The organism is Mycobacterium sp. ITM-2016-00317, assembly GCF_002968295.1.
Lineage (GTDB): Bacteria > Actinomycetota > Actinomycetes > Mycobacteriales > Mycobacteriaceae > Mycobacterium.
The window spans coordinates 3941264-3998934 of the sequence record NZ_CP134399.1; the positions used below are offsets into that span (position 1 = coordinate 3941264).

48 protein-coding genes, 2 tRNA genes and 3 pseudogenes (2 of these 53 running past the window's edge) are annotated in these 57671 nt (G+C 67.7%); 18 read left to right on the forward strand and 35 right to left on the reverse strand.

Annotated features, from left to right (window positions below; all coding sequences use genetic code 11):
- Positions 1 to 441, reverse strand: partial view of a carboxyl transferase domain-containing protein gene (locus C6A87_RS18740; protein ID WP_311113663.1) — the beginning only. It extends 1140 nt beyond the left edge of the window; 441 of the gene's 1581 nt are visible here — the first part of the coding sequence; it begins with the start codon at positions 439 to 441; its stop codon lies off the left edge, out of view.
- Positions 442 to 532: 91 nt separating this feature from the next.
- Between C6A87_RS18740 and C6A87_RS18745 the strand changes: the two genes are divergently transcribed.
- On the forward strand, positions 533 to 1150 hold the full coding sequence (locus C6A87_RS18745; protein WP_311117986.1) for a TetR/AcrR family transcriptional regulator: 618 nt from the start codon (positions 533 to 535) through the stop codon (positions 1148 to 1150).
- A 21-nt stretch (positions 1151 to 1171) separates the two neighbouring features.
- Here C6A87_RS18745 and C6A87_RS18750 read toward each other — a convergent pair whose 3' ends face one another.
- The 3 genes from C6A87_RS18750 to C6A87_RS18760 all read right to left on the reverse strand — a co-directional run bounded on the left by C6A87_RS18750 (position 1172) and on the right by C6A87_RS18760 (position 3495).
- A complete protein-coding gene (locus tag C6A87_RS18750; protein WP_311118167.1) occupies positions 1172 to 1333 on the reverse strand; it encodes a hypothetical protein in 162 nt (53 codons plus the stop codon).
- A 45-nt stretch (positions 1334 to 1378) separates the two neighbouring features.
- Positions 1379 to 1582, reverse strand: coding sequence for a hypothetical protein (locus C6A87_RS18755; RefSeq protein WP_003928317.1), 204 nt, complete (start codon positions 1580 to 1582; stop codon positions 1379 to 1381).
- A gap of 86 nt (positions 1583 to 1668) precedes the next feature.
- Positions 1669 to 3495, reverse strand: a complete 1827-nt coding sequence (locus C6A87_RS18760) for an alpha/beta fold hydrolase (RefSeq protein ID WP_311117987.1) — start codon at positions 3493 to 3495, stop codon at positions 1669 to 1671.
- A gap of 135 nt (positions 3496 to 3630) precedes the next feature.
- Between C6A87_RS18760 and C6A87_RS18765 the strand changes: the two genes are divergently transcribed.
- On the forward strand, positions 3631 to 4416 hold the full coding sequence (locus C6A87_RS18765) for an MmpS family transport accessory protein (protein WP_311113664.1): 786 nt from the start codon (positions 3631 to 3633) through the stop codon (positions 4414 to 4416).
- Here the strand turns inward: C6A87_RS18765 and C6A87_RS18770 are convergent.
- Positions 4413 to 5738: an MFS transporter gene (locus C6A87_RS18770; RefSeq protein ID WP_311113665.1), complete on the reverse strand. Its 1326-nt coding sequence runs from the start codon at positions 5736 to 5738 to the stop codon at positions 4413 to 4415. The genes C6A87_RS18765 and C6A87_RS18770 overlap by 4 nt on opposite strands.
- Positions 5739 to 5763: 25 nt before the next feature.
- On the opposite strand from C6A87_RS18770, the gene cmrA reads away from it, so the two are divergent.
- Entirely contained in the window at positions 5764 to 6570 is an 807-nt protein-coding gene (gene cmrA / locus C6A87_RS18775; protein ID WP_311113666.1) for a mycolate reductase, read from the forward strand.
- Positions 6571 to 6645: 75 nt separating this feature from the next.
- Here cmrA and C6A87_RS18780 read toward each other — a convergent pair whose 3' ends face one another.
- Positions 6646 to 8253: a helicase HerA-like domain-containing protein gene (locus C6A87_RS18780; RefSeq protein ID WP_311113667.1), complete on the reverse strand. Its 1608-nt coding sequence runs from the start codon at positions 8251 to 8253 to the stop codon at positions 6646 to 6648.
- A gap of 82 nt (positions 8254 to 8335) precedes the next feature.
- Between C6A87_RS18780 and orn the strand changes: the two genes are divergently transcribed.
- On the forward strand, positions 8336 to 8971 hold the full coding sequence (gene orn / locus C6A87_RS18785; protein WP_311113668.1) for an oligoribonuclease: 636 nt from the start codon (positions 8336 to 8338) through the stop codon (positions 8969 to 8971).
- A 30-nt stretch (positions 8972 to 9001) separates the two neighbouring features.
- Positions 9002 to 9077: transfer RNA gene (locus C6A87_RS18790), tRNA-His, on the forward strand.
- A gap of 368 nt (positions 9078 to 9445) precedes the next feature.
- Here the strand turns inward: C6A87_RS18790 and C6A87_RS18795 are convergent.
- From C6A87_RS18795 to C6A87_RS18825, 7 genes are all read right to left on the reverse strand, one after another.
- Positions 9446 to 10420 (reverse strand): choline/ethanolamine kinase family protein, encoded by a 975-nt coding sequence (locus tag C6A87_RS18795; protein WP_311113669.1) that lies wholly within the window; start codon positions 10418 to 10420, stop codon positions 9446 to 9448.
- Positions 10417 to 11319 (reverse strand): phosphotransferase, encoded by a 903-nt coding sequence (locus tag C6A87_RS18800; protein WP_311113670.1) that lies wholly within the window; start codon positions 11317 to 11319, stop codon positions 10417 to 10419. Before C6A87_RS18800 ends, C6A87_RS18795 begins: the two co-directional genes overlap by 4 nt.
- A gap of 47 nt (positions 11320 to 11366) precedes the next feature.
- Positions 11367 to 12803 (reverse strand): amidase family protein, encoded by a 1437-nt coding sequence (locus C6A87_RS18805; RefSeq protein WP_311113671.1) that lies wholly within the window; start codon positions 12801 to 12803, stop codon positions 11367 to 11369.
- A complete protein-coding gene (locus tag C6A87_RS18810; RefSeq protein ID WP_311113672.1) occupies positions 12800 to 14068 on the reverse strand; it encodes a M20 family metallo-hydrolase in 1269 nt (422 codons plus the stop codon). The genes C6A87_RS18805 and C6A87_RS18810 overlap by 4 nt, the downstream gene beginning before the upstream one ends.
- Positions 14061 to 15686, reverse strand: a complete 1626-nt coding sequence (locus tag C6A87_RS18815; RefSeq protein ID WP_311113673.1) for a sodium:solute symporter family protein — start codon at positions 15684 to 15686, stop codon at positions 14061 to 14063. The genes C6A87_RS18810 and C6A87_RS18815 overlap by 8 nt, the downstream gene beginning before the upstream one ends.
- The gene (locus C6A87_RS18820) at positions 15637 to 15876 is read right to left on the reverse strand and encodes a hypothetical protein (RefSeq protein WP_237024195.1); all 240 of its coding nucleotides are present in this window, start codon (positions 15874 to 15876) and stop codon (positions 15637 to 15639) included. The genes C6A87_RS18815 and C6A87_RS18820 overlap by 50 nt, the downstream gene beginning before the upstream one ends.
- Before the next feature lie 61 nt (positions 15877 to 15937).
- The gene (locus tag C6A87_RS18825; RefSeq protein ID WP_311113674.1) at positions 15938 to 16915 is read right to left on the reverse strand and encodes an inositol monophosphatase family protein; all 978 of its coding nucleotides are present in this window, start codon (positions 16913 to 16915) and stop codon (positions 15938 to 15940) included.
- Between C6A87_RS18825 and C6A87_RS18830 the strand changes: the two genes are divergently transcribed.
- Positions 16898 to 17728, forward strand: a complete 831-nt coding sequence (locus C6A87_RS18830) for a GntR family transcriptional regulator (RefSeq protein ID WP_311113675.1) — start codon at positions 16898 to 16900, stop codon at positions 17726 to 17728. The genes C6A87_RS18825 and C6A87_RS18830 overlap by 18 nt on opposite strands.
- A gap of 52 nt (positions 17729 to 17780) precedes the next feature.
- Entirely contained in the window at positions 17781 to 18383 is a 603-nt protein-coding gene (locus C6A87_RS18835; RefSeq protein ID WP_311113676.1) for a helix-turn-helix transcriptional regulator, read from the forward strand.
- On the opposite strand, the gene C6A87_RS18840 is transcribed toward C6A87_RS18835, so the two are convergent.
- Together C6A87_RS18840 and C6A87_RS18845 are read right to left on the reverse strand one after the other, a co-directional pair.
- Positions 18338 to 19756 carry an amidase family protein gene (locus C6A87_RS18840; protein ID WP_311113677.1) on the reverse strand — a complete coding sequence of 473 codons (1419 nt, stop codon included), beginning with the start codon at positions 19754 to 19756 and terminating at the stop codon, positions 18338 to 18340. The genes C6A87_RS18835 and C6A87_RS18840 overlap by 46 nt on opposite strands.
- A gap of 177 nt (positions 19757 to 19933) precedes the next feature.
- Positions 19934 to 21155, reverse strand: a pseudogene (locus C6A87_RS18845) (Ig-like domain-containing protein).
- Positions 21156 to 21314: 159 nt separating this feature from the next.
- On the opposite strand from C6A87_RS18845, the gene C6A87_RS18850 reads away from it, so the two are divergent.
- A tRNA-Lys gene (locus C6A87_RS18850) sits at positions 21315 to 21387 on the forward strand.
- A 133-nt stretch (positions 21388 to 21520) separates the two neighbouring features.
- On the opposite strand, the gene C6A87_RS18855 is transcribed toward C6A87_RS18850, so the two are convergent.
- Both C6A87_RS18855 and C6A87_RS18860 read right to left on the reverse strand, forming a co-directional pair.
- Entirely contained in the window at positions 21521 to 21892 is a 372-nt protein-coding gene (locus C6A87_RS18855; RefSeq protein WP_311113678.1) for a hypothetical protein, read from the reverse strand.
- 530 nt (positions 21893 to 22422) lie between these two features.
- Positions 22423 to 22644 (reverse strand): DUF3618 domain-containing protein, encoded by a 222-nt coding sequence (locus tag C6A87_RS18860; protein ID WP_311117988.1) that lies wholly within the window; start codon positions 22642 to 22644, stop codon positions 22423 to 22425.
- Between the two features lie 142 nt (positions 22645 to 22786).
- Between C6A87_RS18860 and bcp the strand changes: the two genes are divergently transcribed.
- The gene (bcp, locus tag C6A87_RS18865; protein ID WP_311113679.1) at positions 22787 to 23260 is read left to right on the forward strand and encodes a thioredoxin-dependent thiol peroxidase; all 474 of its coding nucleotides are present in this window, start codon (positions 22787 to 22789) and stop codon (positions 23258 to 23260) included.
- Here the strand turns inward: bcp and C6A87_RS18870 are convergent.
- The 6 genes from C6A87_RS18870 to C6A87_RS18890 all read right to left on the reverse strand — a co-directional run bounded on the left by C6A87_RS18870 (position 23237) and on the right by C6A87_RS18890 (position 36990).
- Positions 23237 to 24586, reverse strand: a complete 1350-nt coding sequence (locus tag C6A87_RS18870; protein ID WP_311113680.1) for a dipeptidase — start codon at positions 24584 to 24586, stop codon at positions 23237 to 23239. The two genes, bcp and C6A87_RS18870, sit on opposite strands and share 24 nt — an antisense overlap.
- 26 nt (positions 24587 to 24612) lie before the next feature.
- Positions 24613 to 25431: a formate/nitrite transporter family protein gene (locus C6A87_RS18875; protein ID WP_311113681.1), complete on the reverse strand. Its 819-nt coding sequence runs from the start codon at positions 25429 to 25431 to the stop codon at positions 24613 to 24615.
- A gap of 145 nt (positions 25432 to 25576) precedes the next feature.
- Entirely contained in the window at positions 25577 to 25969 is a 393-nt protein-coding gene (locus C6A87_RS18880) for a holo-ACP synthase (RefSeq protein ID WP_197420393.1), read from the reverse strand.
- Positions 25970 to 25991: 22 nt separating this feature from the next.
- On the reverse strand, positions 25992 to 35183 hold the full coding sequence (locus C6A87_RS18885; RefSeq protein WP_311117989.1) for a polyketide synthase: 9192 nt from the start codon (positions 35181 to 35183) through the stop codon (positions 25992 to 25994).
- A 569-nt stretch (positions 35184 to 35752) separates the two neighbouring features.
- On the reverse strand, positions 35753 to 36232 hold the full coding sequence (locus tag C6A87_RS29210) for a glycoside hydrolase domain-containing protein (protein WP_396836898.1): 480 nt from the start codon (positions 36230 to 36232) through the stop codon (positions 35753 to 35755).
- Between the two features lie 14 nt (positions 36233 to 36246).
- Positions 36247 to 36990: a MerR family transcriptional regulator gene (locus tag C6A87_RS18890; protein WP_311117990.1), complete on the reverse strand. Its 744-nt coding sequence runs from the start codon at positions 36988 to 36990 to the stop codon at positions 36247 to 36249.
- 323 nt (positions 36991 to 37313) lie between these two features.
- On the opposite strand from C6A87_RS18890, the gene C6A87_RS18895 reads away from it, so the two are divergent.
- Both C6A87_RS18895 and C6A87_RS18900 read left to right on the forward strand, forming a co-directional pair.
- Positions 37314 to 38570, forward strand: a complete 1257-nt coding sequence (locus C6A87_RS18895; RefSeq protein ID WP_311113682.1) for an MFS transporter — start codon at positions 37314 to 37316, stop codon at positions 38568 to 38570.
- 104 nt (positions 38571 to 38674) lie between these two features.
- Positions 38675 to 39391 carry an IspD/TarI family cytidylyltransferase gene (locus C6A87_RS18900; RefSeq protein ID WP_311113683.1) on the forward strand — a complete coding sequence of 239 codons (717 nt, stop codon included), beginning with the start codon at positions 38675 to 38677 and terminating at the stop codon, positions 39389 to 39391.
- Here the strand turns inward: C6A87_RS18900 and C6A87_RS18905 are convergent.
- The 6 genes and pseudogenes from C6A87_RS18905 to C6A87_RS18930 all read right to left on the reverse strand — a co-directional run bounded on the left by C6A87_RS18905 (position 39360) and on the right by C6A87_RS18930 (position 45932).
- Positions 39360 to 40031 carry a 2-C-methyl-D-erythritol 4-phosphate cytidylyltransferase gene (locus tag C6A87_RS18905; RefSeq protein WP_311113684.1) on the reverse strand — a complete coding sequence of 224 codons (672 nt, stop codon included), beginning with the start codon at positions 40029 to 40031 and terminating at the stop codon, positions 39360 to 39362. The two genes, C6A87_RS18900 and C6A87_RS18905, sit on opposite strands and share 32 nt — an antisense overlap.
- A gap of 20 nt (positions 40032 to 40051) precedes the next feature.
- Entirely contained in the window at positions 40052 to 40702 is a 651-nt protein-coding gene (locus C6A87_RS18910) for a hypothetical protein (protein WP_311113685.1), read from the reverse strand.
- On the reverse strand, positions 40699 to 41499 hold the full coding sequence (locus C6A87_RS18915; RefSeq protein WP_311113686.1) for a hypothetical protein: 801 nt from the start codon (positions 41497 to 41499) through the stop codon (positions 40699 to 40701). Before C6A87_RS18915 ends, C6A87_RS18910 begins: the two co-directional genes overlap by 4 nt.
- 152 nt (positions 41500 to 41651) lie before the next feature.
- A pseudogene (locus C6A87_RS18920) lies at positions 41652 to 43084 on the reverse strand (FadD3 family acyl-CoA ligase).
- 32 nt (positions 43085 to 43116) lie between these two features.
- Positions 43117 to 44307, reverse strand: coding sequence for an amidohydrolase family protein (locus C6A87_RS18925; protein ID WP_011893404.1), 1191 nt, complete (start codon positions 44305 to 44307; stop codon positions 43117 to 43119).
- Positions 44308 to 44342: 35 nt separating this feature from the next.
- The gene (locus C6A87_RS18930; RefSeq protein WP_311113687.1) at positions 44343 to 45932 is read right to left on the reverse strand and encodes an AMP-binding protein; all 1590 of its coding nucleotides are present in this window, start codon (positions 45930 to 45932) and stop codon (positions 44343 to 44345) included.
- 93 nt (positions 45933 to 46025) lie between these two features.
- On the opposite strand from C6A87_RS18930, the gene C6A87_RS18935 reads away from it, so the two are divergent.
- Positions 46026 to 46742, forward strand: coding sequence for an enoyl-CoA hydratase/isomerase family protein (locus C6A87_RS18935; protein ID WP_311113688.1), 717 nt, complete (start codon positions 46026 to 46028; stop codon positions 46740 to 46742).
- A gap of 3 nt (positions 46743 to 46745) precedes the next feature.
- On the opposite strand, the gene C6A87_RS18940 is transcribed toward C6A87_RS18935, so the two are convergent.
- The gene (locus tag C6A87_RS18940) at positions 46746 to 47264 is read right to left on the reverse strand and encodes a VOC family protein (protein WP_311113689.1); all 519 of its coding nucleotides are present in this window, start codon (positions 47262 to 47264) and stop codon (positions 46746 to 46748) included.
- A gap of 84 nt (positions 47265 to 47348) precedes the next feature.
- On the opposite strand from C6A87_RS18940, the gene C6A87_RS18945 reads away from it, so the two are divergent.
- Both C6A87_RS18945 and C6A87_RS18950 read left to right on the forward strand, forming a co-directional pair.
- Positions 47349 to 47789, forward strand: coding sequence for an OB-fold domain-containing protein (locus C6A87_RS18945; RefSeq protein WP_311113690.1), 441 nt, complete (start codon positions 47349 to 47351; stop codon positions 47787 to 47789).
- A gap of 11 nt (positions 47790 to 47800) precedes the next feature.
- A complete protein-coding gene (locus tag C6A87_RS18950; protein WP_311113691.1) occupies positions 47801 to 48955 on the forward strand; it encodes a thiolase family protein in 1155 nt (384 codons plus the stop codon).
- Between the two features lie 35 nt (positions 48956 to 48990).
- Here the strand turns inward: C6A87_RS18950 and C6A87_RS18955 are convergent, their stop codons facing one another.
- The gene (locus C6A87_RS18955) at positions 48991 to 49617 is read right to left on the reverse strand and encodes a TetR/AcrR family transcriptional regulator (protein WP_311113692.1); all 627 of its coding nucleotides are present in this window, start codon (positions 49615 to 49617) and stop codon (positions 48991 to 48993) included.
- Between the two features lie 183 nt (positions 49618 to 49800).
- Between C6A87_RS18955 and C6A87_RS18960 the strand changes: the two genes are divergently transcribed.
- The 3 genes from C6A87_RS18960 to C6A87_RS18970 all read left to right on the forward strand — a co-directional run bounded on the left by C6A87_RS18960 (position 49801) and on the right by C6A87_RS18970 (position 52185).
- The gene (locus C6A87_RS18960; protein WP_311117991.1) at positions 49801 to 51081 is read left to right on the forward strand and encodes a cytochrome P450; all 1281 of its coding nucleotides are present in this window, start codon (positions 49801 to 49803) and stop codon (positions 51079 to 51081) included.
- Between the two features lie 187 nt (positions 51082 to 51268).
- Positions 51269 to 51712 (forward strand): hypothetical protein, encoded by a 444-nt coding sequence (locus C6A87_RS18965; RefSeq protein ID WP_396836899.1) that lies wholly within the window; start codon positions 51269 to 51271, stop codon positions 51710 to 51712.
- A 2-nt stretch (positions 51713 to 51714) separates the two neighbouring features.
- A complete protein-coding gene (locus C6A87_RS18970; RefSeq protein ID WP_311113694.1) occupies positions 51715 to 52185 on the forward strand; it encodes a hypothetical protein in 471 nt (156 codons plus the stop codon).
- A 50-nt stretch (positions 52186 to 52235) separates the two neighbouring features.
- Here the strand turns inward: C6A87_RS18970 and C6A87_RS18975 are convergent, their stop codons facing one another.
- Positions 52236 to 52598: a hypothetical protein gene (locus tag C6A87_RS18975; RefSeq protein WP_311117992.1), complete on the reverse strand. Its 363-nt coding sequence runs from the start codon at positions 52596 to 52598 to the stop codon at positions 52236 to 52238.
- Positions 52599 to 52884: 286 nt separating this feature from the next.
- Here C6A87_RS18975 and C6A87_RS18980 point away from each other — a divergent pair, with 286 nt between their 5' ends.
- A complete protein-coding gene (locus C6A87_RS18980; RefSeq protein WP_311113695.1) occupies positions 52885 to 53331 on the forward strand; it encodes a hypothetical protein in 447 nt (148 codons plus the stop codon).
- Positions 53332 to 53408: 77 nt separating this feature from the next.
- Here the strand turns inward: C6A87_RS18980 and C6A87_RS18985 are convergent, their stop codons facing one another.
- The 3 genes and pseudogenes from C6A87_RS18985 to C6A87_RS18995 form a co-directional block, all read right to left on the reverse strand.
- Entirely contained in the window at positions 53409 to 55160 is a 1752-nt protein-coding gene (locus C6A87_RS18985) for an MlaD family protein (protein ID WP_311117993.1), read from the reverse strand.
- A gap of 531 nt (positions 55161 to 55691) precedes the next feature.
- Positions 55692 to 56537, reverse strand: a pseudogene (locus C6A87_RS18990) (MCE family protein); the annotation flags it as partial.
- On the reverse strand, positions 56534 to 57671 hold the 3' portion of the coding sequence (locus C6A87_RS18995; protein WP_311113696.1) for an MCE family protein. 308 nt of this gene lie beyond the right edge of the window; 1138 of the gene's 1446 nt are visible here — the last part of the coding sequence; its start codon lies off the right edge, out of view — the gene reads right to left on this strand; the stop codon is at positions 56534 to 56536. The gene C6A87_RS18995 and the pseudogene C6A87_RS18990, both read right to left, overlap by 4 nt.

Below are 57671 nucleotides of genomic sequence, written 5' to 3' on the forward strand. Positions count from 1 at the left end.
GGGGAACACCTCGCCCTGGCGCGGCAGGAACGCACCACCGGAGTCGACCAGGTAGATGCACGGGAGCCGGTTCTGCAGCGCGATCTCCTGAGCGCGCAGATGCTTCTTGACCGTGATCGGGTAATAGGTGCCGCCCTTGACCGTGGCGTCGTTGGCCACGATCATGCATTCGCGTCCGGAGACCCGCCCGATCCCGGCGATCATGCCCGCACCGGGGCACTCGTCGTCGTACATGCCGTCGGCGGCCAGCGCCGCCAGTTCCAGGAACGGGCTGCCCGGGTCGAGCAGTCCGTCGACGCGGTCGCGCGGCAGGAGCTTTCCGCGGCTGACGTGCCGCTCACGTGCGCGTTCGGACCCGCCGAGCGCTGCCGCGGCGAGCTTGCCGCGCAGTTGGTCGACCAGCGCGACATGGCTGTCCCGATGAGATGTCCGCGCTGCCATCGCTGAACCGCCTTATAGTTAATGACGACTAACCGGGTGATATGTTAATCACCATTAACTGATGATGTCCAGCACCGGCGGGAGGTTCACCATGACGTCCACCGACGCGTCCTCTCCGCGCAGCCGCGCCAAGTCCGATCGGCGCAGTCAACTGGTCGCCGCCGCGGAGCGGCTGTTCGCCGAGCACGGCTATCTCGCGGTGCGGCTGGAGGACATCGGGGCGGCCGCCGGGGTCAGCGGGCCCGCGATCTATCGGCACTTCCCCAACAAGGAAGCGCTACTGGTGGAGCTGTTGGTCGGTATCAGCACGCGGTTGCTGGCCGGCGGCGCCCAGGTGGTCGCCGAAGCCGGCGACGCCGACACCGCGCTGGAGAACCTGGTCGAGTTCCACCTCGACTTCGCGTTCGGCGAACCGGATCTCATCCGGATCCAGGACCGCGACCTGGGCAACCTACCCGCTGCGGCCAAGCGGCAGGTCAGGCGCAAGCAGCGCCAGTATGTGGAGATCTGGGTCGAGGTGCTGCGTCGACGCACCCCGCAACTGTCCGAGGCCGACGCCCGGTTGATGGCACACGCGGCGTTCGGTCTGCTGAACTCCACCCCGCACGGCGTGAAGCCCGGTCTGACGAGTTCGGCCGAGGCCGGCCCACGTACCGTCCTCAAAGCGATGACGATCGCGGCGCTGACCTCGGCCGAACTACGGTCTTAGGGTGAAACCCCCCGCAGAGGGCTAATACCAGACTTTTCTGCCACCGACGGGCCGGCCTACGGAGCCCAGCACCCAGAACACGGCACCGATCACGAGCAGAACCACACCGATGTAGGTGAGGATCGAGATACCGAAAATAAGACCCAGGATCAGCAGAATCGCGCCCAGGACGATCATGGTCACTCTCTTCCTTTTGGTGGTGTTATTCAGTTGTCTGCGTCAGTGATGTCACTGACTGGGTTGCGGAACGTTGCAATCCGTCACCTTCGGATTCACGCCCGCGTAATTCAACGGACCCGCCACTACCGTCAACGCGATACTTCCGGCTGTGGCGCAATTGGTTTCGCCACCGGTGAAGTAATCGCGCTGATAGGCGGCGAACACGCCGATCAACAACCAGACGAGCACAATGACGCCGAGAGCGCCTCGCATGCCGTGCCTCCTCCGTCTGCGCGACCTTGTGGCGCGCAGCAGAGTTTTACCCCGAAGAAAATTGCGGCAAACCTCGTGGTGTCAGGTCATCCGGCGAAAGCGTCGCACAGCCACTCGACCATTGCTTTTCGCAGCACGGCGCGGTTCTCGCGTTTGTCGATCTCGTGGCCGTCGTCGTCGAAGGTCAGCAATTGCACCGGCCGGCCCAGATCGCTCAGCGCGTCGTACATCTGCCGCGACTCCGCGGGCGGCACGTTGGTGTCGTTGAGCCCGTGCACGAGTAGCAGCGGCGCGGTCACCTTGTGCGCGCGCGGCAACGGCGACAGCCGGTCGAGCAGGTCCTGATCGCTGACCGGGTGGCCGTACTTGGGGTAGGCGGCCGCGGCGATCCACTGCTCGGTGCTGCGATACCAGGTGTTGAGGTCGCTCATGCCGCAGATGCTGATTCCCGCGGCGAACTCGTCGGGGTGGAACGCCAGCGCCGCCTGGGTCAGGTAGCCGCCGTAGGACCAGCCACAGCACGCCACCCGGCCCTCGGGTGCGTGGCCGTTGCCCACGAGGAAGCGCGCGGCGTCGGCGACGTCGTCGATCGCGGCGAACCGGCGCTCCCGGTCGTCGGCGTGCATGAACGCCCGGCCGAAACCGCCGGACCCGCGCACGTTGGGGAGGAAGACACAGATCCCCTCGTCCAGCAGCGCCGGAAAGAACTCGTTGTAGCCGGGCCTGCCCTGTCCTTCGGGCCCGCCGTGCAGGAAGATCATCGCCCCGATCGTCTCCACGCCCTCGGGTGGCCGGAACAGCCACCCGCTGAACGCCAGGCCGTCGCGGGCGATGATCGTCTCCAGTGTGGGGTCGGCCGACACCGGACCGCTGCTGGGTTCGCGGTCCACCAGCTCCCACTCACCGGTGCGCGGGTCGACCAGTTCGACCGTCGGCGGATTCGACGGACCCTCGACGGTCACCGCCAGCATGGACCCGCCTGCGCTGATGCTCAGTTCGCTGGCCACCATGCCCGGCAGCGGGATCGGTTCCTTGAGGGTCTGGTCGGCGTACTCCAGGATTTGTAATTCGCTGGCGCCGTGCACATTCCACAACATCGCCACGGTCGAGAGGTCGTCACTGACGGCAAACTCGTCGAGTTCGTAGCCCGGCCGCTCGGCCAGCACCTGGTAGGACACCCCGTCCGCGGTCACGGTTACCTCGAGCAGACGCGCGTGCTGGGCACCGTTCTCGCTGCGGATCAGCGCCCGCACATACCCTTCGGTGCTGTTGAGCCCGTACTCCTTGGCCGGATAGTAGAGCTCGGTGGTCTCGCCCTCCGGCCCGGAACGCAGCCGACGCGGGCTGTGGTCGTCGAGGATGACGCCGGTGTCGGTGGTCGAGCCCGGATCGTATGGCAGCAGCGCGGTCTCGGTGAGCCCGTGCAACATGATCAGGTCGCGGTAACCCCGAGGCCCCACGCGGACCAGGGACGCCCCGCACCAGGAGTCGACGAGCCGGCCGCCCGACCGCCGGTCGAGCACCGTGACCCCCGCCCCGGCCGGGTCGAGCAGACACGAGCTGCCCACCCCGTCCTCGCCCGTCAGTATCGCGGCCACCTGGGAACCGTCCCACCCGATCAGTTCCGCGGTGCCTTCCACCCCGGAGACCCAGCTGTCGATCCTGCGCGCGGCGCGGTCGTCGGGATCGGTTGTGACGACCCAGATCTGACTGCGGGTCCCGCCCTCGGGCGCGACCTGACACGCCAGCCAGTGGCCGTCGGCCGAGTGCATCACCCGGGTGACGGGGCCGACGACGGGCAGCTCGACATCGCGCGAGGAGCTCGCCCGCCACCCCTGCAGGAACCGCTGCACCGCCCTCGGGTATCCGCGGTCGTCGACGAGATGGGCGAACGCGGTGGCGTCAGGAGACATCGACGCGCCGTAGATCCGGCGTACCTGTTCTGCCACGGTTCCCGATTGTGCACGGTCGGCGGCGGCGATGTGGTGGGGGCCGGTGCCGGGACCCGCTGAGGGCTTGCACAGGTACCCTGCAGCAATGAGGTGGTCATGACGGAGTCACCGTGGGACCGCGGACGTGAGGAGCGATCGGGGCGGGGCGGACGTGAGGAGCGCTACCCCAGTTACCCGGGCTACTCCGACCCCGCATACGCCAGCCAGGCGCCGTACGGCCAGCCTTACCAGCCGCCCTCGGCGCCGCAGCCCACCGAGCGCCTCCCGGCCTATTCGCCGTACGGATACGACCCGTACGCGACCGGGCAGTATCCGCCGCAGCCACCGCACAGCCCGGGTGGCGAGCCCCCGAAGGACCCGAAGCCGCCGCGGTGGCTGTGGGTCGTCGCGGGTGTGGCGGTGCTCCTGGTCATCGGGCTGGTGATCGCGCTGGTGATCGTCAAGAGCTCGGAGCAGCAGACGGTGGTGGCCCCGCTGCCTGCGGCCCCGGAGCCGTCGTTCACCACCCAGACCCCCACCACGACGTCGCGGACGCCGACCACCCGGCCGAGCACGCCGGTGCTGCCCGCCCCGACGCGGCCGTCCACGTCACCCACCGAGCCGACGGTGCCGGGTGCCACCGACGCCGTCGTCTACACCGTGGCGGGTACCGGACGGGCCATCAACATCACCTATGTCGACACCGGTGGGCTGCTGCAGACCGAGTTCAACGTGATGCTGCCGTGGAGCAAAGAGGTCGCGCTGCCCCAGCCGGCCGAGGAGTCGGCGAGCATCAGCATCATCAACGTCGGCCGGGAGGTGACCTGCTCGATCACGGTCGACGGCGCGCAACTGGATCAGCGCACCGGCGCCGGCCTGACCATCTGCACTCCCCGGCGCTAACCGATCGGCGGCCGCCCCGGGGCGCGTACCGGTAGGAAGAGCAGCAGGCCGAGCACCAGCACCACGAGCAGACCGCCCATGCCCGCCCGTTGGCTGTCGAAGACGTCGATGAACACCGAGAACAGCCACGGCGCCAGGAACGTCGCGGCACGCCCGGCCATCGTGTACAGCCCGAACGTCACGCCTTCCTTGCCGTACGCGCACAGCCGCAGCATCAACGTCCTGGCCGAGGACAGCGTCGGGCCGATGAACAGGCACAGCAGGAGGCCGCACGCCCAGAAGGCCGCCGCGCCCGACAGCGTCATCATCACCACGCCCACGGCGACCATCGAGGTCAGCGACGCCACGATGACGGGCTTGGAGCCCACCCGGTCGTCGACCCGGCCGCCGACCACCGCACCGAGGGCCGCCACCACGCAGGCAGCGACACCGAACAACAGCACGTCGGCCTGCGAGACCCCGTACACGGTCACCCCGAGCACCGCGCCGAAGGTGAAGATGCCGGTGAGCCCGTCGCGGAACACCGCGCTCGCGCCGAGGTAGTAGACGAAGTTCCGGTCGCGTCGCCATTCGTCGCGCACCTCGGTCCACAGCCGGCGGTAGGCGCCGGCGAACCCCACCCGCTCCGCCGGGTCGTGCGCCGGGGCACGCGGCACCGAGATCAGCAGCGGCAGCGCGAACAGCGCGAACCACGCGGCGACCAGCAGCATGGCCGCCCGCACGTTCTGTCCGTCGTCGGCGGGCAGGCCCAGCAGGCCGCGGGTGTCCCCGTCACCTGCGATGAATCCGAGGTACACCACCAGCAGGGCCAGCACGCTGCCGAAATACCCCAGCGCCAAACCGATTCCGGAGATCCGCCCGGTTGTCGCCGGGGTCGACAGCTCGCGCAGCATCGCGTTGTAGGGCACGGTCGCCAGCTCGCTGCAGGCCGCGGTGCACGCGAGCAGCACCAGACCGGGCCACAGGTACCGGTGGTCGTCGCGGATCAGGCTCATCGACGCGGTCAGCAGCACGACCAGCCCGGTCAGCAGCGCCAGCGCGCGGCGGCGCCGGGCAGGCGCGTTGACCCAGACCCCGGTCACCGGTGCGAGGAGCGCCACCACCAGGCCCGCCAGCGCCAGCGCACGGCCCAGCCAGCTCGCCGGACTGGTGTCGCCGGGCAGGTCGTCGCCGACCGTGGCCGTGAGGTACACGGTGAAGACGAACGTGATCACGATCGCATTGATCGCCGTCGCCCCGAAATCCCACATCGCCCAGGCCAGCACCTGCCCGCGCGTCGCGGTACGGGCGGGTGGTCCGGTCGTGGGCGACACCTCGGTCATGGTGGCCCACGATATAGTCCGGCGCATGCCCGTCCCCGCTCCCAGTGCGGATGCCCGTGCCGTCGTCACCGGTGCATCCCAGAACATCGGCGAGGCACTCGCCGAAGAGCTCGCCCACCGCGGCCACAACCTGATCGTCACCGCACGCCGCGAAGAGGTGCTGGAGTCGCTGGCCCAGCGTCTTCGCGACACCTACGAGGTGACCGTCGAGGTGCGTGCCGTCGACCTCGCCGATCCGCAGGCCCGCGCCGCGTTCTGCGAGGAGCTGGCCACCCGCGACATCTCCATACTGTGCGCCAACGCAGGCACCGCGACGTTCGGTCCGGTGGCCTCGCTGGATCCAGCCGAAGAGCGGAAACAGGTGCAACTCAACGTGCTCGGGGTCCACGATCTCGTGCTGGCGGTGCTGCCCGGCATGGTGGAGCGCGGCGCAGGCGGGATCCTGATCTCGGGGTCGGCGGCAGGCAACTCCCCGATTCCGAACAACGCGACCTATGCCGCGACGAAGGCGTTCGTGAACACGTTCAGCGAGTCGCTGCGCGGCGAGGTGAAGGACGCGGGCGTGCACGTCACCGTGCTGGCGCCGGGGCCCGTGCGCACCGAGCTGCCCGACCCGGACGAGCAGTCGCTGGTCGAGCGGCTGATCCCCGACTTCCTGTGGATCGACACCCACTACACCGCCAAGGTGTCGCTGGATGGGTTGGACCGCAACAAGATGCGCGTCGTGCCCGGCATCACGTCCAAGGCGATGTCGGCGGCCAGCGGGTACGCCCCGCGCGCGATCGTGGCCCCGATCGTCGGCGCGGTGTACAAGAAGCTCGGCGGCGACTGAGCTTCCGTTCTGCGCAGAACGTGCATTCCACACGCGGAAATTCGCGAATTCGCCGCGTGGAATGTTCGGCGGGTGTCAGCGCCTGCGTCGGCGGCGGCCGGTGCCGAAGATACTGCGGGTGATCTCGCGGCCGATCACCGTGCCCGCTGACCGCATCGCGCTCTTGAACGCCGGGTTGTCCATCATCTTGTCCAGGAAGCCCGGGCCGTCGGGGTCCACCGGCGCCGGCATCGGTGGCATCTCCCCCGTCGGCGGCACGTAGACCGGGGGCGGCGGCGCGGCGGGCGGCGCGGCCATCGGTGGCGGTGGCGGTGGCGGTGGCGGTGCCAGTTTCGCCGCGAGTCGCTCGTAGGCCGATTCCCGGTCGATGGTCTGGCCGTACTCGGCCTGCAGCGCACTGCCTGCCGCCGCGGCGGCGATCGCGTCAGGTCCGATGGTGTCCATCAGCGAACGCGGCGCCCTCATCCGCGTCCACGCCACCGGGGTGGGCACGCCCTTCTCGGAGAGCACGGTGACCACCGCCTCGCCGATGCCCAGCGAGGTCAGCGCCGACTCCAGGTCGTACACCGAGGTTTTCGGGTACGTCCGCACCGTCTTGGTCAGCGCCTTCTGGTCGTCGGGGGTGAACGCGCGCAGTGCGTGTTGGATCCGGGCGCCGAGCTGGCTGAGCACCTCTTTGGGGACGTCGGTGGGCAGTTGGGTGCAGAACAGCACCCCGACGCCTTTGGAGCGGATCAGCTTGACAGTCTGCTCCACCTGCGCCAGGAACGCTTTCGACGCGTCGGTGAAGAGCAGGTGCGCCTCGTCGAAGACGAAGACGAGCTTGGGCCTGTCGACGTCACCGACTTCGGGCAGTGAGGTGAACAGGTCTGCCAGCACCCACATCAGGAACGTCGAGAACATCACCGGCCGCGCGGCCTGGCTGCCCAGCTCCAGCAGGGTGATCACCCCGCGGCCGGACGCGTCCACCCGCATCAGGTCCTCGGGCTCGAGTTCGGGTTCGCCGAAGAACGTGTCCGCGCCTTCGGCCTCCAGATTGACCAGGGCCCGCAGGATCACCCCTGCGGTGGTGGTGGACACCGCGCCGAGAGCCTTCAGCTGCGGCTTGCCTTCGTCACCGGTCAGATACTGGATCACCGAACGCAGGTCTTTCAGGTCCAGCAGCGGCAGCCCCTGCTGGTCGGCCCAGTGGAAGATCAGACCCAGGGTGGACTCCTGAGTTCGGTTGAGACCCAGTACCTTCGACAGCAGGATCGGGCCGAAGCTGCTGACCGTGGCGCGCACGGGCACCCCGATGCCCGAGGTGCCCAGCGACAGGAACTCCACCGGATACGCGGTGGGGACCCACGCGTCGCCGGTGTCGGCCGCACGCCGGCGCACGTTGTCGTCGGGCTCGCCGGGTCTCGACAGCCCCGACAGGTCGCCCTTGACGTCAGCCATCACCACCGGCACACCGGCCGCCGACAACTGCTCGGCGATCACCTGCAGTGACTTCGTCTTCCCGGTGCCGGTAGCGCCCGCGACCAGGCCGTGCCGGTTGAGGGTGGACAGCGGCACCCGCACCCGCGCCGAAGGGTCGCAGACCCCGTCGACCACGACGCAACCCAACTCCAGGGCCGCGCCGTCGACGGCATAACCTGCGGCGATCTGCTGCGGGGCGGTCGACGCCGACTCGCTGGTCATGAGTCGCACATTAGCCCTGTTCGGGCCGCGATTGGCCGGGTGTGGTCTGCCCGCCGTGGCGCCGGGGCTTACTGTGAGCGCTGTGCGTGACGAACTGGTATGGATCGACTGCGAGATGACCGGCCTGGACCTCAAGTCCGATCTCCTCATCGAAATCGCGGTCCTGGTGACCGACTCGGAACTGAACATCCTGGGCGACGGTCTCGACGTGGTCATCCACGCCGACGACGACGCGTTGTCCTCAATGGTCGACGTCGTCGCCCAGATGCACACCAAGTCCGGGCTCGTCGAGGAGGTGCGTGCCTCGACCGTCGACGTGGCCACCGCCGAGGACATGGTGCTGACCTACATCCGTGAGCACGTCAAGCAGGCCAAGACCGCACCGCTGGCGGGCAACTCGATCGCCACCGATCGGGGCTTCATCGCCCGCGACATGCCCAAGCTCGACGACTTCCTGCACTACCGGATGATCGACGTCAGCTCGATCAAGGAGCTGTGCCGGCGCTGGTACCCGCGGATCTACTTCGGTCAGCCGGAGAAGGGCCTGGCCCACCGTGCGCTCGCCGACATCCACGAGTCCATCCGCGAGCTCAAGTACTACCGCCAGACGGCCTTCGTGGCGCCGCCCGGGCCGTCGACCAGCGACATTGCCGCCATCGCGGCCCAACTCGGACCGGATTCGCCCGGCGATTCGGTTCCAGAGGACAAGAGCAGCTAGTATGACCAAGCCGCTTTCCGAGCGGCGATGGTGGCTGTAGTTCAGTTGGTAGAGCACCAGGTTGTGATCCTGGCTGTCGCGGGTTCGAGTCCCGTCAGCCACCCCAACGGAGGGAGCGCCGTCTACTTCGGTAGGCGGCGCTCCTTTCTTTTGTCGGTCGCCCGAGTCAGCGAAGCTCTGACTTCGGCATCGCCAAAGCAGCTGGTGAAGCGGTAGCGGCTTCGACTGGGTGATTCTGCGTCCCGCCGAGCTGACTGTGGCACCGGCCTGGGACGCGCGCGGTGATCCACACCGTGTCACGAGACAACGTCGCCGCCACGTTGGCACAACTCGTCCACAACCTCGAGATGCCTCGCGTCGTCCTCGAACTACCGACGGTTCGACCAGGATCAGCCAGGCGATCGAGGCGTTGGGGGTCTGAGCGCGCCGGCACGCCGCATTACTTCCGCGGCCCTCGTAACCGAGCGAACGTTCTCAGAGTGCCGTCAACCAGTACGGCCACCGCGGGTCGGACATCTTCAGGCGCGCCCGCATCAGCTTCCAGCAGCCGTACTTGTGATAATCGAAATCCCACGCGGAATTGAGCTGCTGATTGACGCAGGCCCACAATCCCCACTTCAGGTCTGCCAACGCACCACAGACCTGAACTCGCGACAGCAGGCCGAAGTCCACCCTGCCGTAGTAATCCTCCACGAGTTCCAGCAGCTGCTCTTCCCCGTAGAACATCTCGGTGGTCAAAACGGCCAACTCGTAGGCGCGCTCGTTGTTCGACGCAAACTCGAAGTCGACCATCTTCATCTGTTTGCCGACGGCGACAAGGAAGTTGCCCGGCATCGGATCGTTGTGACAGGCAACCAGTTCCAATCCTGAACTCAGCATGGCCGACTTCGCCACTCGGTACTCGCCAAGAATCAGTTCGGCATCGGCGGGTAACCTCACGGCGTGCTCGTGGACGCCCTCGAGATGCTCGTCGATCATGTCGAAGACCGTCTTGGTGACGCTGAGTAGAGCGCCGTCGTGCAACACCCGGTAGAGATCGATGATCTGGTGGGGGATGCTCGGATCCTTGAAATCTCCGTTGGTGCAGGCCCGATAGTCTTCGAGGAACTCGATCACCTCGACCCCGCTGCCGGAATCGAAGTAGACCAGCTCGGGCCCGATTCCTCGTTCGCCCGCGCGGCGGGCCGCCTCGTTGGCGACCACACGGTCGATGAACGCGTCACTACCGTCGCCGGGGATCTTGAGAAAGTATCGCTTATCGGATCCGGAGACCGTGATACGCCAGTTGCTGTTCTGCAGCCCGCCAAACACCGGTGCATACTCGATCTTCCTACCGCGCCACGGGGCGATCGTCTGCAAGACCTCCTCCACGCGGCGTTCGGTGGCGGTGCGAGCAGTACCCACCTCCCGGTTTCCGGTGGTGTCTCGTGTTGTCGCGTCCGCGGTCACAGGTTCCTCAGACGATCGTGGAAGTGCACGTCGCCCAGGCCCGCACGTGCTCGCACGAATTGCCAGTCGGAGAATTTCGAGTACTCTAGGGTGCCCGGCCGGGCGGTGTCGGCGTACGCACCGACCATTCCCCACCGGACGCAATCAGCGACGCCGTAGACCCGCGCGCGGTCGAACAACGACTGATCAAACGTGCCCCACGCGATCTCGAACGCCGCCCGGGCGTCCCCGTCGAATGAGCGGACCTCTGCCAGCACCACGCCGATATCCTGCAGCGGGTCCATCTGCGCGGCGACATCCCAGTCGAGGAGAAGCATGTCGCCACCGTCGGTCAGCAAGACGTTGGAGACATTGCCGTCCCCGTGGCACGGCACCACGTCGAATCCCGTTGCCATTATCCGCTTCTCAGCCATGTCGAGCTGCCGCATCATCCATCCGAAGTCTTTCGGCAGCGGCACGGAGTTGGCCTGGATCAACGCGGAGAGAGCCCGGATGTCGTCGAAAACGCTAGCCGTGCGGGAGATCGATCCGAACAGGTGCACCCGCGCCCTTAGCGTGAGCAGCTGCTCGAGCCGGGCATCGTCGTCGAAAACGTCCAGCGTGGCCGTCGACGATGAGTCGATCAGGTTCTCCAGCACCAGCACTCCGGCATCTGCATCGGCCGCAAGCACGCGCGGCCCCACGCCGTTCTCTCCTGCCTCAGTGGCTGCATCGAACGACCCGGCTATGTCGACGTAGGCACCGGCGTGCCCGATCATCGATTTCACGAAGGCGTCGCGTGGCGCCAAGGAGTCATCGGCACGGACGTCGAAGCAGTCCGAGTCTGCGCTCCACCAACTCGGACTGGCCATGGCCGGCACGGGTTGGGCGGTGATGGGCCTGTCGGTGAACAACCCCATCGCATGCAACTGTGCGGCTATCGCCGGTTGGGTAGTGCTCGTCAAGATCATCTCCCTCCGGTGTGCGTCGACGCGAACTCCGGCCAGGCGATCGTGAACGGTCGGGACCGCTCCAGCCACTTGGTGAACCGCAGCACTTCGCGGTCGGCGAATCGCGCTCCCACCACCTGAAGGCCCACCGGCATCGCGTCGCTGATACCGAAACACAAAGCCGCGGCGGGCTGACCAGTCTGATTGAACCAGGCAGTAAACCCGCAGTGTGCCAACGGCCGTGACGGATCCAGGCCGCATTCCTCCGCCGCGAAGCCGACGACCGGAAGGACGGGAGCGATCACGAAGTCGTATGCGGCACAGGCAGCCCGCATTTGCTCCGCCGACTTCGCCACCGCCTCGCCGTCGCGTGTGAAGTCGGTGGCGTGAAGGTCAGCAGCAGGTGAACACCACTGCCGGATGGCTGGGTGCACCAACTCGCGCAGCTCGAGTGGGATCGATTGGAGTTCGGCAAGCGCCCGGACTTGAAACAAGCGGTCCAGCGCTGGATAGGGGTCGCCGGCGATTGGGCTCGTCGCGTCACGGGCGGGAGTGAACACCGGAGCCATCGCCGTCACCTCTGCACCCGCATCGCGCAGCGCCGCCGCCGCTTCCGCGACCACCGCCAGCACCGCGGCGTCGGCGGTGAACCCGTGGCCGAGATCGGTCAGCACCCCGATGCGAAGACCGTGCGGTGTCAGCGGATTTCGTACGGGCGGACCGATCTCCGGCGGCAGGCTCCACAGGTCGCGCGGGTCGGGCACAGTCAGTACGTCGTACAGATCGAAGACATCGTCGACGGTACGCCCCATCGGTCCTGCCGACCGCACGGTGGATGGCGCGGTGTGCGGGATGCGGCCCTGGGTGGGCTTGAGCGCGACCAGCCCGCAGTGCCCAGCCGGCAACCGCACCGACCCGGCGATGTCGGAACCCACCGATGAGAAACCGATGCCCGCTGCCAGCGACGCGCCTGCTCCCGCGCTTGAACCGCCGGGGTTTCGAGTGGGATCCCAGGGATTGCGAGTGATCCCGTATAGCGAACTGACGCCCGCGGCCATCATCCCGAAGTCGGGCATGGTGGTCTTGCCGACGATGACGGCACCGGCCTCTTTCAGGCGCGCGGCCGGAGGCGAGTCGGCGGAGGAGTCGGCGAGGTGGCCGAACGCGGCACAGCCGTGGCGCCACGGCATGCCGGCCGCGTGCACGCTGTCCTTGATGGTGACCGGCAGGCCGTCCATCGGGCTCAGCGGCGCACCGCACGCCCATCGCCTTGCCGAGGCCTGCGCCGCGGTCCGGGCTCCCTCGGTGTCGACATGAGCCATGGCGTTGATGACCGGATTGCGGGACTCGATCCGGTCCAGGGTGCGCTCGAGAACGTCCACCGGCGTGAACGCCCCGCTGCGGTACCCGGAGCGAACGATGTCCGCCCCGGCGTCGAGCACGTCGTCGATCACGTGGCCGGGGCCGCCTCGAGTGCGCCGGCGACCATCCGGCGGGTCGTCGCCGTGAGCATGTGGACCCCGGCGAGCATCTGCTCGTCGGAGGTGAATTCTCGTTCGTTGTGGGAGATGCCGTCGACACTGGGGACGAAGAGCATCACCGTTGGCACCACGTCCTTCAGGTTCACGGAGTCGTGGCCTGCCATCGTCGGCAGCTCGCACCACGTCAGGCCGAGATCGTCGGCAACCGCACCTGCCAGGGCAATGCCGGAATCCTGGTAGCTGCTCGAGGGTCGCAAGGCGGCGGATTCGATGTCGACGCTCACCTCGCCGTCGTTCGCGATCTCCGCAACACGCGCCATCAACGACTGATGCGCGGCCTCCAGGTCATCAGCGCGAAGTGCCCGTAGGTCGGCGATCAACCGAACGCGCGCGGGCACCACCACGGGCGAGTTGGGTTCGATCGTCATCCGGCCCACCGACCCGAGCACCGTGTCGGGACCGAACTCGGCGGCCACCGCACGGACGGCCAACACCACCTGGCTGGCACCGACCAGGGCGTCGCGGCGGTACCGCATGTGGGTGGCGCCTGTGTGGGACTGCTCGCCGTGCACCGTGATCGTGTACTTGTACGCTGTCCAGTTCTTGGTGACGACGCCGACGTCGAGCCCCTGGTCGATCAACGAGCGCCCCTGTTCGATGTGGATCTCGGCGTAGCAGCTCGCCTGCGGCGCGGCGTCGGCGCCATGGAATCCGATGGCGTTCAATGCCTCCCGCACCGTCACGCCATCCTTGCCGACACTGTCGAGCGCGTCGTCCGCGCTGAGCTTGCCGGCGAAGACAGCGCTGCCCATCAGACTGGGGTAGAACCGCGACCCCTCCTCGTTGAACCAGTTCACCGCGGCGACGTTGTACCGAGCCCCGCCAGGCGGGTCGGCCAGCACGGCTGCCACCGCGTACGCACCGGCGAGAACACCGTAGGCACCGTCGAACCGTCCGGATGTGGGCTGACTGTCGAGATGAGATCCGACCAGGACGTGGGGGGCTTCTGGGCCACCATCGGTGGTGCGAGCGCAGCCGTACATATTGCCGACCGCGTCCACCCGGCAATGCAGTCCATGGTCGTCGAACCACGCCCTCAACCAGTCGCGCGCCCTCCCATCTGCCGGGGTGGCCGCTTCACGGTCCACTCCGCCTCCCGCCGTCACGCCGATCTCCGACAGCTCGGCGAAGTCGGCGAGGAAAGCGGCGTCGGAGAGGTCCGAACCCGGGTCAGCCATCTAACGCTTGCTCCCGCGACGTCTTGGCCAACTCGTGCAGTTGTCCGTCCATGGATTCATCGTGCACCGGCGGCGGTGCTTTCACACTGGTCTTGGCGGCCGCGAACATGTCGTCCACTCTCGCTTTCTCCGCGTCGTCGGACTTGATGAACGCTGCAGCCCCCAGGAAGATCGCCAGGTTGACCGCGATGCCGACGATACCGCCGGTCAGACTGCCGAGCCCACGGATGTCATCGGGGTAGATCCACGTCAGAACCATCGCGACCACGAAGCCCACCACCATTCCCGCGACAGCGCCCTGCTTGTTGCCACCGCGCCAGAAGATGCCGAGGAACAGGGGAACCGCAAGCTGCACGACACCCTGGTAGGAGATCTGCGCCAGAAGCTGTAGCCGCTCCATGTTGAACGTCGCATAGGCGACGACGCCTGCCAGCACCATGAACACGGCCATCGAGGTCTTCGCAACGTAAGTCAACTGCTTGTCGGAGAGCGGTCGCTTCTCGGTGTTGACCAGGTCATTGGCGATCTGAAGCCCGCAGACCTGCACGCTCCCATCGATGTGGCCCATGGACGCGGCGAAGACGATCGTGACGCCGAGGCCCAACATCCATGTGCCGCCGTAATCAGACATGATGCTGAACCAGCCCCCCTGTGGAGCGGCGGCCACGTCGGGCAACCCGGTGGCAGCGATGCCGACCAGCATCAACAGCGTGTAGAAGACGCCGGAGATCAGCACGGTGCACAATGTCCCGGATTTCACGGATCGCACACTGGAGGCGGTGTAGATGCGCTGGAAACTTGTTGGCCAACAGAGGGATCCGATGACGCCGGTGAAGATCAGCGCGAAGATGTAGAGCGGCCCGTAGCTGTCGCCGTCGCCGGGGAGCACCAGGTACTTGTCGGCGACGTCGTTGAGGTCGGCGAAGCTGATCGGGCTGCCCGCGGCGCCGGACAGCAACACCACGCACACGATCGCCGAGAAGACGTACGCCACCGTGCCCTGAAAGGCGTCGGTCATGATCAGGCCGCGCATGCCCATCCGGACAGTCCAGTACTGCCGAATGACGATGACTGCGAGACCGACGAGCAGGCAGGTGGTAACCGACCATGCGCCATCACTTGCAATCTCGAAAACTGTTCCCAGTGCCTGCATTCCGAGCACCACCCACGGGAAGAGCGAGACGATCCCGATGACGCTGGCGATCACCTTGACCGCCGACGAGTCGAACCGCTTGCCCAGCAGATCGGGCTGTGAACGCAGGTCGTACTTCTTGCCCCAGCGCCATGCCCGGGTGGCCATGAAGTACATCATCGCCACTCCGAGGCTCGAGTAGGCAAGGCCGTACAGCCCGAAGACCCCGGCACCAGCGGCGAGTCCGAAGAAGGCGATGAACGTGGAACCGGGCCACCACGAGTTCACATAGCTCATCGCCACGTACCACGGCCCGTAACTACGACCACCTACCGCGTACTCGTCGAACGTCGGTGCAGTCTTCTGCTGCGAGATGTAGAGAATTGCTACGACGATTGCGTAGAACACCGCCAACATGGCGAGCATGATCAGCATGTCAGCCTCCCAGGCTGTCGATGGGTTCCAGCGAGTCGTCGTCGAGTTCACCGCGAATGTCTTCGACGACGTAGAACGCCGTCAGGGTGAGTCCGAGGATGAGCGCGTTGACGATCCAGTACATGACCGCGAACGGGATTCCCAGGATGTCGAATCGGATGCCACTGCCCCACAGATACAGTGGCGGAAAGAGGGCGAACAGCAGAGCCAGTGCGTAGAAGCCGCCGAAAAAGGTCACCACCGATCGGCGACTAAAGCCTCTAATGCGTTCCTTCATCGTCAAATCCTTTGCGCTAGATGGCTCACTGGGCATCCGTGGTGGATGCGGTCTTCGGGGATACGTGTTCGAGCAGCTCGTCGTGAATGAGCCCGTTGCTCGCCATTCCGTTCAGCGCGTCGAAGGTCCTGCGGCCGTCGAGACTGGTGAACCGGCCGCCCGCCTCCTCGATGATGACCGACATCGGCGCCAGGTCGAAGGGTTGCGCGGTGTAGTCGACCACGGCGTCGACGCGGCCGCAGGCCACCATCGCGTAGCCGAACGCATCCCCCCACGTGCGCAGTACCGCCCCGCAGGCGTGCAGATCGTCGATGACCTGGAGATCCCAGTCCTCGAGCCACGTCGCCATCACGTAGGCACCATCGAGATCGTTGCGGTCGGACACCCGCACCTGCACGCCGTTGCTCCAGCAGCCCTTTCCCAATTCGGCGTGAACAGTGGTCTGCGCACTGGGCAGGTTGATGAGGCCGAACACGATCTCTCCGTCTTCCTGCAAGGCAATCAGATTCGCATACAGCGGAATCCCCCGTACGAACGATTTGGTGCCGTCGATGGGGTCCACGATCCAGCGGAACCCGCTGCTGCCGTGAGTCTCCGGGTACTCCTCGCCGGTGAAGCCATCGTCTGCGAACTCGGCTCCGACCGCGTCACGGAGCAATCGCTCGATCCCTCGGTCGGCGTCGGTGACCGGCGTGCCGTCTGCCTTGGTCTGCACCTGCAGGTTGCGCTTCTCGAAGTGTTCGCGCGAGATCCGACCCGCTACATCGGCGAGCCGCATGCTCAACCCGATGCGCTCCGCGCGTCCTGTGCTCATGAATAACAGCGTCGGAGTAGACCATTTCTGGTTCGTAAATGCTGGCGTTAACTCCATGTAACGGTCGACTCGAGGCGGCCGGTGGGCAGCGTGCGAAAAGATGCAACGCCGAACCGGCCCGGTTAGCGTTGTCGTCCTACACCACGGGGTGCAGCCGACAAGGAGCACGTCATGCTTGCGCTTGAGCACGCGAATGCAGCATTGAGGCGGCTAGCGGAGGAACTCACGGAACTGGGTGCGTCCAGGATGCCCACTGAGCGTGCGCTGGCCGACCGCCTACAGACCTCGCGCACCACGGTCCGGAAGGCGCTGGAACTACTCGAGAACGACGGAACGATTCGCCGGGTCAGGGGGCGTTCGGGAGGGTCCTACCTGACCAAGGTGCAACTACAGGACGCCGCATCGCAGACAGCTCGGCCGTTCTGCAGCGGACGGGGCGTGCTGCGCAGCCTCAACACGGTGAAGGGAATCCCGGAGATTCTGCACGAGCAGGGCTTTCGCGACGGCACGACGGTCATCCGTTCGGGCTTGGCGCCTGCCCCGTCTCGGGTGCGTGAGGCGCTGCAGTTGTCGAGCGACGAATTCGTGGTCTCGTTACTGAGGCTTCGCCATGCCGACGGCGACACTCTCTCCCTCGAACGGATGTTCCTGCGCACCGAGGTGGCTGACGTCCTCAGCACGGAGATGAAGTCGATCTACCGCACTCTGGGGTCACAGTTCGGCGTGCAGATCTGCGCTGCGGACGAGTCGATCGAAATGGCCGCTATCTCACAGTCCGAAGGCGTACTGCTCGGCCTCCCGGCAGGCACCCCCGTGCTCAAGCTGAGGCGCGTCGGCTACGACCAGTATGGCCGCGCCCTGGAGTACTCCGTTGACCTCTTCCGAGCCGACCGGACGCGGTTGCACGTGCGGTCACAGTCGTCGCCGTCAACGGATACCGGACCCAGCTTTGTGCAACCGGCTGCGGGCATCGGATCGAAACCAGCTCGTTACCGGAGCTGAGCAGGACCAGAAATGGTCTACCGCCACTGTGATTGCGGTGAACGCGCTTTCGATGACAGACCAGTTGAACGAGATGGCGACCGGTCTCATGTCCCCGGTTCCGGAGCACCGTGGTGCGGCCTTACTGGAACTGCTGCACGCTGCCGGTGTCGCCGTCGCAGGCATGCTGACCGCGCTCGACTCGAATCGTCGAATCGTGGTCGTCGCACGTAGTGGCCACCACGAGGGCCTGCGCGACCAGGTCACCAGATCGCTGCTGACTCCGCGCGGCCGGCACGTGGGCGCCCTGCACCTCACCTTCGTCTCCACACCGCTCCCGCTGCCTGCGGTCGCCGTACTGGACATGCTGATACCGCACGCGGCGGCCGTCGCCGCGTCGGTCGGCCGCCGATCTCAGCTCGGGTTGACGCCCAGGGAGGACGACATTCTGTGCGCGATCGCCGCTGGTTACACCAATGCCGAGATCTCCGAGCGGGATTCGGTGTCGGTTCGAACGGTCACGACTCAGGTCGAGTCGATCTTCCGGAAGCTCGGAGTTCGCAACCGCGTTCAAGCCGCCAGGGTCGCCATGGACTGCTGTCTGCAGGACCGCCGCTCGTCGGCTCCGCATTACAGCGCCGGCTTGACCTCCGACCAGGGCCGCGAAGCCTCGTAGTTGGCCGCGGCGCGCAAGACCGCAGCGTCGGCGCGGTGCCGACCCGCGATCTGTAACCCGACAGGACGGCCGTCACGGGTGAACCCGGCCGGAACGGTGATCGCCGGCGTCGTCGTCATGTTGAAGGGGTAGGTGAGCAACCAGCCAAGGAGTTGGCGTTGCAGCGATTGGCCGTCCAACCATTCCGGAGCGAAGCGATCGAGCGGAAAGGTGGGCGTGGCCAAAGTGGGGCTCACCAGAATGTCGTACGTCCGCATGAATGCGCTGAAGGTGTCCCACATCCTGCCGCGGAACGCCTCCGCCCGGCCGATCTCGACCGCGGTGAGCGTCTCGGCCTGCGCGAAGATCTCGATGAGTTGATCGTCGACCTCGCCGCGCTGAGACTTCCAGTCGAGCACGTCGTACTCGCATGAGTAACCGGGTACCCACAGCCCCTTCCACATGGCTTCCTCCGGGTTGCCCCAATCGGGCGTGGCCTCCTCGACCACGGCGCCGAGAGCTTCGAAAGCACGCACCGCCTCCGAGCACACCGACACCACTTCGGGGTCTACGTACCCGAGGCCCAGGTCGGGTGACCATGCGACCCGCCAGCCGGCGACGTCGCCCTCGATGCTCGACGCGTAGTCGACGCCGTCGTCCGGCACGCTGTTCGGGTCGGAGTCCGCGGGTCCGGACATGACCGAGAACATCAAGGCCGCATCTGCCACGGTCCGGGTAATCGGCCCATGGAAGACATGGGTGTAGTGGCGCCCGTCGAGAAGCGTGTGTGGGATGCGGCCCAAAGAGGGCTTGAACCCGACCACCCCGCACATCGCCGACGGAATTCGAACAGAGCCTGCTCCGTCCGCGCCCTCCGCCAACGGCCCCAGACCTGACGCCACTGCTGCGGCGGCCCCACCGCTCGAACCGCCGGCGGTGTGGCCCCGTCTCCACGGGTTGTGGGTGGGGCCGTAGAGATGGCTGTCGGTTCCGCCGTAGTAGCCGAACTCAGGTGCGTTGGTCTTGCCCAGGAAGAGGCCGCCGGCTTCTTTCAACCGCGTCACCACAGTGGCGTCGTGGGATCCCATCGTTCCAGCCCGCGGCTTGAGGGAGCTGTCCAAGGGCAGACCGGCCATCGTGGTCAGCCCCTTGATGGAGAACGGAACGCCGTGCAATGGTCCCGCACTCATGCCCCGTGCCGCTTCCTCCTGCAGGGTGTCGGCGTCGGCCAAGACCTGTTCGCGGTCGAAGTGGATGTACGCGTTGAGATCTGGGTTGATCGTCTCGATGCGGTCGGCGAACACGCCGGCGATCTCCGTCGGGGTGATCGAACCGGTCCGCACTGCAGCGGCGAGTTCGGTTGCGGGCATCCAACACAGATCGGCGTCGTTCACCGGTACAACGTAAGAAAGCCTGCGACGCCATCACATCCGAAGAATTACGTAGATGCGGTGTTGCTCGCTGCGAAGCGGAGAACCGGGTGGGGTCAGTGGTGCGTAGCACCGCCACAACGCATCGACGCCGCCCTGAAATGCTTCAGGACGGCGTCGAGGCGTGGTCAGGAAGACCGGTCAGACGTTGGCGTTGCCCGCCTTCCACTGCTCCCACGGAATGTTCCAGTCGCCCAGTCCGTCGGTGCCCGGCAGTGTCGTACCCACCGTGTTGACGATCTCCACGATGTCGCCGCGCTTGGAGTTGTCGTGGAACCACTTGCCGTTGCTCGTGCTGACGTTGATGCAGCCGTGGCTGACGTTGCTGCTGCCCTGGCTGCCCACCGACCACGGCGCGGCGTGGACGTAGATGCCGCTGTAGGAGATCTGGGTGGCCCAGTCGACCTCGGTGCGATACCCGTTGGGCGAGTTGACTGCCACCCCGTAGGTCGACGAGTCCATCACCATGTGCGGCCAGGCGGTCGCCGACGATGTACACACCGTTGTTGGTCGGGGTGCTGTTCTTCCCCATCGACACCGGCATGCTCTTGACGACCTCGCCGTTGCGCCGCACCGTCAGCGTCTTGGTGCTGTCGTCGACCGTGGTGATGACCTCGTCGCCGATCTTGAAGCTCGTCTTGACGTTGTCCTGACCGAACAGGCCGTCGCCCAGATCCACCCCATAGGCGTTCACCTCGACATCGACGGTCGTCCCCGGCTTCCAGTACTCGGCCGGCCGCCAGCGGACCTCACGGTTGCTCAGCCAGTAGAACGCGCCTTCGACCGGCGGATCGGTCTTGACGGTGATCGCGCGCTGGGCCGCGAGGCGGTTCGGGATGTTCTCGTCGAACCGGATGGCCACCGGTTGTCCGATACCGACGACCTCGCCGTCGTTGGGCATGACGTACGGCATCGTCAGGTTCTCCGGCGAGTGCGTCTCGAACGTCATCTCCCGGCTGGTGACGCCGCCGAGACCAAGCGACTGCGCGTTGATCGTGTAGCTCTTGTTATAGCCCAGCGGCTCCGCGGTCTCCCACGTCAGCCCGTCCTCGGACAACTTGCCCTCGACGGTCTTGCCGTTCTCGTTGACCATCGTCACCGAACCGAGCACGCCGTCCTCCGCACTGACCGTCACCGGGGAGTCGACGCTGACGCCGACGGCGCCGTCCTGGACCGATGCCGTCAGCTTCGGGATCAGCAGATCACCGAAGGGTGTGCCCTTGTCTGTTATCTGCTCCGCCTGGGGTGTTTCCGCGCTTCCGCTGCACCCGCTGAGGCCCAGCACGATCGCCGGAACCAGCACAGCAGCGGTCAGCCATGACCGCCGTCGCCGCGTCCGGGTCGCCGTGTTGACCTGCCACATAAACCGCCCCACCTCGCCTCATGATTTCGCTCGCAAATTGCTTTCGCCAATTCTACGGGCAGTTCCGACATCCGAGCCCGACGGCGATGTCGCGCATGAAAACCTTGATGACGTGGGGATTTCCGTCCAGCGCCACAGGCCTGTTATTGTCTCACACGCGCGCCGTTAGCTCAGTTGGTAGAGCAGCTGACTCTTAATCAGCGGGTCCGGGGTTCGAAACCCTGACGGCGCACTTACGACAAAGCCCCGCCTCGGCGGGGCTTTGTTCGTTGTGGAGTCGTTCGTGTGGAGTTCGTCTTGACCGGTCTGCCCGCGAACGGACGAAAGGGTCGGGCGGCGCACCGCCCGACCCCACAACCGCTCCGTCAGCCGCGCGGGCCCGCGCCGAGGTTGCCCAGCAGGGGGTTCACCTGGCCCGGCTGCCCGCCGTGCTCACGCTGATGCTGCGCGATCGCCTGAATCAGCGGGTTGTCCTTCATCAACTGGCGGCGGTCCTCTTCGGACAGCTCGTAGAACGTCCACATCCCCCAGGCCGCCGGCCGCACGTACAGCGTGACCTTCTGTCGTTTCCGGGTGTTCTGCGGCAGCATCGCCGGGATCGGCACCACCCGGTCCAGCGTCACGGCGCTGGCCAGTTCCTGGGCGAGCTTCTCCACATCGGTGGAGTCCTGCAGCTCGTAGACCGATGTTTGATGGCTCGGCTGGTCTGGGCCTTGCAGGGCCAGAAACCACGACATACCGCGTCTCCTTCGCTCGTCCTCAAGTCAGCGTCAGCGTAGAGGACGGCAGCCCACCGACCACCCCCGGTAGCGGGATTCGCAGGACAAGCCATTTTACGAGTGCGATAATTTTGATGTGTTCGGGCTATCCGCACTAAGCCATGTGCTAGTTGTCACGTCGCAGTGACGACCCGGCCGCGACAGATCAGGGCATATCAGTAACGACTCCTTGCGACAGCCGCAAATTCATAGCCTCTGCGCTGGGCAAAGAGTCGCCGGAGTGTTAGTGTTCCAGTTAGCTGGAATCGGCCCTTGAGGGCCACTTCGATCTTCCGCACCGGAAATGAGGAATTTGCTGATGTCAGGGCCAGGTGAACCGGTCGTTACCGGTGCCGATGGCGAGGACTCGGCCCGGGGTAGCGCAGCACAAAGGCCGGCCTCAGTGCACAACTGCAGCCGCATCGGCCGGGTGGCCAACCCGCCCGGCTTCTCGTTCTCCGAATGGTTCCGGGCAGGCCGTCGGCGCTGATCCGGCCCGGTTCAGGTGGTTACCGCCTGCGGCGGATCGCCACGATGACGATCACGACGCCGATCCCGGCCAGCGAGGCGATCACCTGCGGCTGCGTGACGAACCGAAGAACGCTGCTCTTCAGATCGTCGGCGATGCGGCTGGGATTCGCCCTGGCGGCCAGTGAGTCGACGGTGACCGCCAACTGCTCGCGCGCCTGATCGATATCAGCCTTGATGGTGTCCGGATCCCGGTCCGCCACTTCTGCCTCCGTTGCCACAGCGCCGGCCGTACCCCGACGATCAGTTTCTGCCGATCTACCCTAGTTGAGCCGGCGCGCGTACGAGCGCCCGGTCGATGGAACCACAGCACGATGCCCGACCGCTCGAAGGGACGACACCACCATGCCGCAAACGCCCAGATTCGAAGTCGGCGACGAAGCGCCCGCGTTCACCCTCCCCGACGCCGACGGCAACCCCGTCAGCCTCGCCGACTACAAGGGGCGCAAGGTGATCGTCTACTTCTACCCCGCCGCGTCGACACCGGGCTGCACCAAAGAGGCCTGCGACTTCCGCGACAACCTGGCCGAACTCAACGAGGCCGGTCTCGACGTCCTCGGCATCTCCCCCGACAAACCGGCCAAGCTCGCCAAGTTCCGCGATGCCGAAGGCCTCACGTTCCCGCTGCTGTCCGACCCCGACCGCGAGGTCCTCGAAGCGTGGGGCGCCTACGGGGAGAAGAAGATGTACGGCAAGACGGTGCAGGGTGTCATCCGGTCGACGTTCATCGTCGACGAGGACGGCAGGATCGCGGTGGCGCAGTACAACATCCGCGCCACCGGGCACGTCGCGAAACTACGGCGCGACCTGTCCGTCTGACGCGCCGAGGCGGTCGAGCAGCAACGCCTCCGCGGTGGCGGCGCGTTCCAGAACACCCAGGTGCAGGCTCTCGTTGACGCTGTGCGCCTGGGTGTCCGGATCCTCCACGCCGGTGACGAGGATCTTGGCGTCCGGGAACGCCGAGGCGAACTCCGCGATGAACGGGATGGAACCGCCGACCCCGGTGTCCACGGCGTCGTGCCCCCACGCGTCCCGGAATGCGCTGCGCGCCGCGTCGTAGACCGGACCCCGGGCGTCGATCGCGTAGGGCTCGCCCACATCGCCCGGCGTCACAGTGACTCGGGCACCCCACGGGGCGTGGGACTCCAGGTGCCGGGTCAGCGCCGCGAGATGCTCGGCGGCATCCCCGCCCGGTGCGACCCGCATGCTGACCTTCGCCCGCGCCCGCGGGATCAGGGTGTTGGAGGCCTGCGCGATCGGTGTGGTGTCGATGCCGATGACGGTGATCGCCGGCTTGGCCCACAGCCGTTGCGCCACCGAACCGGAACCGATCTCGCGCACCCCGTCCAGCATCCCGGTGTCGGCGCGCACCCGCTCCGGGGAGTAGTCGACGTCGGCCGCCTCTGCCTCGTGCAGCCCTTCGACCGCGACGTTTCCGTCGTCGTCGTGCAGGCCGGCCAGCAGACGCACCAGCACCGTCAGCGCGTCGGGGACCACACCGCCCCACATCCCCGAGTGCAGACCGTGGTCCAGGGTGGCCACCTCCACCACACAGTCGGCGAGACCGCGCAGCGAGACCGTCAGCGACGGGATCTCGGTGCTCCAGTTGTCGGAGTCGGCGATGACGATGACGTCGGCGGCCAGCGCGTCGCGGTGCGCGGCGAGCAGGCGGGACAGAGACGGCGAGCCCGACTCCTCCTCCCCCTCGACGAAGACCGTGACCCCGACCGGCGGATTGCCTCCGTGAGCCCGGAACGCCGCCAGATGCGTTGCAATACCGGCCTTGTCGTCGGCGGTGCCGCGCCCGTAGAGGCGGCCGTCGCGTTCGGTCGGCTGGAACGGCGCGCTGTCCCACTGCTCCGGATCACCCTCGGGCTGCACGTCGTGATGAGCGTAGAGCAGCACCGTGGGCGCGCCTTCGGGCGCCGGGTGCCGGGCGATCACCGCAGGCGCACCGCCCTCGGCCACGATCTGCACATCACCGAACCCGGCCTCCGACAACAACTTCGACACCGCTTCGGCGGAACGGTGCACCTCGGGCCGCCGGGCGGGGTCGGCCCAGACCGACGGGATGCGCACCAGCTCTTCAAGATCGGCACGGACCGACGGCAGCACGTCGCGGACACGCTGGACGAGATCACTCATGCAGTCGAGGTTAACCCTTCGCGCGCTCAGTCCGTCTCGGCGTCGCGGCGCTCCTCCTGCAGGCGGTCCTTGCTGCGCAGCAGCCGCAACAGGGTCACCAGCAGCAGACCTCCGACGATGTTTCCGACGACCGTGTAGCCGAACCACCCCAGCCAGTCGAGATACCCGAAGGGGGTGCGGCCGGTCATGAGCGCACCGAAGATCAGCAACGAGTCCAGGATCGAGTGGAACAGCTGCCCGCCGGCCAGCAGGAAGGCGCCCGCGACCGCGGCGGCGATCTTGCCGACCATCGCATCGGTGCCGTGCTGCATGCGGGTCATCAGCGTGATGACCATCCCGCCCAGCAGCGACAGCGCGATCGTCTCCGCCGACATCGGCGCGGTCGCGTAGTGCGCCGCCGACTCGATGGTCTGGTCGTGCAAGCGGGGCAGCGACGTCATGATCAGCCACATCAGAACCCACCCGCCGGCCAGGTTCGCGATCAGCGTGCCGCTCCACAGCTTGGCCAACTGCCCGACGCCCGCCCGTTTCGCCGCCACCGTGGTGACCGGGATCAGGAACCCCTCGGTGAACAGCTCGCTGCGGCCGAGTAGCAACGCGAGGAATCCGACGGAGAACGCCAGACCCGCCAGCAGCGGCTGATGGGTGGTCTGCAGGACCAAAAGGTAGGCCAGCACTCCCACCGCGATGTCGGTGCCGCCGAAGAACCCGGTGACCAGCACCTCCCGCCAGCTGCGATGCAGCCGTTGGGTTCCCTCGTCGACCATCCGCCGGAACGCGAACTCCAGCGCATCCTCGATGGGACTGTCGGACTCCCCCAGTTCACGCTGGCTCGCCTCGGGCAACGGATCGGTCCTTTCGGGGTACGGACGATGATCCGCCCGGATACCCCGAACCCGGCCCGCCCACCCCGCGAGCGTGCACGAACTCCGGCCGTTGAACGGCGCGGCGGCCGCAGACACGCACACTCGCCGGGAAAGGGTGGGGTGCCTAGCGCTCCTCGAGGACGGCGACCGCCGCGGCGGTGTCGGCCTCGTGCGTCAGCGACAGATGGATCGTCACCTCTTTGAGGTGCTCCGCGACCGCCCCGGACAGGCGCACCCGGGGGCGGCCCCACATGTCCGTGATGACCTCGATGTCGCGGTGGATCGCCTCGGGCAGCACCGGCCGCTTGGCGAACCGCGACCCGGACCAGGCCTTGATCACCGCCTCCTTGGCCGCCCACCTCGCGGCGAGGTGGCGCGCCGCCGACGAACTCTTGTCGGCGGCGTCGCGCCGCTCGCCCGGGGTGAACGTCTCCGCGAACACCGTCCCGGGCCGGTCCACCTGCTCGGCGAACTCCGGGATGGAGACGAGATCGATGCCTATCCCGACGATGGCCACGCGCAGCAACCTATCTCACGGGTCAACGCCGGTACACGCCGTTCTCGCCGAGCCGGGACGCCGGATCCAGCAACATCGCCGCCTCCTGAGCCTTCTCCGAGTGGTCACCGTCGAAACGCCGGTCGGCAGGCCGCTCGAACATCGGCGGGCCGCCCGCGATCGCCGAGGCCAGCCTGCGCTGTCCGGCCAGTGCCCGCTCCTGAGCCTGGGCGGTGTAGGCCGCCCGCTGCTCGGGGGCCAGTGCGGCCAGGAACGCCTGCGGATGCACCAGGGCGATCAGACCGGACACGTGACCGAACCCGAGACTGGTGACCAGACCCGCCTTCAGCGGGTACTTCTCGCCCAGCCGCAGCGTCTCGCGCGGCCACACGAAGTGCGCCGAGGTCGCCAGCTCGTCATCGACACAGTCCAGGCTGCGGTTCGGCGGGATGACCCCGTCGCGCAGAATCTGGCACAGGCCCATCAACTGGAATGCCGCGGCACCGCCCTTGCTGTGACCGGTCAGGGACTTCTGGCTCACCACGAACAACGGGTTGCCCGGGGCACGGCCCAACGCGTCGGCCAGCCGCTCGTGCAGCTCGGTCTCGTTGGGATCGTTGGCCAGCGTCGACGTGTCGTGCTTGGACACCACAGCGATGTCGTCGGCACCCACACCCAGCTTGGCCAGCGAACGGGCCAGCTGCGACTCCGGGCCACCGCGGCCGGCGCCGAGGCCACCGAGGCCTGGTGCCGGGATCGAGGTGTGCACACCGTCGGCGAAGCTCTGCGCGTAGCCGACCACAGCCAGCACCGGCAGGCCCATCTGAAGCGCCAGCGCACCGTTGGCCAGCAGGATCGTGCCGCCACCCTGAGCTTCCAGGAAGCCGAGGCGGCGCCGGTCGTTGGCACGGGAGAACCGCGAGTCGCTGATGCCCTTGGCCCGCATCGTCTCGGTGTCGGCGGTGGCCGCCATGTCACCGAAGCCGATGATCGCTTCCAGGGTCAGGTCGTCGAAGCCGCCTGCGACCACGAATTCGGCCTTGCCCAACCGGATCTTGTCGACGCCCTCCTCGACCGACACCGCGACCGTGGCGCACGCGGCGACCGGGTGCACCATCGCGCCGTAGCCGCCGACGTAGGACTGCATCACGTGTGCGGCAACCACATTCGGCAGGACTTCCTGCAGGATGTCGTTCGGCTTGCTCCGCCCCAGCAGGTTTCCGTGGTACATGGTCTGCATCGAGGTCATGCCGCCCATGCCGGTGCCCTGCGTGGAGGCCACCTGACTCGGGTGCACCCAGCGCAGCAGCTCGGTGGGGGTGAAGCCCGAGGACAGGAACGCGTCCACCGTGGCGACGATGTTCCACAGCGCCACCCGGTCGATCGACGTCGCCATGTCGGGGCTGATGCCCCACACGGTCGGGTCGAAGCCGGTCGGAATCTGGGCGCCGACGGTCCGCGAGAGCTTGGTCTTGCGCGGAACGCGGATCTCGGTGCCCGCCTTGCGGATCACCTCCCAGTCGCCCGAATCCGGGATCGGCCGGGCCGCGGTGTGCTCGGGATCGAACTCGACGAACGCCCGCGCGTCGGCCTCGCTGGACACCACGAACCGGAAGTCCTTGTCCAGGAAGACACTGACCAGCAGCGGCGACGCGTGATCGGGGTCGATCGCGCCGTCGTCGACAAACTCGCGGATGCCGCAACGGCTCACGACCTCGTCGTGGTAGCGCTCCACGATCTCCGACTCGTCGATGAGCTCACCGGACTCGCTGTCGTACCAACCCGGTCGGGGATCGTCCTCCCACTTGATCAGGCCGGTGGTCCACGCCAGCTCCAGTACGCCCGCGGCCGAGAGCTCGTTGTCGACCTCCATCTCGTAGCGCGTGCGCGACGACCCGTACGGGCCCAGCTCGGCGCCACCGACGATGACGACCATGTCGGCCGGGTCGATGTCGAGGTCGGCCCACTCCGGCGCGGGCGCGGTGACCGCGGGCCGTGGGGGTGACGGCAGCGCGGCGATCAGGTGATCGGCGGCCTCGTCGTCCTCGTCCTCGTCGGCCGGGGCGGACGTCGCATCCTCACGGGCCTTGGTGGCCAGCGCGGACAGATCCAGCTCCGCTTCGGCCAGTCCGCCGGTCAGGTCCGCCTGCACGGGTTCGCGGGCGGCGGCCACCTTGGTCTCCACGTCGCACAGATCGAGCAGCATGCTCGCCATCTGCTCGGTGGAGTAGGTGGTCACGCCCGCTTCCTCGACCGCGTCGACGATGACGTCGTTGTGACCCATCAGTCCGGTCCCGCGGGTCCAGCCGATCAGCGCGTGCGCGAGGCTGACGCGCTGCGCCCATGAGGTTTCGGCCTTCCAGCGGGCCACGACCGCGTCCAGCGCGGCCTTGGACTCGCCGTAGGCGCCGTCGCCGCCGAACATCCCGCGGTTCGGGGATCCCGGCAGCACCACGTGCAGCCGGGCCGCGATGTCCCGGTCGGAGCTGATGTGCGACAGCCCGCCGATGAGCCGTTGCACGGCCCACAGCAGCACCTTCATCTCCATCTCGGAACGCGAGCCCGCGTCGGAGAGGTCTCCCCCGACCCGCGGTGCGGCGAACGGGAACAGCAGCGTCGGGGTCAGCGCGTCCTTGAGGTGGATCGACTTGGGCCCGAGGCTCTCGGTCTGTTCGGTGCCGACCCACTCGACGAGCGCGTCGATGTCGTTGTAGGAGGCCATGTTCGCCGGCAGCACCCACAGCTTCGCACCGAACCGGGCATTGTCGCGGTAGAGCTGACGGTAGAACGCCAGCCGGGCGTCGTCGAGCTTGGACGTGGTGGCCACCACGGTGGCCCCGCCGTCGAGCAGCTGCGCGACGACCGACGCGGCGATCGAGCCCTTGGACGCACCGGTGACCACGGCGACTTCGTTGTGGTAACGACCGGTGGCGGGGTTCTCCGCCCCCGCAGCGGCGCGGGCGTAGAGCGAGGCGTGCACATTGCGGCCTGCGGCCAGTGCCTTGCCCTGCCAGTAGGTGGCCTGGGTGCCGACCACATGGCCGGTGCCCTCGAACCGCTCCGACAGGCGGGCCCAGTCGGCTTCGATGTCCCCTTCGTCCATCAGCCAGATCCGGACCAGGTCCTCACGGGCGCTGGCCCACCGGTCGTCGAGCAGCACGGCCTTGCGGCCGTCGAACACCGGAGCCACCAGACGCGGCCAGTCCGAACCGAGTTCGGCAGTGACCAGATCGATCAGCTCGGCGTCGGCCGAGGAGTCGGGGGTGACGAACGGCGCGCCGAGACCCAACTGGTCCAGGATGGTGCGGGCCGCCGAGGCGAGCACGCCGTCGGGTCCGGTGACCTGCTCGGCGAATTCGCCGAGTGCGGCGGAGTCCACGACCCCGCCCGCGGCGCCGGCTGCCGACGGCAGCGACACCGCCACGCCCCTGCGGGCTGCGACAGCGCTCACCGCGGCATCGATCGCCTTGTCCACCGCGGCGGCGTCGGCCAGCGCGCCGTCGTGCAGTCCGCCCAGTGCTCCGCCACGGACACTGGAGCCCTCACGGGTGCCGAGGGCGACCTCGACGGTGACGTGCTTGACCCAGCCCTCACCGAGCTCCCAGGTCTTCTTGACCCGCTCGCCGATGTAGGCCGGCCGCTTCCCGGACGGCCCGAAGACCGTGCGCACCTGATCGTTGATCGCGTCCGACAGGACCGGACCGAACGGCTTGTAGGTGCGGGCCAGCTTGGTGACCTGTGCCTTCAGCCCGGCCAGATCGGCCTCCGCGGCGCCGTCGATCGCGCCCAGGTTCAGCTCGGAACCCAGGTCGACCAGCATCTGGTTACGCCGCGAGGACGCACCGTCGGTGATCGACTCGATCGAGTCCAACGGCTCGATCTGGTCGATGCGGATCTTTGCCGACAGCGCGATCAGCGCCATCGTCGCGTCGGAGGCGTCGAACGTGATGTCGTCCGGGCGGGGTCCACCGCTGGGCGCGGCGGCCGGAGCAGCAGGCGCGGCCGGAACCGCTTCTACCGGTGCGGAATCCGCGGCCGGCGCCGGGTCACCGGCGGACTCCTCGAGGTCGGGTTCGGGATCGGTGTCGGTCGCGAACAGCACTGCGGCGTCGCGCTCGGCGTTGAGCACCTCGGTGGTGTTGTGCGAGTACTCCGGCAGCTTCAGCGTGTTGGCGGCCAGACCGGCGACCGTCGGCGCGTTCTTCACACCGATCTCGACGAAGCGCTCCACCCCGAGACCGCCCGCGGCCTCCTCGATGAACAGCAGGTCCTGGGTCTCGATCCAGCGCACCGGGCTGGCGAACTGCCAGGCCAGCAGCTCGATGACGAGCTTGCGGCACAACTCGTTCGGCCGCTCGTTGCGCCACGTGTCGTAGTCGGCGAGGATCTCGTCGAGCGGCTCTGCCGGCACCAGGTCCCGGATCTCCTGGACGAAGTCGCGATCCAGGGTGAACGGCCGGGGCACCAGGTTCGGGATGTAGCGCCCGACGAGCAGCTCGGGGTCGTTGGGGTCGGGCATGACCCGCTCCAGCGCCCGCCGGAAGTCGGCGACGCCGACCCGCAGCACGCTCGAGTGGAACGGTACGTCGATGCCGGGCACCAGGATGAACGAGCGCTTGCCGCCGGAGATCTCGCGACGCTTCTCGACCTCGGCCTCCAGCGCCTCCAGACCGGCGACCGTGCCGGCGATCGCGTACTGCGAACCGCGCAGGTTGAAGTTCACGATCTCCAGGAATTCACCTGTGCGTTCGGAGATCTCGGCGATGAAGTCCTTGACGTCGGCATCGTCGAGGTCGATCTGCGAGGGCCGGATCGCCGCGAGGCGGTAGTTGGACCGGCCCTGGGCGTCGCGCGGCACGATGTCGTGCATCTTGGAGCCGCGGTGGAACACCACCTCCAGCAGCGCGGGCAGCTCGTAGACGCCGGACACGCAGGCCAGCGCGGTGTACTCGCCGACCGAGTGACCGCACGCGATCGCACCTTCGACGAACGCACCCTGCTCGCGCATCTCGGCGACCTGGGCGGCGGCCACCGTGGCCATCGCGACCTGGGTGAACTGCGTCAGGTACAGCACGCCTTCGGGGTGGTGGTAGTGCACGCCGGACGCGATCAGGCTGGTCGGGTTGTCCCGCACCACGTGCAGCACCGAGAAGCCCAGGGTCTCGCGGGTGAACTTGTCGGCGGTGTCCCAGACCGCGCGGGCGGCCTTGGAGCGGGCACGCACGTCCATGCCCATGCCCTTGGACTGGATGCCCTGGCCGGGGAAGGCGTAGACGGTCTTCGGCGCGGCCAGCTGCGCCGTTGCCGACATCACCAGCTCGCCACCGACCTTGGCGGCCACCTCGACGATCTCGGCGCCGCGGTCGATGCCGACGCGGTCGACCCGGAATTCGATCTCGTCGCCGGGCAGCACCATCCCGAGGAAACGGGACGTCCAGCCGACCAGCCGGGCCGGCGGCGTGGCGCGGCCGTCGGTCGCGGTGACCGCGTGCTGCGCTGCGGCCGACAGCCACATGCCGTGCACGATGGGCGTTTTCAGCCCGGCCAGCAGTGCGGCGGCACGGTCGGTGTGGATCGGGTTGTGGTCACCGGAGACCACTGCGAACGCGCTCATGTCGACGGGCGCGTTGACCACGACGTCGCGCCGCCGACGCCGGGGCGTGTCGGTCGCGTTGTCGGTGATCGCACCGCCCGCGCGCGGCGGGTCGGTGAGCTCGGCCGCACCGGTGCGGCCGCGGATCGCGAACCGCTCGCCGAGGGTGGCCAGCACGGTGCCGTCGGAGTCGGCGATCGTCACGTCCACCGGGACGACCCGGCCGACCTCGGTGTCGACGGCGGCCGAAGCGGTTGCGCGGACGGTCAATTCGGACTTCGTCGTGGGCATCGCGGCGAGCAGGTGGGCGGCGTGGTCGAGGTGCACCAGGCTCAGCAGGCCCTCGACGACCGGGAACCCGTCGTCGGTCAGCGCCGAACCGACCGCGGCGAACACCGCGGGCCAGCACAGGCCGACGAGCGCGTCGGGCACCAGCGTCAGGCCGGGTGCCAGCGGCGCGCCGAAGGTGGCGGTGACACCGGTGTGGTCGGCGACCTTCTCCGGATCCCACTCGACCGAGACGGTCGCGGTGTTGTCATGCACGGGCGGAAGCGATTCCGGACCCTCGACACCGGCGGCGATGGCCAGCACGGCACGCATCGCCGTGGAAGCGTCCTCGACGGTGACGATCGGCGCGCCGCCGTCGACGGTGGTCGCGGGCAGCGTGAAGCGGATGTCGATCCAGATGTCGGACAGCGGCACGCTCAGCGTGACGCTTCCGTCGCCGGCCAGCTCCAGCCGTGCGCCGGTGTTCGGGTGCGTCGCGCTGGGCTTGCCCGGCACGTCGTTGACCTGCCATTCGCCCGGCGCCCCGATCCGGTGCACCGGGTTGACGGCGGTCCGCCCGGCCCACAGCACGTCAGGCGAGTCGAGCACCACGGCCAGCGGGCCGGCGACGTCGGCGCGGGCCTGCCTGCGCGACACCACCGGGACGGGCTCGGCACCCGAAGCCAGGATGCGGTCGACGATCTCCTTCTCGAAGCGGTCGAGCAGCTCGCCCACCGGCTCGTCGACGCGGGTGATGCCCGCGACGGCCTGGGTGCCGGGGATGATGCAGACCTGGTCGGCGGTGTAGCGCGCGTCGTGGGCCTGCCACAGCGAGTCGCTGCGCCACCAGCGCCGCACGTCCTTGTCGATCACCGGCACGAAGTTGACCGGCTTGCCGGGCTTCTTGCACAGGGTCACGAAGAACGGCACGTCGGCGGGATGCAGCTTCACCGTCTCGGCGTCCGGGTAGCGGGCCAGCAGCGCGGCGATCGCGGTGTCCGGATCGTCCAGCAGCGCTTCGCCTTCGGGGCCTGCCGCGAAGAGCGACTCGATGGGCCCGGAGTCCTTCTCGTGCAGTCGGGCCTCGGCGCGGTTGAGCATCTCCTCGAAGCGCTCGCGCCAGGTGTCGGCCAGCCACAGGCTGCCCGGTCCGGCGGTGTCGGCGGTGCTGTCGCCGTCGCCGATCGCCAGTTCGACGTAGCGCTGCAGCCACTGCAGGTAGGTCATGTCGGCCACGTCGCCGAAGTACGGCTTGGCGGTGTCGGCCATCGCCTCGATGATCTCGTCGCGGCGCTCGGCGACGGCGTCGGCGTCGCCGGCCACCTCGTCGAGCAGGCGACCGCACCGGGATGCGGTGTTGTCGATCTCGTGGATGTCGGCGCCGAGCTGGCTACGCCCGGAGGCCATGCCGTTGATGGCCTTGCCCGCGCCGACCCAGGTGTCGGTGCCGGTGGTGTCGACCAGCAGCTGCTTGACCGCCGGGGAGGTGGTGGCCTCCAGTGTGGCCATCGCCGCGGTGCCGACCAGGATGCCGTCCACCGGCATCGCCGGGAACCCGTAGGTCTTGGCCCACTCACCGGACAGGTACTCAGCGGCACGCTCGGGGGTCCCGATCCCGCCACCGACGCAGATCGTGATGTTCGAGTGCTTGCGCAGGTCGCCGTAGGTGCTCAGCAGCAGATCGTCGAGGTCCTCCCACGAGTGGTGACCACCGGCGCGGCCGCCCTCGACGTGGACGATGACGTCCCTGCCGGGTACCTCCGCCGCGATCTTGATGACCGACTTGATCTGGTCGACCGTGCCGGGCTTGAAGACGACGTTGCTGATGCCGACGGTGTGGAGCTCTTCGATCAGATCGACGGCCTCTTCGAGGTCCGGGATGCCCGCGGTGACCACGACGCCGTCGATCGGCGCGCCTGACTGGCGCGCTTTCTGCACCAGCCGCTTGCCGCCCAGCTGCAGCTTCCACAGGTACGGGTCGAGGAACAGCGAGTTGAACTGCACCGCACGGCCCGGCTCCAGCAGCTGGGTCAGCTCGGCGACGCGGGCGTCGAAGATCTCCTCGGTGACCTGTCCGCCGCCGGCCAGCTCGGCCCAGTGGCCGGCGTTGGCCGCCGCGGCGACGATCTTGGCGTCCACGGTGGTCGGCGTCATGCCGGCCAGCAGGATCGGTGACCGGCCGGTGAGCCGGGTGAACTTGGTCGACGCCTTGACCGAACCGTCGGGCAGCGCGACGGGCTTCGGCGCGTAGCTCGACCAGGCGGGGGCGACGGCCGGCTCCGCGCCGACGGTGAACAGGCTGCGCTGGCCGGCCCGGGTGGCGGCCGCGACGATGCCGATGCCGAGGCCGCGGATCACCGGCGCGGTCAGCCGCGTCACGGTGTCGCTGGGTCCCAGGTCGACGATCCACTTGGCGCCGGCCGCGGCCAGGCCCTCGACCTCGCTGACCCAGTCGACGGGCTTGACGAAGATGGTCTCGGTGAGCTCGCGGGTGAGTTCACGGTCCAGGCCGGTGCGCGCCGCCCACTCGTTGACGAGGTCGACGCCGCTCGCCAGTCGCGGGGTGTGGAAGCCGACCTCGACGTTGAGCTGGTTGAAGATCGGGCGGAAGATCGCCCCGCCGCGCGTCTTGTTCTTGCGCTCGGCCTCTTCCTTCTCGGTGATCTTCTCGCAGTACAGCTCGAAACGGGCGAGCTGCTCGGGGGTGCCGGTGATGACCACCGAACGCCTGCCGTTGCGGATGGACAGCGCCGGCGGCAGCACCGTACGCACGTCCTGGGCGAACTCGTCGAGCAGCTCGGCCATCCGGGCCGGGTCGACGTTGAGGACCGAGACCATCGGCGAGCGGTCGCCGCGGCCGACCATGCCGCAGCGCCGGGACACCAGCGAGCCCGCGGCACCGATCAGCTGACCGATGGCGAGCAGTTCGACGTCGCGGGCGCCTCCGGCCTTGAGCGACTCCACGGCGGTGACGCCCTGGGAGTGGCCGGCGATGGCCACCGGCGGGTGGGCGTCGAGATCGAGGCCCTGACGCTTGAGCGCGCGCTGGGCGGCCATCTGGGTGAGCAGGATGCCGGGCCCCGAGATCGCGGCCGTGGTGAGGTCCTTGGCGGCGGGCAGCGGCTCGTCGGCGGCCAGGGCGCGGATCCACTTCATCGGCTCGAAGCCGATCGGGCGGACCACGACCAGCTCGCGCGCCAGGGGCTCGAGCATCAGTTCGGCTTCGGCGACCAACTGGCTGATCTCGGACTCGATGCCGGCGGAGTTGACGAGTTCTTCGAGGTTCTCCAACCACGGACCGCCCTGACCGCCGAACGCGACGGCATAGGGCTCGCCGGCGTGCAGCCGATCGACGAGTGCGTGCGTACCCGACAAGGGTTCGAAGTCCTGGTCTGTCCGGCTGTCGGAGCCGGCGGCGGCACGGTGCTGGTCGTTGATCGTCACGTCTTGTGTTCTCCTCAGGTGCTTCAATCGCGCTGCGATCGCGTGGTCACGGTCGTCTCGGGCTGGTGGGCTCGTCGTGGGTGGTCGGCACTGCCTGTGCGGCCACTGCGATTCGGCGTCGAATCCGGCCGGTGTCCGCTGCGCTCAGCGACATGCGTGAGCAGCCGCAGTCGAACACTTCAGCCGTACTAAGAGTGTCATAAGAGACTGGCCCAGTTTCTCGCGCCGAATGGTTACTGGCGAGTTCTACGCACCGGTAACAGTGGGCTACATAACGTGGGCCCGGAACCGCCCCGAAGTTATCCGTGACAAACGTCCTGCATGCGGGTGGTTACGCCTGAGTAGGGTAGAAGCGCAGTTCAAAGCAGTATTGTTACCAAATCGTTATCTGAAAATTCTCGTGCGCACCCGGCATCGCCCGCGAGTACGCAGAGACGACAAGATCGCCGAAACTGTGCGGTCGGTTTTTCGTTCCGAGGATACAAGTTTGCTGAATTACCTTACTGACGGGTAAGTCGGTGACGGGTCAGTCCCACTTCGCGTGGCGCGGCTCGACGATGTGCGCTGACGACCACGGCCAGTCCGGCCATCGTGCGCGTGTCGATCTCCACCTGGCGTGAGCGGGCCGCCGCGTGGACGCTGCAATCGGGCGAGCCCCAATTGCGTTGCCAGAAACAGGATCCGAGCCCGTCGTGGGTTGCCCACTCGATGGCGTTGGAGTTGGCGCACCCACCGAGCCGCCGATGCCCCGGCACCCGACCCAATGCCTGCGGGTACGGCGCCACTTGGCGCTGGTCCTGATCGAAGGTCCGATCGTCGTCGAAAGACGCGTAAACCGGGGCCGCCGACGGGCTGACCGGCGGCGACGGGTAATTGCCAGCCACGTCGGGTGTGCCTGTTGCTCGCCGACTCGCCAGGTAGCCGGATCGCGGTTTTTCCGAGCATCGAGGATCCCGCAGGGCGGCTGTCGTGAGAATCACAGCCGCGATGCGGCTCAGTCGGGGCGGCCGGGCTCCCAGGCGCCGCTGAGCATGATCCCGGTGGTGTACTGCGAAGCCGAGGCGACCATGTGGCGCCGGGCGGCCTGGTCGAAGCGGGTCAGCATCACCTTCTCCCCCAGCAGCCGGTAGTCCTGCAGCGCCTGGCGGATCTCGTCCACCTCGTGTGGGCGGGGAAGATAGTCGGCGCCGACCCGCTCCCGGTAGAACTCCTCCAGGCTGGAGGCAAACGCTGCGGCCAGCAGCTCGACCGAGTCCTCGGTGGATTCGACGAACCGCAGCAGTGCCCGTACACAGAGACCGGGGTCCAGGGAACGCGCCAGGATTTCTGCGGTCACCCCGTCGACCATCACGACCTCGCCACCCTCGACCTCGGCCAGTCCGTAGGCAGCCAGCTTGCGGGCCTCGTCGCTACCGGCGTCGATCGCCACGGCGCCCGGGTTGGCCGGCTGCGGTTCCGCATTCGGCTCACCCAGCACCGCCTGTTGCAGACCGAGGATGTCTGCGAGATCCGTGCCCTGGCGCATGCTGGCGAAGAACTCGGCGATGTGCGCCGAGTTGTAGCCCTTGCGCAGCAGCTGGCTGATGGTGTTGAGCTGCGACAGGTGATAGTCGTCGTACAACGCGGATCGTCCGACCCGCCGCGGTGGATCGAGCAGACCCCGCTCCCGGTAGGCACGAATGTTCCGGGCACTGATGCCGGACTCCTGGGCCAGGTCCTCCAACCGGTACTCAGTCACGCTCAACGGCCCCCCATCGGTGCAGCGGGCTAGTCCCCGCCGCATAGCACCACTGTAACCACAGAAGCGCCCTCGCGAGCGAATGAATCTTCTCAGACGCCCCAAGCCTGCTGTCATCGGTCACAGCGCCACTATCTGCGGAAATAGTGCACAGTGTGAAATTTCCGTGCAAGTGTTTGCAATTTCAGCCAACTCCGATCCCAGCACCGGCGGTCGCCGCGCCGCATGCCGGTTAGCGTGGCGGCGGCGGGTGCGAGAGGATGGCAGGGTCTGCCGAACGGAGCAGACATTAAGACAAATGCGATTCCAGGGGGTGGGCAGGCGTGCGTCCCTGGATCGTGTGGGCCACCGGGGTGCTCGCCTACATCGTCGCCGTACTGGACCGCACCACCCTCGGGGTGTCCGGCCTGGCCGCCGCGGACCGCTTCGCCGCGGGTCCGAGCCTGCTGTCGTCGTTCGTCGTGCTGCAGGTCGTGGTGTACGCGGCCGCCCAGATCCCCGCCGGCCTGCTGCTCGACCGCTTCGGCTCCCGGGTGATGATCGCCTCCGGGGCCGCACTGATGGCGTCGGGCCAGCTCGCGCTGGCCTTCACCGAATCCCTGCCGGTGGCGATCGCGGCCCGGGCGGTCGTCGGTCTCGGCGACGCGATGACGTTCATCTCCGTGCTGCGGCTCGTCCCCCACTGGTTCGCGCCCCGCCGGATCCCGCTCGTCGCACAGCTGACCGGCATCGTCGGCCAGCTCGGTCAAGTGTTGTCCGCGCTGCCTTTCCTGTCGCTGCTCACGGCGTCGGGCTGGTCGGTGGCCTACGCCTCGGTGGCGGCCCTGGGCGTGCTGTCTGTCGTGCTGACGCTGGCCCTCGTCCGTAACACGCCGGACGGCGCGGCGGCCACCCCCGAGACGATGTCGGTCGGCGAGACCCTGCAGAGCGTCAAGACGGTGTGGCTGCGCCCCGGCACCCGGCTGGGGTTCTTCACCCACATGGGCACGCAGTTCTCGATCACGGTGTTCGCGCTCATGTGGGGGCTGCCCTATCTGACCGAGGCCCAGGGGTTGTCGCCGGGCATGGCCGGCGCGCTGCTCAGCCTGTCGGTGGTGTCGGCGATCGGCTGCGGAGTGCTGATCGGCGTCCTCACCGGGCGTTATCCGCACCGCCGCTCGCGGATGGTGCTGATCATCATCGTCAGCAACGCGCTGGCCTGGTCGGCGGTGCTCGCCCTGCCGGGTCCGGCCCCACTGTGGCTGCTGACCGTCCTGGTCGTGGTGATCTCGGTCGGCGGCCCCGGCTCGATGGTCGGATTCGACTTCGCCCGGACCTTCAACTCCGGCGCCACCCTGGGCACCGCGCAGGGGATGGTCAACATGGGCGGGTTCATCGCGTCACTGCTGCTGATGCAGTCGATGGGAATGGTGATGCAGGCCGCGGGCGGCATCTCGTTCGACTCGTTCCGCGTGGCCTGGACGCTGCAGTATCTCGTGTGGGCGCTCGCCGTGACAGGCATCCTGGTCACCCGGCGTAAAACGCGCAGGCTGCTGCGCGAAGAAGACGACCGGATGCTGCTGGAAGGGATCGACACCTAGCCGCGGACCACTCGGTGGGTAGGCCCGCTCGGCCCCGCGCTGAGACGGCCCACGGCTGTCCCCTCTCAGACGTCGGGCGCAAGCGCCCACGATAAGGTTCGCCCATGGACGCGGTCGGTGTGGTGTTGGCCGCGGGTCTGGGCACCCGGGTCGGCGCGGACGGGAACAAGGCCTACCTGCCGCTGGCCGGCCGCAGCATGCTGGCCTGGTCGCTGGACACCGTGCTCGGCCTGCCCGGCATCGCACGCGTGATCCTGGTCCACCGCGGAGGCGAGTCCACGCTCGCGCACGACACACTGGTCGACGAAATCGATACCACCGCAATCGAATTCGTCGAGGGCGGAGACACCAGGCACGCGTCGGAGACCAACATGGTGCGATACCTCGCCGACGACATCGAATCCGGTGCCGTGGACGTCGTGGCCGTTCACGATGCCGCCCGCCCGCTCGCCGGACCCGACATGTTCATCGAGGCGATCACGCTGGCCCGCCGCTTCGGCGGCGCCCTGCCCGCGCTGCCCATCCGGGATCTGGCCCGGGCCGGGGAGACCGGCCTGGAACCGCTGCCACCGGACCGCGCGCTGATCCGGGTGCAGACCCCGCAGGCCTTCCGCGCGCCAGATCTGTTGCACGCCTACCGCTGCGCCGACCGCGACGGATTCGAGGGCACCGACACGTCCTCGTGCATCGAGCGCTACACCGACGTGGAGGTCCGGACATTCCCCGGGCGGACCGAGAACCTCAAGGTCACCTATCCGCGCGATGTCGCGGTGGCCCACCACCTGCTGATCAGTGCGGGCGGTGCCGCCGGCCCTCGATGAGCGCGGCCAGGAACGCGGCATCGGCAGGCAGTTCGAACCTCATGGTGTCGGTGTCACCGTCGACGAGCGTCGGAGCCGTTCCGTGCGCCAGCACGGCCGAAAGCTCGTCGAAGGAGCCGTCCACGTCGCCGGCGAGCAAGCGGCCCAGCACCGCCGAGTCGAAACCACGCGGGTACTGCACGGTGCGCAACGCGGAACGGTCCAGCGTCGCGGTCACCGTGCCCCGCTCGTCGACGACCTTGACACTGTCGGTCACCGGCCGGGTCGGCCACACCACCGGGGCACCACCGCGCACCGCTGCCACAACGGACTCGACTGTCGCGTCGGCGAAAAGCGGCCAGGCCAGGTCGTGCAGCAGCACCGGGCCTCTGGGCAGGCCGGCCAGACCGGCCGCGATGCACTGCGCCCGGGTGCCGGGCGGCTCGACCGCCACCACGCGGACGCCGGCAAGAGACTGCCCGGCCAGAGCGTTGCGGACGTCGTCGGCCAGCGGGGCGGCCGCAGCGACCACCACCTCCCCCGCACGGGCCAGTCCACCGACGATCCGGACCAGCGGGCTCACACCGGCCACCGGCAGGAAAACCGCGTCTCGGCGTTCGGCGTAGCTTCCGGAGAGGGGCAGGATCGCCGGCACGGTCACGGCGTCCGAGGCTATACCTGTCAGACCGGGTCGAACGATTCGATCAGCCAGTTGCCGTCGACCTTCTTCAAGCCGACCTTCACACTGCTTGCGGCGAACGCCCCGTCGGGGTTCTCCTGGCTGGTGGTGGTCTGGTTGATGAACAGCAGCACCTCGGCCGAGTCGGTCTCCATTCGCGACACCGCGGCCTGCATCACGTTGGCGACGGTCTCGACCGACTTCTCCTTCGCCGCGGGGGCGACGACCTTGGCTGTGAAGTCGGTGTAGTAATCCAGGAACTCACCGGTCAGGTGCGACTTGGCGGTGCTGAAGTCGTCGTCGAGCGTCTCCGGCGAATAGGACAGCAGAGCGACGGTGCCGGTCTTGGCGGCGTCGAGTGCGACCTCTGTCGACGCGGCGTCGGTCTGACGGTCCGGGCGGTACTGGAGGAAGTACACACCCGCGGCCGCGCCGGCCGATGCCACGAGCGCCACCGCCACCAGGATCGCCGCAACGTGGCGCCGCGCCCCGGCGGCGACCTGCCGCACGGCCGAGGGTTTCGCCGGCTCGGCGGGATCGGCGGCTGTGGTGTCCTCGGACTCGGCGACCTCCGGCGAGGCGTCGGCGTCGCCGATGCCGGTGGTCGTCTCGTCGGTGATCGTCTCGTCGGTGGTCTTCTCGTCGGTGCTCACGGAACGAACTCCACCTTCGACATCTTGATCTGGTCACCTTCTCGCTGCAGGCTGACGATGAGGCGCCAGGACCGCGGCTGCTCCTTGGCTCCCGACGAGTTGGTCACCCGCGACTGCGCGGCCACCAGCACGTCGGCGGTGCCGCCGTCCATCTTCTGTACCGCGGAGGCGTTGACCGAGACGTCGGTGACCACCTTCGACTCCTGCGCGATCTGCACGAAGTCCTTTGACGCACCCTCGAATTCGTCCCGGAACTGTCCGGTCGAGTTCTCGATGATGCGGTCGACGTCCTCTTGCGCGTTGGTGTGGTCCAGCGACATCAGGCTGATGACGGCCTGCCGTGCCGCGGCCGAGTACTCGGCCTGCTCCTGACGGTCGGCGACGGCGGCGCGGTGCTGCACGACCATGTAGACCGTCGCCCCGATCAACGCGCAGGTCGCCAGGATCGCCAGCACGACCGCCGTGTAGCGGGCGATCTGCCTGCCGGGCACCCGCCGCGCGGGGGCGTCGGGGTCAGCGGCCGCCTCGAAGGCCAGGGCGGCCTCCCCGGTGTCCGGCAGAGCTTGCCCCTCGTCGGTCCCGGTCGCGGGTTCGGTCTCGGCTTCCTGCCGGAGCCGGATCGCACGTGCCCTGGCCCGGGCAGCAGCCGCGAGGGCTTCCGCCTCCGCGGCCTCCGCCTCGGCCTTCTCGGCGAGGGTACGGGCGTTGTCGGCATCGGGCGCGGTGCCGGGTTCCACGGTCGATTCTTCGACGCGATCGGCGTCGATCACCGAGTCGCGGCGCCGGAAAGACGGCACACCGACCTCCTTGTCTGCACAGTCATTTGCATGATCGTCACTATGAGAATGTCGTTCTTCTGTTTGGAGTATCGCATTCACGATACTCCGGTGTCAGAGGTCCGGACAAAAGCGCCGACTGCGAAAATACTGCTCGGAGGCTGTGCAGACGCTCAGCTCCGAAGCTCCTGCAGTCGGTCCTTCATCACCTTGCCGGTGGCGTTCAACGGCAACTCGTCGAGGAACTCTACATACCGCGGCACCTTGAAACCGGCCATTCGCTCGCGACACCACGCGACCAACTCGTCGGCGGTGAGTTCGCCACCGCCGGGGCCCGGCACCACGAAGGCTTTGCCGACCTGACCCAGACGCTCGTCGGGGACACCGATCACCGCGGCCTGCGCGACGGCCGGATGCTCCATCAGGAAGCCCTCGATCTCGGCGGGATAGGCGTTGAATCCGCCGACGATGTACATGTCCTTCTTGCGGCCCACGATGCGCAGGCGTCCCGCGCCGTCGAGCGTCCCCAGGTCGCCGGTGTGCAGCCAGCCGTCCGCGTCGATCGCCTCGGCGGTCGCGACGGGATCGTCGAGATACCCCTGCATCACCGTGTAACCCCGCACCAGCACCTCACCGTCGTCGGCGATGCGCATCTCGACACCGTCGCAGGCCACCCCCGCGGTGGTCGCGATGTCCTCGAACGAATCCCCCGGCCGCGACAGCGTCACGGTGCCCGCCTCGGTGAGGCCGTAGCCCGTCGCCAGTGTCTTGAACGGCAACTCCTCGTGCACCCGGCGGATGAGTTCGACCGGGATGTCGGCCGCGCCCGTGACCCCGGCGCGCAGCGTGGCCAGCTTCGACTTGTCGGCCACGCCGAGCAGCGAGTGATACAGCGTGGGAGGCCCGGGCAGCATCGTGACGCGCTCTGCGGCAATCAGTTCGACGACGCGGTCCACGTCGAACACCGGAACAGGCAGCATGGTGGCGCCGCGGATGAACGAGGCGATGAGTCCGGCCTTGTACCCGAAGGTGTGGAAGTACGGGTTGACCATCAGATAGCGGTCACCCTTGCGCAGATCGGCGAGCTCGCACCACTCTTCGTAGAGTCGAAGGTTCTGCCGGTGGTTCATCATCACGCCCTTGGGGCGGCCGGTGGTCCCCGAGGTGTAGATGATGTCGGAGATGTCGTCGCCATCGATGGGACGGCTGAACGGCCTACCGCTACTGAGGAAGTCGGACTTCAGGTCGATGACGGGCACGCCGGCTGAGACGTGGACAGGGTGTGGTCCACGCCGAGGAAACCCTGCTGCACCAGAACGGCCCGCGCCCCGCTGCGGCTGATGATGTCGGCCGCCTCGTCCGCCTTGAAGCGGGTGTTGACCGGCACCAGCACACCGCCGGCGGTCAATAGCCCGAACGCGGCGATGATCCACTCGGCGCTGTTGGGCGCCCAGATCGCCGCCCGGTCGCCTTTCTCGATGCCAAGTTCGGCGAAGGCGCCTGCTGCACAACGGATTCGGTCGACGAGCTCGGTGAAGGACAGGCGCAGCGGACCGTCGACGACTGCTTCCGCGTCGCCGAACCGGTCCGCTGCGCCCGCGACCATCTCAGGGATGGTCGACCAACGGCTTCGGTACGTCACGTCGTGACGAGACGTCCCAGGTTGCCACCCATGATCTTGGCCTGGTCCTCGACCGCGAGGTGCTCGAGCGCGGTGACGTAGTGCGTCGGCTCGGCCAGACCTTCAGGGTGGGGCCAGTCGGAGCCGTAGAGCACCTGGTCCACACCGATCAGGTTGATCAGGTCGTCGATGCCCTCCTCGTAGAACGGGCTGACGTAGATCCGGTTCTTGATCTCTTCCATCGGGTTGCCGAGGAAGGCCTCGGGCGCCTTCTTGTACACCTCGGCCATCGAGTCCAGCAACGGGAACATCCACTTTGAGCCGGCCTCGACGATGCCGACCTTGAGCTTCGGGAAGCGGAACAGCGCACCGTGAATCACCCAGGACGCCACCGCATCCTGGATCGGACGCCATTCGTTGAGGATCGACATCGCGTTGGTCTGGAACGGCAGCATCTCCTGCGCCGCACCGTCCCACTCGGAGGTATAGCGCGAGTAGCCGCTGTCCGAGGAGTGCATGCCGACGAAGATGTCGTGGTGCACGACGCGCTCCCAGAACGGGTCGAACTCGGGCAGCGCGAACGACCGCGGACCACGGAAGCCGGGGACCGGGGCGGGGCGGATCAGGATGGCCCGGGCGCCACGCTTGACGGCCCACTCGAGTTCCTCGATGGCCTTCTCGACGATCGGCAGCGTGATCACCGGCGTGGTGAAGATGCGGCCCTGGTAGTTGAAGCCCCACACCTCGTGCAGCCACTCGTTGAGCGCGTGGATGATGACGTGGATGGCGACCGGATCATCGGACAGCCGCTCCTCGATCAGGCTGGCCAGCGTCGGGAACATCAGCGAGCGCTGGATGCCGAGCTCGTCCATCACCTTGATGCGCGGCTCGGGTTCGAAGAACGCCGGGATGGCCTTCATCGGCTCGCCGAACAGTTCACGCTTGCTCTTGCCGTCAGGGTTGCCGAACTTGAAGTACTCCTCCCAGGCGCCTGGCTTGGCGACCACGGAGAACGTCGGGTTCGGGATGTAGTTGCTGATCTGGCCCTTGAGCGCGATCTTCGTGCGCCCGTTGATCTCGACGTACTGAACGATGTCCTTGTACTCCTTGGGCAGGTACTTGGTCATCGCCTCTGGCGGCTCGTACAGGTGGTTGTCCGCATCGAACAGCGGGAACGGGATCTCCACCCGGTGCGACAGTTGTCCCATGAAAGACTCCTTTTCCTATCGAGAGAATCGTATTCTCATTTGCGGGAGGCCGCAACGACCAACCCTTTCCCGGCGGCGACCTGCCGCCGGATCACGTACTTCTGGACCTTCCCGCTCGCTGTGCGGGGGAAGTCGTCGATCTGGTGCAGCTCCTCGGGCCACTTCTGCGTCGCGACCCCGACCCGGGCGAAATGCGCGCGCATGTCGTCGAGGCTCGGCATCGGCTGGCCGTCGCGAATCCGCACCACCGCTGCCGCATGCTCGCCCAGGCGCGGGTCCGGCGCGGCGACCACGACCGCCTCGGCGACGGCCGGCATCGTCAGCAGCACCTCCTCGACCTCCAGCGCGCTGATGTTCTCGCCGCCCCGGATGATCACGTCGGACTTGCGGTCGGTGATGGTCAGGTAGCCGTCCGCATCGAGCACGCCGACGTCGCCGGTGCGGTACCAGCCGTCCTCGTCGAACGAGTGCGCGGTGAGTTCGTCGTCGGTGTAGCCCAGGCACAGATCCGGTCCGCGGCTGAAGATCTCACCGTCGGGCCCCAGCCGGATCTCCACCCCGGGGCGGGGATCACCGTCGGTGAAGAGCCGCTTGTCCGCCGGAGCGCTGGGGCGCGACCCGGTGATCGACGGATGCTCGGTGCTGCCGTAGGAGCGGAACACGAACATCCCCAGATCGCTGAGGCGCTGCGTGACGGCCGCGGGCACTGTGGAGCCGCCGAGGCCGACGGTCTTGAAGGAGCGCAGGTGCTCGGGCCGGCAGTCCGGGTGGTCGAGCAGGCTGGTGACGAAGTAGGGCGGCCCACCGCCGATCGAGAGTCCCTCACTCTCGATGAGCTGCAGCACCCGGCCGGGATCCCAGACGTCGCACAGATCGATCGGCGCCCCCTCCAGCACCGGGATCAGGAACGCCCCGACCATGCCGATGAAGTGACCGACCGGCGTCGCGGTCAGCTGGCGTCCACGGTCGGGCGGGTAGTTCTCCAACAGTTGGCGCGTCTCGAAGCTCAGGGTCTGATGGCTGTGGATCACCCCTTTGGGGTCCCGGGTGGTGCCCGAGGTGAACGCGATCAGCGCCGGGCTCGCCGGGTCGGCGGCCACCGTGCCGGTCAGCGGTTCGCCGGCCAGCAGTGCCTCGAACGGGTACTCATTGGCCGCCCCCGAACCCGCACCGGCGACCAGGCCCACCACCGGCACGTCGGAGCACAGGTCGGGCTGGTAGCGCATGCGGCCGAACTCCTCGGTGGTCACGAAGACCCGGGGTTTGGCCGTGGACAGGATGTGGGCCAGTTCCTTGCGGCCGTAGAAGTGCACGATCGGCACGATCACCGCCCCGAGAAACGCCGACGCCCAGAACACGACGGCGGCCTCACGCCAGTTGGGCAACTGCAGCGCCACGACGTCGCCGGGTCCGACGCCGCGGTCGGCCAGGCCCGCGGCCAGCCGCCGGGCCTCGTGCTCGACGTCGCCGAACGTGCCCCGGTAGGGCCGGACGGACGAGTGCACGTAGAAGCCGGTCTCGCGACTGTCCGCCAGCCCTCGGGCCAACAGGTCGCCCAGGGTGTCCCGGGTCCAGTAGCCCTCCCGCTCGTAGCGCCTGACGAGCTCAGCAGGAATCGTTCGCATGGCTGTGCGCCACCCTTCCCATCCGCGAGGAGATGCCAGGTGATGGTATTCTCCTCCTGCGAGAATGCCAATACCGTGAACGGAGAATGCTTGATGGTCGACCTCGAAATCGACGACGGTCTGGCGATCATCACCATCGACCGGCCGCACGCGCGCAATGCGATCTCGCTGGAGACCATGGAGCAGCTCGACAAGGCGCTCGACGGCGCCACGGGTGCGGCCGCGCTGGCGTTGACCGGCGCCGGCGACAAGGCCTTCGTCTCCGGCGGCGACCTCAAGGAATTGAGCGCACTGCGCACCGAGGAGCAGGCTGCGGCGATGGCGTTCCGGATGCGGTCGATCTGCGACCGGATCGCCGGCTTCCCCGGCCCGGTGCTGGCGGCGCTCAACGGCCATGCCCTCGGCGGCGGCGCCGAGTTCGCCGTGGCGGCCGACATCCGGGTGGCCGCCGACGACATCAAGATCGGCTTCAACCAGGTCGCGCTGGCGATCATGCCCGCATGGGGCGGCGCCGAACGGCTGGTTGAGCTGGTCGGCTACAGCAGGGCGCTGCTGCTGGCGGGCACCGGGCGCATCATGTCGGCCACCGACGCCGAACGCATCGGGCTGATCGACCAGGTGATACCGCGCGCCTCGTTCGACGAGCAGTGGCGGTTGATCGCCCGCGTGCTGGCCTCGGTGCCGGCCGGAGAGGTCAAACGTGTCATGCGCGGCGTCCCGACCACCGAGGCGGTCGCGGCGTTCGCGCGGCTGTGGGTCGCCGACGAGCACTGGACCGCGGCCGACAAGGTGATGAACAAGGGCAAGTAGCGGTCAGACGCCCATCTCGCGGACGGGATCGCGGCCGTCCCAGTCGGCCGCTGCGTCCCGCACGAACGTCGCCATCCCCTGGGTGGCTGCGTTGAGTTCCATGATCTCGACCACCGCCGCAGGGCCACCGGGCGGTTCCAGGTAGGCGAACCGCGTTCCCACGTCGCGGCCACCTGACCACACGACGGGCCAGCCGGCCGCCGCGACCGAGCGCATCGCCGCGTCGAAGTCCTCTGCCCAATAGGCCAATTGGTGAAAGCCCGGCCCCGAGGCGGCGAGGAACTCGGTGAAGATGCTCGGGGCGTTGTCATCCTGGCAGATCAATTCGACCTGGAGATCGCCACTGTTGGCGAGTGCCAGCGACAGCGTGATCTCGCACGGCTCACCGCGGTAGGTCACCCGCTGCGGCATCCGCCGGATCACATGCCAGGGCCCGACTCCGAGGGCCACCCAACTGTCCAGGGCGCGGTCCAGATCGTCGACGACATACCCGATCTGACGGATGGGCCCGGGAAGAATCATGCGCGCACGGTAGCAAGCTGCGGGCCGCATGCGGGCCACCTTCAACCGCCATGTTCTCTCTAGACGAGAACGTCATTTCCGATTATGGTCACTCTCGTGTCGACCACACAGCGCGCGCTTGCGCCCGAAATCTCCACCTGGCCGAATGACGATCCGCAGCTGATCGGCAGCTCCTGCGGCACCTGCGGCGCCACCACGTTCCCGGTGCAGCAGCGCTGCCCGAAGTGCAGCGGCGGCGAGATGTCCGACGCGCTCCTTCCGCGGCGCGGCACGCTGATCGCGTGGACGACCCAGGGCTTCCCGCCCGGCGCACCCTACAAGGGGCCGACCGGCAAGGACTTCGTCCCGTTCGGCGTCGGCCTGGTGCAGCTCGACGAGATGATTCGCGTCGAGGGCCGGCTCACCGAGAACGACCCGGCCAAACTGCAATTCGGCCAGGAGGTCGAGCTGACCATGATTCCGTTCACCTCCGACGAGGACGGCACCGAGGTCATCACCTTCGCATTCCAACCCGTCGAAAACTGAGGACAGCGACCATGACGAGCTCAGCCAACGACGTCGCGATCATCGGCGTCGGCCTGCATCCGTTCGGCCGCTTCGACAAGACCGCGATGCAGATGGGCGCCGAAGCCATCCAGTCCGCCCTGACCGATGCCGGCGTGGAGTGGAAGGACATCCAGTTCGGCTTCGGCGGCAGCTACGAGGTGTCCAATCCCGACGCCGTCACCCGCCTGGTCGGCCTGACCGGTATCACGTTCACCAACGTGTTCAACGCGTGTGCCACCGCGGCCTCGGCGATCCAGCAGACCGCCGACACCATCCGCCTCGGCAAGTACGACATCGGGATCGCCATCGGGCTGGACAAGCACCCGCGCGGCGCGTTCACCGATGATCCCGCCAAACTCGCGCTTCCCCAGTGGTATGCCGAGAACGGCCAGTTCGTCACCACCAAGTTCTTCGGCATGAAGGCCAACCACTACCTGCACAAGCACAACATCTCCGAGGAGACGCTGGCGCGGGTGGCCAACAAGAACTTCCGCAATGGCGAGAAAAACCCGAATGCGTTCCGGCGCAAGGAGATTTCCGTCGAGGAGATCATGGCCTCGCCGGTGTTGAACTACCCGCTGCGGCAGTACATGTTCTGCGCTCCCGACGAGGGCGCCGCGGCGGTCATCATGTGCCGCGCCGATATCGCCCACAAGTTCACCGACAAGCCGGTGTTCGTGCGTGCCAGCGAGATTCGGACCCGCACCTTCGGCGCCTACGAGGTGCACGCGACCTCGGCGCCGCTGGACGAGGATCCCTCGCCGACGGTGTACGCCGCCAAGGCCGCCTACGAGGCCGCAGGCATCGGCCCCGAGGACGTCGACATCGCCCAGTTGCAGGACACCGACGCCGGCGCCGAGGTGATCCACATGGCCGAGACCGGGCTGTGCGCCGACGGCGAACAGGAGAAACTGCTGGCCGACGGCGCGACCGAGATCGACGGCAGCATCCCGGTCAACACCGATGGCGGGCTGATCGCCAACGGCGAGCCCATCGGCGCGTCCGGGTTGCGTCAAGTCCACGAGTTGGTGCGCCAGCTCCGCGGTGAGGCCGGCGACCGGCAGGTGCCGGGCAGTCCTCGCGTCGGGCTGGCCCAGGTGTACGGCGCGCCCGGCACCGCCTCGGCAACGATCTTGTCGCTCTAGGGTTTTCCCGCAGCGATGGGGATCCGATCGCGGCACTACCCGTCGTGAGACGGGTCCGGGGCGTCGAACAGATCCGGCGGCGGATCACCCTCGAGGCGCCGGATCCAGCCCTCACAGAACGCGAACGTCTCGGCGTGACCGTTGTCCATCCCGAGAGCCCGTTCCATCACCAGCGCCTGCGACACGCTGGTCGCGAACACCGTCCACACCACCGGCGGCACCTCGGCCGAGTCCATGCCGTAGCGCGTCAGCGCGTCGGCGATGGCGCGGTTCTGCTCCTGTCGGAAGCGCTCGGCGTAGTAGACGATCTCCGCGCGCAATGCCTTGCGGTGGTGGGCCAGACCCATGAACTCCATCGTCAACCGCGTCGCCTCGGGGGCGGTGCTGAACCGCCACAGCGCCCACAACGGCTGTGGGGACTGCAACGCGGTGGACAGCAGCGCCAGGCCCTCTTCGGCCCTGCGACGGAAGACCGCCAGGAACAAATCCTCCATCGTGCGGAAGTAGTAATGCACCAACTGGGGTTTGAGCCCCGCCTTGTCGGCCACCCGGCGGGAGGTCACCGCGGCGTAGCCCTCCTCGAGGAGCAGTTGCTCGGCCGCATCGAGCAGTACCACCCGGTTCTTCGCGTCCGGCGCCCCGATTCGTCGCGCCGTTGCCATCGCTACTCCCACCTCCGTCGTCGCTGCCCCTCAAGCGTGACACCACCGGTGACCCGTCGGCATGCAGATCGTCACATACCGCCAGCGTGCCGATCTTGACCCTAGCTCCGACCCCATGCTAAGCAAGTGCTCAGCAATTCACGCAATCGCGAACAGACCCGCCAGCCCCGGGAGGCCTCGGACATGACCGACTTCGACACGATCGACTACTTCACCGATCCGTCCCTGGTGCCCGATCCCCACCCGTACTTCGACCACCTGCGCAGCAAGTGCCCGGTGGTCCAGGAGCCGAACTACGGCGTGCTGGCGGTCACCGGCTACGAGGAGGCCGCGACGGTCCTCAAGGACTCGGACACCTTCTCGTCCTGCATCGCCGTGGCTGGGCCCTTCCCGCCGCTGCCGTTCACTCCCGAGGGCGACGACATCACCGACCAGATCACCGCGCACCGGCAGCAGATGCCGCTGTTCGAGCACATGGTCACCATGGATCCGCCCGACCACACCAATGCCCGCTCCCTGCTCAACCGGCTGCTGACGCCCAGCCGGCTCAAGGAGAACGAGGACTTCATGTGGCGACTGGCCGACGAGGTTCTGGACGACTTCGTCGCCGCCGGCCGGTGCGAGTTCCTATCCGCGTATGCAAAACCGTTCTCGCTGTTGGTGATCGCCGACATGCTGGGTGTCCCCGAGGCCGACCACGAAGAGTTCCGCACGGTGCTGGGCGCACCGCGTCCCGGCGCCAACGTGGGCTCTCTCGACCACAGCGACCTGGTCAGCGCCAATCCGCTGGAGTGGCTCGACGAGAAGTTCATCGGCTACCTGGAGGACCGCCGCAAGGAGCCCCGCGACGACGTGCTGACCGCGCTGGCGACGGCCAAGTACCCGGACGGTTCGACCCCGCCGGTGATCGAGGTGGTGCGGTCGGCGACCTTCCTGTTCGCCGCCGGACAGGAAACCACCACCAAGTTGCTCACCGCCTCGCTGCGGGTGCTCGGCGACCATCCCGAGGTGCAGGAGCGGCTGCGCCGCGACCGTAGCCGCATCCCCGTGTTCGTCGAGGAGGCACTGCGGATGGACGCTCCGGTCAAGAGCCAGTTCCGGCTGGCCAAGAAGAACACCCGCGTCGGCGACATGGACGTGCCGGCCGGGACCACGATGATGGTGTGTCCCGGCGCGGTCAACCGCGACCCGAAGCGCTTCGACCACCCGCACGAATTCGACTTGGACCGCAAGAACGTTCGCGAGCACATCGCGTTCGGCCGTGGCGTGCACTCCTGCCCGGGCGGACCGCTTGCACGCGTGGAGGGCCGGGTCTCGATCGAGCGGATCCTGGACCGGATGGGCGACATCGCAATCGACGAGGAACTGCACGGCCCGGCGGGAGCGCGTCGTTACAACTACGAGCCGACGTTCATCCTGCGCGGACTGACCGAGCTGAACATCACGTTCGACCCTATTCGCTGACCGGGACCGAATCCGGGTCGGTCTTGACGGCGAAACCGGCCGACCCAGGCCTTCGGGGTTGATATTCTCCGCTGGGAACAACGGCGGTCTCCACCAAGGAGATTGACCTTCCAGAAGTCTCGGCGCTCCCCGGGCGGTTCACCCGCAGCGCCGCTCAGTGTGGAGGAATGTGTTGAAGCCGGTTCTCTTGAGCGCTGTTCTGGCCGCCACGGCGCTGGTGGCGCCGCCGCCGGCGTCGGCGGCGATGTTCTTCGGCAACTACGCCATGCACATCCCCGACCGCAGGGACTTCCACACCTACATCTGGGCGGCGAATTCCCCGTGCCGTAACCCGGACAACTCCAAGCGCACCGACTGCATACGGGTCAACATCGAACCGCAGCCGATCGCCAAGGCGGCCTACGCCAGCGTGGACGCATGGCTGGCCGACGGCCGCTACACGCTGGTGGTCGACGATCCGTTCGGGTTGCGCTGCGGGGACATCTATTACGGGCCGACCATCCCGACGCACGACGTGTACACGTGGGACGCAACCACGCTCGCCGGACAGATGGTGTCCACGTTCGCCGCGGGATGCGACGGCGCACCGGGCGGGCAGCGCACCTACCCCTTCTTCCTGACCAGGATGTGACGATGACGAAGACGATGGCAACCGCGACGACCCGCACCAAGACGGTCACGACCACCGCGCTGGCCGCCGCCGTGGCGGGAGCGGTGAGCTTCGCAGCGCCCGTCTCCGCGCAGGGGCCGCCGATGCACCAGGTGCGCTACACGGTCACCTCCGACGCGCCGCACTTCGCGCGCATCTACTACCGCAACGTCGAACCTGCGGTGTTCTCGGACTACAGCCACAATCCGTTCATCTTCAGCCCCAAGGCCGAAGTCGAGATCGGCCCGGACCGGCCGTGGGTACTCGATGCCCAGCTCGCCGACCCGACCATGTGGGCGATGGTCACCGTACAGAGCGCCGAGTCAGCGGAACTCGCCACACCGGCCTCGGCGCTGTCCGCCTCGAGTTTCTCCTGCGAGCTGTCCGTCGACGGCGTCGTGGTGAAGACCAACAGCGGAAGCAAGGGCGCGTTGTGCTCGATTCGTAACTGGTGACCCGGCGTCTCCTGGCGCCGGTGTCGCACCGGTCCTGACGCGGCGACGCGTCAGGCGTCGCCGCGGCGCCAGCGGCTTTCGCCGTTCATCGCCACGCACGCCAGGAACAATCCGTCCGGTGCCTGCGCGAGTGCGTTGGCGTAGCCGGTGCAGTCGCTGTTCTCGTCCCTGATCCCGGCCATAGGCGGCGAGCGGAACCAGCGCGGCTCGAGTCTCCGCGGAGACCCGCAGAACACCAGCCGGCCCGGCCGGGTCGACACCCCGGCGACCGCGGTGCCGAAGACGAAATAGCTGGTGTTCGAACAGTAGGACCCTTGCACGACATTCGGGGTGATGCCCGGAACGCAGAACGCGTCGTTGCACGTTTGCGGCTGGCCCGGAGGTTGAGCTTGAGCCTGCGGAGCAGTCAGCATTCCCGCGGCCACCACCGTTGCCGCCGCTATCCCAGTCAGACGCACGACACCACTCTCGCATATCTCGGAAAACGAACTCTCGATATTGGAGAATATCGCAGCGGAGAAATTTATGCGCTCCCGGTCCGCCTTCGCAATCCGGTTGAAGCACAACGCCTCTAGTTCGAAACTGATATTCTCCGCAATTGAGATCCCTACTATCCGCGACGGAGGAGCCACGCCGATGTCGGCCTCCAAGATGACTGCCGGTGCCGCGATCGTAGCGGCCACCACCGTAGCCAGTGTCATGTTCGCCGGATCCGCAGGCGCAGAATCGGACTGGGGCATCAACGGCACCTTCACCGTCTCGTCGAACGGTGACCTGGCCAGGATCAACGAGCGCTACCAGGACCAGCCGGGCGAGCGCGCAACGTGGACCGTCTCCACGCAGTGCATCTCGCCCAACGAGTGCGCCGGCACGGTGAACAGCGACGAAGGCTGGAGCGCACCGATTTACACGACCAACGGCCTCTGGTACGTCAAACGTGTGGTGCCCGGATGGCGGTACTGCGCCGACGGTCAACCGGTCGAAGGCCTGCGGACCTACAAGATCTACCCGGTGGGATTCGACGGCCACTACAACGCCGCTTCCGACGAATATGCCGGGGAGAACCAGACGCTGGGTCCCAGCGGCTCGTGCGGCCGCAACCAGTGGCCCCAGATCAGGATGCCGTTCTACATGCGCAAGATGTAGACGCAAACTTCATCTGCACAACGAGAACCGGCCCCAGGCGAATCGCCCGGGGCCGGTTTCTCGTTCTGTGCGTGCCGTCAGATCGGCATCATCTCGCGCCACGACTTCGGCGTCTGAGCCAGATCCGCCTGCCGGTACAGCTTTCCGTCGCTGCCCATATACTCCCCCGTCCTCGGGTTGTACTTGGCGATCGCGACCGACGGCCCCTGCGACGTGTCGCTCTGGGCCGAGCTCGGCGAGTACACGGGCTCGGGCTGCGGCACCGGAACAGCCGTCGGCGGCAGGTGCAGATCGTCCGCGGACACGCCGGGGGGGATCGGCACCTCAGTCGCCCCCGGACGCTGCGCCGGCGGAGCCGGAACCGCCGCGGGATCGGTCACCTGGGCCGGGGCCGGCGGGATCACCGGCGGCGTGGTGTAGAGCGGCTGCCCGGGCAGCAGGGCGCCCGGCCCGGTCCCCGCGTAGTTCGGCGGCGGCGCAGGCGGTGCGGGTATCCGCGGCGGCGGCGCGGTCACACCGGCAGGCAACGGGGTGCCCTCGATCGGACCGAAGGTGTTGTCGTCCAACTCCGCCCGCGAGTCGATCGGGACGCCCTGGGACACCAGGTTCGGGTCCAGCGGGTAGGGCCCGAGCGCATGCTGACGCTGCGCCAGCGGTGAGTATCCGGAGGGGTCGTTGCACAGTTCGACCGTCGGTGCGCGCTTGCCGGGATGCTCCATGCACGGGTAGTTGCGGGCACCGCGCACCGCGACCGGTGAGTCCTGCGGCAGCTTGCAGTAGAGCCCGTCCGGGGTGTCGATGACCGTCTCGTCGGACGGGCTGCGCCACGCCGAGGGCGGCAGGAACCCGACCGTGCAGGCCGCCGGATCACCGAGCCCCAGCGAGAACTCCCCGTTGGGCAGGCCGGACGGATTGTTCGTCGGCGCGTAGGTCTGGATCTGCGACACGAACGGCGGAACGAGTACAAGCAACTGCTGGATCGACGGATTGTAGGTCACTCCGATCTGACCGAAGGTGGTCAGATTGGCAAGCAGCACAGGCAGTGTCGGCTTCACCTGCTCCAACAGCCGTGCGGTCTCCTGGGCGAAGCCCGGTCCGTTGCGCAGGATCGCCCGCACCTGCGGGTCGTTGTTGGACACTTGGTCGGTGATGCCGGCCAGGCTGGCCGCCCAGGTCCGGATCGAATCCGTGGTTTCGGCCTGCGCGGCGAGGAACGGCACCGCGTCCTCGGTCAGCGCCCGGGTCTGGTCGGACACCGCGTTGGCGTCGCGGGTGACGGTCGAGGCCGAGTCCAGCAGCGATCCGAAATCGTATCCGGTGCCGTTGAACGCGTTGAACGACTCGTCGAGCAGCCGGGACAGACTGTCCTTCGGGATGGTGTCCATCAGGGCGCTGACCTGGTCGAGCATCGGACCGACGGCCTGCGGGATCGTGGTGTCGCCCATCGCGATCACCGACCCGTTCTCCAGGTACGGCCCGGAGTCGGTGCGCGGCAACAACTCCACGTACTGCTCGCCGACGGCGGACATGCTGCGCACCTCGGCGTCCAGATCGGCCGGGATCTGCGGCGAACGGACCAGCGACATCGTGGCCACCGCCCCCCGGTCGGTCAGCTCCACCGACTGCACCTTGCCCACCTGGGACCCCCGGTAGGTGACATTGCTGAACTGGTAGAGACCGCCTGCGGCGGGCAGTTCCATCTTCACGGTGATGCGGCCGATGCCCAGCAGCATCGGCACCTGCAGGTAGGCGAAGAGCATCGTGGACACGCCCACGATCGAGGCGATGGTGAAGATGACCAGCTGGGTACGGACGAAACGGGTGAGCATCAGCGACCACCTCCGGGAGCGGCCGGGCTGCCCATAGGGTCCGGCGAAGATCGGATCGCCCGGCTTGGGCGGCGCGGGCGGGGCCGGCGGCGGCACCCCCGGCATCGACAGCGGCGCCGGCGGGGTGACGGGCAGGATCGGTCCGACCTCAGCCGGGATCGGAAGCGGCGCAAGGACGGCCGCCTCGTCGGTCCTGCCGATTCCCGGCGGTTGCGGCGGCGACGGGGGGAACACCTGGTCACCGAGCGACGGGATCGCGTTCGCCGGCGCGTCGAGGCCCATCTTCAGCGGATCGTAGGTGTACTGCAGATAGTTCGGGTCGCCCGGCGCCGGAATCAATTGGGCGCCTTCCTGTTCCCACCGTGTTCCGAGGAACAGGCTGCGCTTCAGGCGCGGGATCGTGAAGTCGACGATGGCGAACAGGTTGTAGTAGTCACCCCGGATCGCGCGGTCGATGAAGCTCTGCGTGAACGGGAAGTGCACGGCGAATTCCAGGATGCTGTTCAGGTCGGGCCCGATGTCGGCGAACGCCTTGATGGTGGGCTGCAGGTTCTCCAGGTTGCGCACCAGGTCGGCCTGCGAGTCGTTGACGAACTTCGTGGTGGTGTCGCTGAACGTGCCGAGCTTCTGCAGGGCCGTGGTCAGTCGCGGGCGCTCCTTCACCAGCACGTCGATGGCGGGCGGGATCCGTTCCAGCGCCAGGGTGATGTCGTCGCGCTGTTCGGCGAACGTCGACGCGAGCCGGTTCAGGGATTCGATCGAGGACACGATGTTGTCCCGCTGCGCGTCCAGGGTGCCGACGAAATTGTCGAGCCGGCCGAGCAGTTCGCGGATCTCGCCCTCGCGCCCGCTGAGCGCGGTGCTCGCATTGTTGATCACCTCGCCGATCTGGCCCAGCCCGCCGCCGTTGACGACTGCGGCAAGCGCCGACAGCGTCTGCTCGGTCGTCGGATAGGTCGACGAATCGTTGAGCCCGATGGTCGAGCCCGCCGCGAGCCTGCCCTCCGGGTCTTCGCCCGAAGGCGGATTCAGGGCCAGGTGCATCGACCCCAGGAGGCTGGTCTGGCCGACGCTGGCCACCGCGTTGGCGGGCACCGCGACCCCTGGTTTCACCGAGATCTCGACCTGCGCGTGCCAGTCCTTCACCGTCAGGCTCCGCACGCTGCCGACGACGACGTCGTCGATCATCACCGGCGAATTGGGTTCGAGTGTGGCGACGTTGGCAATCTCGACCAGGTACACCTCGGAGTCGGGGCCGCGGCCGACCGCACCGGGCAACGGCAGCGAGTTCACTCCCTGGAAGCTGCAGCCGCTCAGCGTCAGCGCGACGCACGCGCCGGCGACGACGACTCGTCGCGTCGTTCTCGGACCGGTCATGCGGGTGGCGTCCCTTCTGCGGGCAACGGCGCTTCGGCGGGTAGCGGTGCTGCCGGTGCCGCGCCACCGGGGGTGAGCATGGCGTCGACCGACGGTGCCACGTTGGAGGACGGCACGTTCGGGGGCACCACGGGCGGTGCGCCCGGCAGCAGCTGCTGCGCTCCCGGCGGGGCGACGCCCGGCGGACGACCGGTGAACGGCGCCGGCGGCGGCGGTCCCGGCGCGTAGGCCGATACCGTCGGCGGGATCTCCGGTGGCGCCGGCGTACCGCCGCCACCACCGGGGGCCAGGCGGGCCTCGGAGTAGATGAGGTTCTCCGGGTTGGCCGACGGCATCAGGTACGGCGCGATCGGGAACGGCAGGTAGTTGAAGTTCAGCAGCCGCAGGCCCGGGCCCAGGTACTGGGCGCACAGCTTCGCCGTCTCGGGCGCCGTGGTGTTCTCGATGGCCCCGATGGCCCCGCAGATGAACTCGACCGGGTTGGAGAAGTTGTTCAGCACGAACTGTCCCACCGCGCTGCCGACATCGGGGTTGTAGATGTTGTAGGCGTTGGACAACGCGTTGGGCGCGATGTGCAGCAGGTTCTCGATCTCCAGCTTGTTGTCGAGCAGGTTGCGGGTCACGTTCGCCAGCCGCTCCACCTGCTCGGAGGCCTGGTCGCGGGTGCCGGATACGAAGCGCTGCACGTCGACGACGGCCACCGACAGGTTCTTCAGGGCCGCATCGAGATCCGACCGGCTGCCGTCGACCACGCTGGTGAGCGTCGCCAGGCGGTTCTGGAACAACATCACCTGCTCGTTGCTGTCTTTCAGTGCGGTGACGAAGGTCTGCAGGTTCGTGATGATGTCGACGACGTTGCCGCTGCCCTCGGCCAGCACCCGGGCGACGCCGGAGAGCTGGGAGATCGTCTCGCGCAGCTTCTCTCCGTTGCCCTCCATTGCGTTGGCGGCGGTGTCGATGAAACGCGACACCGACGTGCCGTCCACCCCGCTCTGCGGGCCCAGATCGGTGGACAACCGGGTCAGTTGCTCCTTGACCTCGTCCCACTCGACGGGAATGGCGGTGCGGTCCAACGGGATCACCGTGTCGTCGGGCATCGTCGGACCGCTGGTGCGGTACGCGGGCGTCAACTGG

What these genes read in the sequence shown, in the direction of transcription:
- C6A87_RS18800 (WP_311113670.1), bottom strand. Translation starts at nt 11,319, where the DNA reads ATGGGGTTGTTCACCGACAGGCCCATCACCGCCCAACCCGTGCCGGCC.
- C6A87_RS18810 (WP_311113672.1), bottom strand. Translation starts at nt 14,068, where the DNA reads ATGGCTGACCCGGGTTCGGACCTCTCCGACGCCGCTTTCCTCGCCGAC.
- C6A87_RS18755 (WP_003928317.1), bottom strand. Translation starts at nt 1,582, where the DNA reads ATGCGAGGCGCTCTCGGCGTCATTGTGCTCGTCTGGTTGTTGATCGGC.
- C6A87_RS18980 (WP_311113695.1), top strand. Translation starts at nt 52,885, where the DNA reads ATGTTCGCCGGATCCGCAGGCGCAGAATCGGACTGGGGCATCAACGGC.
- C6A87_RS18855 (WP_311113678.1), bottom strand. Translation starts at nt 21,892, where the DNA reads ATGTCGTGGTTTCTGGCCCTGCAAGGCCCAGACCAGCCGAGCCATCAA.
- C6A87_RS18985 (WP_311117993.1), bottom strand. Translation starts at nt 55,160, where the DNA reads ATGCTCACCCGTTTCGTCCGTACCCAGCTGGTCATCTTCACCATCGCC.
- C6A87_RS18950 (WP_311113691.1), top strand. Translation starts at nt 47,801, where the DNA reads ATGACGAGCTCAGCCAACGACGTCGCGATCATCGGCGTCGGCCTGCAT.
- C6A87_RS18945 (WP_311113690.1), top strand. Translation starts at nt 47,349, where the DNA reads ATGGTCACTCTCGTGTCGACCACACAGCGCGCGCTTGCGCCCGAAATC.
- C6A87_RS18955 (WP_311113692.1), bottom strand. Translation starts at nt 49,617, where the DNA reads ATGGCAACGGCGCGACGAATCGGGGCGCCGGACGCGAAGAACCGGGTG.
- C6A87_RS18970 (WP_311113694.1), top strand. Translation starts at nt 51,715, where the DNA reads ATGACGAAGACGATGGCAACCGCGACGACCCGCACCAAGACGGTCACG.
- C6A87_RS18745 (WP_311117986.1), top strand. Translation starts at nt 533, where the DNA reads ATGACGTCCACCGACGCGTCCTCTCCGCGCAGCCGCGCCAAGTCCGAT.
- C6A87_RS18770 (WP_311113665.1), bottom strand. Translation starts at nt 5,738, where the DNA reads ATGACCGAGGTGTCGCCCACGACCGGACCACCCGCCCGTACCGCGACG.
- C6A87_RS18975 (WP_311117992.1), bottom strand. Translation starts at nt 52,598, where the DNA reads ATGCTGACTGCTCCGCAGGCTCAAGCTCAACCTCCGGGCCAGCCGCAA.
- C6A87_RS18780 (WP_311113667.1), bottom strand. Translation starts at nt 8,253, where the DNA reads ATGACCAGCGAGTCGGCGTCGACCGCCCCGCAGCAGATCGCCGCAGGT.
- C6A87_RS18940 (WP_311113689.1), bottom strand. Translation starts at nt 47,264, where the DNA reads ATGATTCTTCCCGGGCCCATCCGTCAGATCGGGTATGTCGTCGACGAT.
- C6A87_RS18835 (WP_311113676.1), top strand. Translation starts at nt 17,781, where the DNA reads ATGACAGACCAGTTGAACGAGATGGCGACCGGTCTCATGTCCCCGGTT.
- C6A87_RS18830 (WP_311113675.1), top strand. Translation starts at nt 16,898, where the DNA reads ATGCTTGCGCTTGAGCACGCGAATGCAGCATTGAGGCGGCTAGCGGAG.
- C6A87_RS18935 (WP_311113688.1), top strand. Translation starts at nt 46,026, where the DNA reads ATGGTCGACCTCGAAATCGACGACGGTCTGGCGATCATCACCATCGAC.
- C6A87_RS18900 (WP_311113683.1), top strand. Translation starts at nt 38,675, where the DNA reads ATGGACGCGGTCGGTGTGGTGTTGGCCGCGGGTCTGGGCACCCGGGTC.
- C6A87_RS18930 (WP_311113687.1), bottom strand. Translation starts at nt 45,932, where the DNA reads ATGCGAACGATTCCTGCTGAGCTCGTCAGGCGCTACGAGCGGGAGGGC.
- C6A87_RS18760 (WP_311117987.1), bottom strand. Translation starts at nt 3,495, where the DNA reads ATGTCTCCTGACGCCACCGCGTTCGCCCATCTCGTCGACGACCGCGGA.
- C6A87_RS18765 (WP_311113664.1), top strand. Translation starts at nt 3,631, where the DNA reads ATGACGGAGTCACCGTGGGACCGCGGACGTGAGGAGCGATCGGGGCGG.
- bcp (WP_311113679.1), top strand. Translation starts at nt 22,787, where the DNA reads ATGCCGCAAACGCCCAGATTCGAAGTCGGCGACGAAGCGCCCGCGTTC.
- C6A87_RS18870 (WP_311113680.1), bottom strand. Translation starts at nt 24,586, where the DNA reads ATGAGTGATCTCGTCCAGCGTGTCCGCGACGTGCTGCCGTCGGTCCGT.
- C6A87_RS18960 (WP_311117991.1), top strand. Translation starts at nt 49,801, where the DNA reads ATGACCGACTTCGACACGATCGACTACTTCACCGATCCGTCCCTGGTG.
- cmrA (WP_311113666.1), top strand. Translation starts at nt 5,764, where the DNA reads ATGCCCGTCCCCGCTCCCAGTGCGGATGCCCGTGCCGTCGTCACCGGT.
- C6A87_RS18925 (WP_011893404.1), bottom strand. Translation starts at nt 44,307, where the DNA reads ATGGGACAACTGTCGCACCGGGTGGAGATCCCGTTCCCGCTGTTCGAT.